Consider the following 56161-nt stretch of genomic DNA (forward strand, 5'->3'; position numbering starts at 1 on the left):
CCCGCGCTGCTGAAGGGCCAATTCACCCCATGGGAAGCCCATCGGCAGGCTGAGTTCGGCCCCGCTCACTCCAGTCGAATCTCCAGAACTTCCTCCCCGGCATCGTCCAGCTCTCCGATAGAAACCGTATGAACGAACGGCGGCATCGGTGGAACACCCGAAAAACAGCCTCCGGAAGCCCGGCGGGGGGACAGCTTTGCGGAATGTTCGGGTGCTCAATTGGTAACGCTACCTTTGCCTGAAGAGCATCGCGCCAGGACGGCCAACAGGCCCTCCCGGCCCACCCCGTTCCCCTACTTGAACAACAGCCCCAGGTGCTCGTTCAGATAAAAGCCCTCGGGATCGAGCTGGCGACGCAGCGTGCGGAAGTCATTCGCGCGGGGATAGATGGCGGTGACGTCTTCCCCGGTCAGGAAATGCATCTTGCCCCAGTGCGGCCGGGCGCCATAGGAACGCAGGATCAGGTCGACTGCACGCAGGTAGTCCCAATAGTCCGTCCCCGGCTCGCCGGAAACGGAAATGGTGACGCTGTCCTGTTCGAAGAACGGGCTTATCCAGGCGCCATCGCCCGCCGTGAAGCGGTACTCGATCGGGTAAATCGCTTCCGGGAAGTCCTCCAGCATGAGTTTGCGCACGGCCCTCAGCGCTTCCTTGCCATGGGTGATCGGCACGGCGTACTCCAGCTCATGGAAATTCGGGATGTACTCGATCGGATACACGTCCGAGCTGTAGGCCACCTTCTCGAACTCGCCCTCATACAACGGACGGTCGGTGATATCCATGACCTTCACTTCGCACACATCCGTGGTGCGGCCGGTTTTCGACGTGGCGGCGGTATCGGGCAGGCAGTAGCAGTGGCGGCTCTGCTCGTAGGGGCACCAGAAGAAGCTGAAGTGGCGATGCTTCTGCGCCAGCTCATCGTGCTTCTCCATGAGGCTTTCGAAGTCTTCGCGCCAGATGCGTTCGTGCAGATTGAAGCTGTCCGTCACCTGCAGCGTGATCTCGGAAATCGCCCCCAGCACGCCGAGCGAAACGCGCCCGGCGAGGAGCAAGTCCGGCGTGCTTTCGTCCACCACGATGATCTCGCCGTTCGGTTGGACGAGCTTCATACCCACGATGGACGACGCCATGTTGCCCAGCGTAATGCCGGTTCCGTGGGTCCCCGTGGTCAAGGCACCAGCAAGGGCCTGGCTGTCGATGTCGCCCTGGTTGATCATCGACAACCCTTCGGCCTTGAGCACGCGAACCAGCTCATTGATGGTGGTACCGGCGGCGGCGGTGACGCGGCGTTTGCCGTGGTCGATGTGGCGCACCCCCGTCATGTTGGCGAGCGTCAGGTGCAGGCCGTTGGTGAGTGCGACTGGCGTGAACGAGTGCCCGGAGCCAGCCACCCGTACGTTCAGCCCTTTGCGGGTCGCATCGCGGATCATGGAACACAGCTCATCCTCGCTGGCCGGTGCGCCACGGGCCGCGCGAACGCACGACTGGTTGCCGACCCAGTTGCGCCAATGCGCGTGCTCGATGCCGAACTCGTTGATGTGCATGTTGTTCGAAGAAGTGCTCATTGTTGTTCTCCCACTTTCTGCGACTTGATCAGGGCTGTCGTTATGAAGGGTTTTAATCCGATGCCCCGCAGGATGAACAACAGCCGCTCGAACCACCATATGTCCATGGATATAGGACGCGGCCCCTCGGTGTAGCGCGCGCCGCCCCCCCCTTGAGAACCGCAGGATTCGGGCGCGTATACCCGGCGACATATGGACACTGAATCGGCCCCTCCCTAGCGTGAAAACGGTCGAATCCATTCACAACAAGGGAGACAACCCATGGGACGACTGCACAACAAGGTGGCGCTGATCACCGGAGGCGCCGGGGGCTGCGGGCTGGCCGCCTCGGAGCTCTTCGCACGGGAAGGCGCCAAGGTCGCCATCCTCGACTTGCCCAGCAGCGACGGCGCGGCAGTGGCCGCGCGCATCAATGCCGCTGGCGGCAGTGCCTGCTTCCTGCCGGCGGACGTGTCCGTCGCCGAACAGGTCAACCACGCGGTGGCCCAGGCCGAGGACCGTTTCGGGCCGATCCGGGTGTTGATGAACCATGCCGGCACCATTCATGCCGCGCCCTTCCTGGAGACCCGCGAGAGCGATTGGGAGCGGCTGATGAACATCAACGTCAAGAGCATGTTCCTGGTGACCCAGGCCGTGCTGCCGAAAATGATCGAGGCTGGCGGTGGCAGCATCATCTGCACCTCGTCCATCTCCGGCGTGGTCGGCACGCCAATGGAGGTCCTGTACTGCACCACCAAGGGGGCCTGCCACATGTTCGCGCGCGCCATTTCGGTGGAATTCCGCGACCGCAACATTCGCAGCAATGCCATCTGCCCGGGCTTTATCGGCACCGCCCACGGCCGGCGCGAACTCGACCTGCTGCGCGAATTCGGCGCGGAAGTCTCCGACGAGGCCCTGCGCGCCATGCAGGGCCGCCTCTGCGACCCGAGCGAGGTGGCCGCGGCAGCGCTGTTCCTGGCCAGTGATGACGCCAGCTTCGTCAACGGTGCACACCTGTTCGTCGACAACGCCTACACCGCCGCCTGACCTTCGGGCCCGCGACGGGCCCGCATTCCAACAACAACGAACGCTCCGCCAGCATTGCTTCTGCCACACGACAACAACCTACAAAGACGAGGCAGCTATGGAACACATCGGTACGTACGTCATCTACCTGATCATGGCGTGCGCCGTGATCGGCGCCATCGCCTCCCTGCTCGACGCCGAGTCGGAGCTGGGCAAGGAGTTCACCGCCGGCCTGCACAGCATCGGCCCGATCTTCATCCCCGTGGCCGGCACCATGGCCGCCATCCCGTTCATCTCCCAGTTCATCAGCCACGGCATCGCCCCGCTGTTTACCGCGCTGGGCGCCGACCCCGCCATTGCCGGCCCCATCTTCATCGCCTCGGACATGGGCGGCTACCAACTCGCCCACGCCCTGGCCCACGACCCCGAAGGCTGGATTCTCGGGCTGATCACCGGCTTCCAATCCGGTTCGAACCTCATCTTCGTCATCCCCGTGGGCCTGGCCATGCTCCACAAGGCCGACCACAAATTCATGGCGCTGGGCATCATGGCGGGCCTGCTGAGCATCCCCCTCAGCATTATCATCATCGCCATGGCCATGCAGCTGCTGGGCCTGGGCGTGCGCCCGGACATCGCCACCACGGGCGCGGCCACCCAGGCGCTGCACTTCACCCTACCGATGCTGCTGCGCAACCTGCTGCCGCTGATCCTCTTCTGCATCGCGCTGGCCGCTGCCCTGCGCTACGCCCCCGGCCTGATGGTGCGCGCCTTCCTGGCCCTGGGGCGCCTCATGTATGCGGCGGTGACGCTGATCCTGGTCGCATCCATCGTCGAATACTTCACCGGTGCCTTCACCCATACCTTTGGCAGTTGGGGCTTCGCGCCCATCATCGCTGACAAGGAGGACCAGTTCCGCGCGCTGGAAATCGCCGGTTACGTCGGCATCATGCTCTGCGGGGCCTTCCCGATGGTCTGCCTGATCAAGCGCTACCTCTCCCGCCCCCTCGAACGGGTGGCCGTCCGCCTGGGTATGACGCCGGTCGGCGCGGCCGGCCTTCTCGCCGCTTCGGCGAACATCCTGGCGATGTTCCGCCTGGTCGCCGACATGCCGCCCAAGGACAAGGTGCTGGTAATCGCCTTCGCGGTGTGCGCGGCCTTCACCTTTGGCGACCACATGGCCTTCTCCGCCAACTTCCAACCCACCTTGATCCTGCCCCTGATCATTGGAAAACTGAGCGGCGGGCTGATAGGCATGGCGATTGCCTACTGGCTGGCAGTGCCCCAGGCACTGCAGATCGGCCGCGAAGCGTTACCACGCGACTCGATGCGCGTGTCGGCCGGTCTGTCCTGAATCGTGCGGCGCCCGCCCCTTGCGGGTTGGCGCCGTGACGCACCCGAATCATGACGAACAGCGCGGTCCAGCATGAACAATCAGGAAGCGAGCAAGGTAGCGGGCGTTATCGCCGCCGTGGGCACCGGCAACCTGGGGCAGCGCCTCTGCACCCTGCTGGAAAGTGATATCCGCTTCGACATGAGCTGCGCCTACCTCTTCCGCTTCGACCAGCCCGCCGTGCTGCTCCACGACGGCTACAAAGGCATGGTGCCGGCGAAGACCCTGAGCGCCTACCTGCGTGGCGGCTACCTGCTCGACCCCTTCTACGTCGCCTGCATGAACCAGCACCCGGCAGGCCTCTGGCGCATGAGCGAGCTGGCGCCGGACAGCTTCTTTTCCTCGGGCTTCGCCATCTCGCCCGACCTGCATCCCTGCGTGTCATCCACCCACGGCAGCCTGGTGGAAGAGCTGGGCTACATCGTCCCGCTGCAGCCGCATACCGCCATCGTCTTCTCGCTGATGAAGGCGCAGAACCACGGTCCCTTCGCGGACGGGGAAGTCCGCCGCCTGCAGACGCTGACGCCGGTGGTGAGCGCGGCATTCGAGGCGCACTGGCGACTGCGGCCGGAGGAGTCCGCCGAGGCTGCGGACAAACCCCGCAGCCAGCTCGAAAGCGCCTTCGTGGACATCCTCCAGGGCCAACTGACCGACGCCCAGCGCTACATCGCCAAGCTCCTCCTCCAGGGCCACAGCAACGCCTCCATCGCCCACCTGCTGGGCATCTCCGAAGGCACGGTGAAGGTTCACAAGCACAACATCTACCAGCGCCTGCAGATCTCCAGTAACTCCGACCTGTTCCGGCTGTTCATCGAGTACATTTCGCAGGCGGGGCGATAGGGGTTCGCCAGCGGAAGCCCGCTTCTGCAATAGGAAAGATAAGCGCGCCGCCGGTAGCGGTCGCTGTGGCAAGACTTACGAGCTGAGCCGCGCGATGTTGTCGTCAATGCGTGTCTGTATCGTGCGCAAGGTGTCAGGGGTGATGCCATTGGGGAACTGGCGCTTGGCACTGGCAGCGAAGCCGCTGGCTACGTGGCAGATCCGCTCGATGATGTCGGCGGTGTCCCTGGCCGAGAGATCCGCCTCCTCCATAGCGAGCCTGAGCAGATGCTTGCGCGTGATGCCAAACGCCTCGCCCATCACGTCCATCTGGTGGTATCCACCCGGCCCTTCGCAGAAGGTCACGTCGTAAGCCGGGGCCAGCTTCCATTGGCCGCTCGGCGACATGAGGTAGGCGAAGTTCTTGGGGTGGTCGTCGCGGTTGTTGAACACTACGTTGAACACGATTCGCTCGAAGGCAACCGCTTTCTCCCGCACGTCGTTGCAGCAGAACTGGGTCGCCCGTAGGAAATTGGTGTAATCCAGCGCGCCGGCTGCACGGAAGTCCGCGCCGGTAAAAGCCGCGAGGCTTTGCATGGGGACACGCATGCCCTTTTGCCGGTCGAAGCGGCGGGTGGCGAAGGCAGCCTGTCCATTCGGCAACTCGAAGTGTTCGGTGTCCGCGGTGTCGATGGCACATTCGCGCAGGCAGTGTGCATAGACAGCTTCGACGGCGCATACCTCGGGGTGCTCTCGCGCCGCCGGGAACTTGATCAACCAGGCTTCCAGGCCAGGTGCCGCCGCTGTGCTGAAGCGGCCGAACTCAGGATCGCGATAGAGCAACGCCTTTGGCCGCGCGCCGTGCGGCGAGCCGCCCATTTGCAGCAGTTGCAGCAGGAACTCCCCGCCCTCACCATCGAGCACGCGCTGAACCTCTGCGGCCAGTTGCTCAAGGGGAATCTCTTCGGGCGATGTGGACAGCTCAGACGCCACGGGCTCGAACGACATCGCCCCCATGGCATGGGGACCGATGTAGGCCAGACGTTCCAAGGGGCCAATGTGCGCAGGGTTGAGACCACGGCGCTTGAACAGGCGATCCATCAGCAGCATGCCCCAGCCGTCGGGCAGCGAGTCATAGACCGGCCCCGGCAACCATAGCTGATGATCGGGAAAATCCTTGCGCAGCCTTGGCCCCTTCAGGGGCAGGCGCAGGGCCGACAGCTCCAGCCCCCGAGCCAGTGCCTCTTCGCTGTACTCAAAGGCAATCAGCGGGCGCCCGGTAAGCGCGGTCGAGGAGACGAGCGAACCCCAGCGCCAATGCTCCCCCCAACCGTCGTAGTAGACGTCGACTTGCTTAGCCAATGTCGGATTTCCTTTTGACACGCTGACGCTGAGCACCTTGCTCATAACGAAGGATGTCGTCCAGGGAGTCCAACTGCGGCATGAACAACTGCTCCAGCTCGTTGAGACGCCCCAGGACCATGGCCACGCGAACCACACTGTCAAATGCCACACTGCGCCCCGCCTCCAGATTGGACAGCGTGCCAACCCCGATGCCGGCGCGGGCGGCCACCTCGGCCTGCGTCATCTGCTGGGCCAGACGCTCCTGGCGCAGGCGCGCGCAAAGCAGCTTGACCACCTCACCCGGCTTGATAAGGCTTAAATTCATCATATTGAGCATTAAACCCAAGGATCGCACTTAACATTCGGAATTATAGAGTTATACAGCACCCATGGCGCAACCGCATAACCTCACAAATTCGAGTCTTATCCGCAGATTAGGCCAAATAACGAGCGAAATATTGGATTTAACCTGCACGTGTTCGGACCGATAGGGAATCCGTCAGCGGAGACGAGAGCCTGCAATAGGGATTGAAACAACCCGCTCCCGATACCCGTTTGAGCCTGCGCTCGCTTGGTCACGATCCTCCGACCTGTTCCGGCTGTTCATCGAGTACATTTCGCGGGCTGGCAGGTAGGGGCAGCGCCGGTTGCTGTCATCGCAGTGCAGGTCATTCCGCGCGCATACCGAACCTTACCCTGGCACAACCAGCTTTCGGGCTGCAGCCGCCAGGAGGGCCCGGGAGTAGAGCGTGTGAAAGCCGAGCAACGCCCTGAACTGCCACCCCATGCGACCAGACGCGCTGCCCGAAGCCCGGCCAGGTACGACGGCGGAGCCGAAATACAACTGCGTCGCGCCACCGCCTGATGGAGTGGGGGCCACCATCAGCCAGGATCGCGTTTGGCCAGCAGCCAGCACGATTTGATCAGGCGCGCGACGCTCAACGGACCAGGCAGCGAAACGGCTCGAGCTCCCCTCTGCAAGCGCTCGCGCTTCGGCATCGGTAGAGGGGCGAGACAGGAAATTGGCCAGTAGCCAGCGCTCAACTTTGAAGAGGCGGGTCGTGTAGAACGCTGCCACGAACTCGCCGTGTGTCACCGGCCGGCCCAGTTCAGCGACGTAACAGTCCGTGTATGCGCCGCGCTCAACGTAGGGCCCCAAGAGGGAACAGGCGGGCAAGGTGCACGCGCGCACAGCTGGCATGGATACTCCTGATTTGTTCAGCATTCGGTATGAGCGAGCGTTGGGCCGCCCCGAGTGAGCCTAGCGCGTGATACCAGCACTGATTGCCCGGTGCGCCACGTGTCTCCTGCCCGGCAGCCGCACTACCCGAGTCGGAACTCCAGAATCTCGTCGCCGATCTCGTCCAATTCCCCAGTGGAGACCCAGCCCAGGTGCCGATAGAAGCCGTATGAGCGAACGGCGGCATCGGCCGAGCAGCCGAGAAAGAGCCGCTGGAATCCTGCCGCCCTGAAGTCATCCACCACCCGCTGCAGCAGCGCCCGGCCAATCCCCTGCCCTTCGAACTCGGGCAGCAGCGCCAGCACCACGATCTCCCCGGTATCCCTATCGCCGAAGCAGTAGCCGATCATTTGATCGTCCACACAGCAGACATAGCCGGGGGAACTGCCGTCGCGGATGCCTTCGCTCCAGGTATCGACGGTAATGCCCAAGGCTCTCAGCTCCTCTTCGGAGAACGCGTTTTCCCGGGTTCGGGCGCGTATGTCGATGCAGGTTGGCGCATCGGTGGGGACGGCTTTGCGGAATGTTCGAGTGCTCATTGGGTAGAACTCCTTTTCTTTGAATGGGTTCGAGTGGTTCAACCTGTTCGTACACCGGCTAGCCGCCACTCGCTGCCTGGCGCGCTTCGCTCGGCGTACAGCCGAAGCGCGCCTTGAAGCTGCGGGCGAAGTGTGCCTGGCTGGCAAAGCCGTGGCGATAGGCGACCTCACTGATATCCAGCCCGCTGGCCTGCGGGCTACTAAGCAGACGGTGCGCCTGCTCCAGGCGCGTCTCGCTGATATAGGAGCGAGCTTGCTCGCGAACCGCCCACGTTTATCAAGCTAGTCAGGTGCAGGCAGGTCTTTACCGAACAGTGACCAGATGGATAATGGCCAGCTGCCATAACTCTTGATAGGCGATTTCCCTTTTTTACGACGGCTACGGCATCGCCGATTCGTTAGCGCAAGGAAGCCTGGACAGGTCTCGATTCAAGCAAATGGAGTCACCCATGACACAGCAGGAACTGCCCCTCCCCTCCACCCGCTCCAGCAAGATCACGTCGCTGGTCGCACGCATCATGACCGGCCTGGGAGCGCTCCTGGGCATCATGTGGGCACTGATTACCTATGCCGTGCCCGATCCGAGTGTGTTCGGCTTCAGTTTCATCAACTGGAAGAACGTGGTCCTTTTCGTCAGTACCTTCACCTTCCTGGGAGCGATATCAGTCAGTTGGCAGATTCGCAATCTCCACGCAATGCTGCGCGGTTCCATGCAGGTGCTTCTGATTACTGGCCTTTCCTGGGTTCTACCCCGTTAGCACGGACACTTTCGAGTAAGCTCACGTCGAGCTAAAGGAGTGTTCATGTCCAAGCGCAAGAAATACAGCCCCGAATTCAAGCGGGAAGCCATCGAGCTGGTTCGTCGTTCAGGGGCGAGCTGCCGACAGGTGGCCCTGGAGATTGGTGTTGCTCCCAACCTGCTCACACGCTGGGTTCGGGAGGCACAACCAAGCGCAGAGAAAGCCTTCCCTGGAACGGGAAGTCCGCGGGATGAGGAGCTTGCCCGCCTCAAGCGCGAGTTGGCCCGAGTAACCAAGGAACGTGATTTTTTAAGAGACGCGGCAGCGTACTTTGCCAAGGAGTCATCGAGCGGTACACGGTGATCCAGCGCTGCCGCAACGAGTACCCGGTACGACTGATGTGCCGTTGTCTGAAGGTTTCTGCCAGTGGCTATTACGCCTGGCAGGATCGCGAGCCAAGCCCACGTGCTCAAGAGAATGCGCGCCTGGTGAGGCGTATTCGGGAGATCCACGAGGACAGCCGTGGAGTGATCGGAGCGCCACGGATGCACGAGGATCTGCTCGACGAGGGCGAAATCGTCAGCCTGAACCGCGTTGCTCGCCTGATGGCCGCTGAGCGCATTCAAGGCTGGCCCCGCCGTAAGAGACGTGGCTTTGGAAGAGTCGCCAGCGGCCGTCCAGCAGGCGTGAAAAACCTGCTGGAGCGCGATTTCACCGTGCAGGAACCGGAGCGCAAGTGGGTCACGGATATCACGGAGATAGCCACACTGGAAGGCAAGCTCTTCCTATGCGTGGTGCTCGACCTGTACAGCAAGTTGGTGATCGGTTGGTCGATGCATCACCGTCAGGATCGGCAGATGGTGATTCGAGCGGTGGAGATGGCGATCTGGCAGCGCCAAGGTGACTGGTCGGTGATCCTACATTCGGATCGCGGTAGCCAATTCACCAGTGCTGACTACCAGCGCTTTCTGAATCGCAACACGCTGGTCTGCAGCATGAGTGCCGTCGGGCATTGCGGCGACAACGCTGCCTGTGAAGGCTTCTTCGGTCAGCTCAAACGGGAGCGCGTTGCCCATCAATCGTATCGAACTCGTGATGAAGCTCGGGCGGATTTATTCGACTACATCGAGCGGTTTCATAACCCACGAATGCGTCGTAGAGTCGCCCGGCAAGATCTGAAGTTTTCAGCCCTTTTCAAACCGTCCGTGGAAATGGGGTAGAACCCATAACCCACGAATGCGTCGTAGAGTCGCCCGGCAAGATTTGAAGTTTTCAGCCCTTTTCAAACCGTCCGTGGAAATGGGGTAGAACCCGATCGACTCGCCCCACTACCAGGCCTATATGGAGAAGGCTCCCCTCTTTCTGAAAGGCAAGGAAGAGCTGGAGCGCCTACGCGCTTTCATCAAAAAGCACATCCGGTGCGGCGACTCGAAGCAGGTGCTGTATCAGTTGGCAAACGGGAGAATCCGTCCATCCAAGGCGCTTGCCGATTCATTGAAAGGTCTATTGGCTGCTCAACCGGAGTTCGTGCTGATCGATGACCAGAAAGAGGTCTACGAGTCGGCGATAGCAGCTGCCAAGTCAGCATCCGAACAGAAGCCAAGGGTTCTGATCATTGAAGGCGGCCCTGGTACAGGCAAGACGGTGCTGGCGATCAACCTGCTCGTGCATCTCACGTCGCTCGGTCTGGTGGGCAAGTACGTTTCCAAGAACGCCGCACCGCGCAAGGTTTACGAATCAAAGCTGGTCGGCGCAATCACTCGTAGCCGCTTCTCGCACATGTTCACCGGTTCGGGCTCTTTCATTGATACCGAGCTGAACACGTTCGACATGCTGATAGTCGACGAGGCCCACCGCCTGAATGAAAAGAGCGGCCTTTACGGAAACCTGGGCGAGAACCAGATCAAGGAACTGATCGATGCATCCAAGTGCACGATCTTCTTCATCGACGAAGACCAGCGCGTCACGCTTAGCGATATTGGCAGCAAGCAATCCATCAGGGAGTTCGCGGAAGCCAAAGGCGCCATAGTCGAGGAATTCAACCTGGCATCGCAGTTCCGTTGCAGTGGCTCAGACGGCTACCTGGCCTGGCTGGATGACGTGCTGAACATCCGCTCCACCGCCAACAAGCAGCTCAGCGGCATCAAGTATGAGTTCAAGGTGTTCGATACGCCCGAGGCGCTGCATGCAGCCATCGACGCGAAGAACAGCGCCAACAAGGCACGCGTAGTCGCCGGTTACTGCTGGCCCTGGAGAAGCAAAAAGGATCCTACCGAGCACGACATAGTCATCGGCAAGAACTATCGCCGACAATGGAATCTCGACCAGGACGGAAGCCTCTGGATCATCGCCGACAATTCCATTGAGCAGGTGGGTTGCATTCATACCTGCCAAGGGCTGGAAGTGGATTACATCGGCGTGATCATCGGCCCTGACCTGCTCGTGAGGAACGGCCAGGTCATCACTGCGCCGGATCAGCGCGACAAACACGACAAGTCGATTCGTGGGTACAAGAAATTGATGAAGGTGCATCCGGACCTGGCCAAGCAGGAGACGGACCTGATCATCAAGAACACGTACCGGACGCTTATGACGCGCGGGATGAAGGGGTGTTATGTGTTCTGCACGGATGGGGAGACGGCGGAATATTTCAGGGAGCGGCTCGGGTAACTCCTCCGCACCGAGAAATGCGGCCGCTATTGCGCCGCTACGGGGTTAATTTTCAGTCGGGGCAACCAGCCCATCCGCAGGAACAAAGATCCAGCCTTCTCTTTCCGGCGCGTCGGCACAAGGCTGCGCGAGCAGTTCCGACTGAAAGTGGAATACCCAGGCGATCAGCGCGCAGGCCAATGCATCCCACTGATCGGTTTGCCCCATATGCTGTGGACGATCATAGAACTGCAGCAAATCACGCATCACCGTCGAGCGCTTGCCGGAGGCCGGATAAGCCTCGATGACACGGAGATGTTGGCTGTCCGTCCACACACCGCAGCGCTCGATGTAGGGCGCAAAGCGCGCAAGCACATGCATGCCCTTGGTCGCCTGGCTGCCGATCATATCCTTGACCGCTGAGAGCGGGCTAAGTCCTCTTTCGAAGAGGAAGCGCTCGGTGTGTCGGAACAGATAAGGGTTGCTAGCAGAGTTTTCGATAGGGCCGGCCGCCCTACCTTGCATGATCAGATCGATGAAGGCGCTCGAGAATCCCAGGGGCGTATCGATGGCCAATACCACGGGTGTCTCGATGACTCCGGTGGAATCCAGCTCACATAGTTCAAGAAGCTTGGCAATAAACTCCGAAGTATTGTCTGACTGGTTGATGCATCGGCGCAGATTGCCGCGCCACGGCTTTCCCGTGATCTGACGCTGGGAATCGATTACCACCAGGGCGTCGCGGCTGGCGGGGTTCTTGTCGCAGTTCCAGCCACCGACATCCCAGCCGATGAAGAGCGGTGATACGGGCGTGGGCATAGGATGTTCTCTTGTGGAGCGTCTGAAATTCGGGAGCCTTGCCGAGCTACTGGGTAATGCGTGCTTTGAGTTCCGCAACCAAGTTGGAGTCGCGCAACTCCACACTGGTTTCCCGGCGCAACGCCAGGTGCTCCCAATCAGGCATAGCGCAGTAGCGATAGTAGTTGTGCGAAAGCCAGTTCCAGCTCCCCACCGTTACTACTTCGTCATCCACCAAAAGAATCTTTTCGTGAGTCCCCTCAGCTAGACGGATGACGTTCTCGGCGCCCAAGTGGCGCCGATACTCCTGGATCAGTTTAGGGTTGCCATCATCCGCATTGGCTTGCCCCATTCTGTCGTGGCCGTAATAAACCGTGACTGTGACACCACGCTTTTGCGCCTCACGCAGCAATCTCAACGGTGGATGGTTGGGAATAGAGCCTGGACGAATCCAGGGAGCGACCACCGTGAACGAGCGCCGGCTGGAGCTGACCAACGCTTCAAATGCAGCAATGTGCTCGCAATCGAAATAGTGCTTAGCGGTGTTGGTACTAACGGTTTGGAATAGGGGGCTCTGGTGCTCCGTGTTGACGAAGAACGATTCTGAGCAAACCTCCGCCATTTTCCCCAGAGACTTGCCGGCGCTAAGTAGACGATGCTGATTACCGACCACAATGAACTGTTGCTTGGCACGCGATACCGCAACGTTCAAGAGATTGGGTTTGCTGTTCTGGAACGCATCTCGATCAGTACGCTGGAAAATGACCGGTGAGTAGATGATGACTTCGAAGCCGACGCCCTGGAATTGATGGACCGAGCCGATCTTGAGTGCCACACGATGCTTGAGACGCTCGCCATAGGCCTTGATCAACAGGCTCTTCTGGTTGGAGTACGGAGTGATGATGCCCACATCCTGGGTCAGGTCGTATCCGGCGGCCTCCAGCTTGTCCAACAACTGCCCGATAGCTTCCACTTCGTCCACGTTGGTATTAGGCAGATGGCCTCGGCGCCCCTGCACGCCGTAGAACATCAGGTTGAAGCCGCCCATGTTGTTGCAGGCCGCTTGAACGTTTGCGTCGGGAGCCGCGGTACGCACCTGTACGCCTGAATACTCGGCAATGCTCATGAACAGTGAAGCGATGGGCAGTTGGCAGCGCCTGTGCTCATCCAGAACGATGCCACTGCCGATGTCGGCAATGCTTCCGGTCAAGGTGCCGGCCGCGCGGTGGTACGCAGTGACCAGCATGGGCGATACGGCCTCGTACAGCGTGTTGTCCTGGAAGTACTTGGCTTTCAGCTTCTCCGCAGTTGTCGCTCCTAACGTGCGTATGGGCTCGATCTGCAGAGGATCTCCGACCACTATCGCCCGCTGGCTGCGAGCCAGCAGGGGCACCAGGGACTCCACCGAGATCATGCCGGCTTCATCCACGAGGCTCAGGTGATAGGGCGTGACCCCATTCAGATCAGCCAGCTTGTAGCCGGCCAGCTTGTGCACCGATGCCAGCGTCGAGGCCATCACCGGATAGGCCAAGGTCAAGAGGCGGTAGAACTCTTGCAGTTTGTCCTTCCAGGCGTAGAAGCCGCTATTCTGATTGCCATTGAGCATGTCGCTCCATAGCGGAAGGACTTGGCGCAGCTCCGCCTTTTGCCGCAGCAACTCCTGCCAGAGATAGTCGATTGCGTTTTCGAACAGCGCACGTTGTTCGGCTATGAAACGCATGCGCAGCACTTCGAGCCAATCCCCTTCAGGAAACTCGTCTTTTAGCGCACGCTCTGCAGCGACATAACGCTGCCAATTACCTATGCGACGCTCAAGCTCGTCCACATCCTTGAATAGCTGCGCTAACTCGCTCTCCCTCTGGGTATCGATACCATCCTGTTTTGCTGCCTCGAGCAACTCTTCAGCGTTGCCGGTGGCAAACAGCTCTTTGCGATTCTGCGCGAGCCTGGCCAATTGCAAGTGGTCGAGGCTGGCCAGACCATATTCCGAGAACTCGGCAGGGTAGGTCTTCTGCAGGTGCTCCCGAGCTTTGGTGTATTTGCCCTTAAACAATGTTGCCCACAACAAGCCAAAGCCACGGGTTGGATGGTAGGCAAAATGATGTTCGTGGCTTTCGCTTAGCGCGCAGCCTAACCAATTGCGATAACTTTCCAGAGCAAAAGGCGCGTCGAGCAATTTGCCATAGCTGCGAGATAATCGCTCTTTGTAGTGGTCTACTGATCCCGGACACCGATTTAGGCGAAAATCCTCGCCGTGAAAGAGGTGTCTGATGAACAAGCAACGACGTACGTTTTCCGCCGAGTTCAAGCGAGAGGCAGCGGCCTTGGTACTGGATCAAGGCTACAGCCATATCGAAGCCTGCCGTTCGCTGGGCGTCGTGGACTCGGCATTACGCCGCTGGGTGAAACAGCTCCAAGATGAGCGCCAGGGAGTCACCCCGAAGAGCAAGGCGCTGACGCCCGAGCAGCAGAAGATCCAAGAGCTGGAAGCCCGGATCAACCGGCTGGAGCGGGAGAAAGCGATATTAAAAAACCGCCTCCCCGGCGCACCGCGCCCCATTGGGCTAGAAACACGACCACTACACTGACAGCGCTGGACAGTGGTCGTCTGCTTTTGGAGGCTCAGTCCCCGTCAAAAAACCTGACCCAGGGGAAGCTGCGGACCCGTGAGTGGTGGCGCGTTTCGTGACCCCGTTTAGGAATGTGATCTGATCCGAGTCCCCGTCCAGTACATCCGGTAAGTGGAGGGTTCTCATGAAAACGTCCAGTTCACAGCGGCAGGGTCTGCCAGTGATTCACCAGCGTGCAGCCGGCATCGACATCGGATCGCGCTTCCATGTGGTGGCCGTGCCCATCGATCTCGCCGAAGAGCCGGTGCAAACCTTCAAGGCGTTTACCGCCGACCTGGAGCGCATGGCCGCTTGGCTGGTCGAGCTGGGCGTCACCACGGTGGCGATGGAGTCGACCGGGGTGTATTGGATTCCGGTTTACGAGATTCTCGAGAGCCACGGTTTGCACGTCGTGCTGGCCAATGCGCGCGATGCCCGCGCTGTGCCTGGGCGCAAGACCGACGTCAACGATGCGCAGTGGATCCAGCGTCTGCATGCCTGTGGCTTGCTGCGGGCCAGTTTCCATCCCGAGCGCGAGATCGCAGCGTTACGCAGTTATCTACGTTTGCGCGAACGCCACCTCGATTACGCCGCGGCGCATATCCAGCACATGCAGAAGGCGCTCACCCACATGAACCTGCAATTGCAGCATGTGGTCGCCGACATTACCGGGGCCACCGGCATGCGCATCATCCGGGCGATCGTCGCCGGCGAGCGCAACGCGGCGACACTGGCAACCCTGCGCGATACCCGCTGCAAGTCGAGCGTTGAGACCATCCAGAGTGCCCTGGTGGGCAATTACCAGCCGGAACATGTGTTTGCCCTGGCGCAGGCATTGGCCATGTACGACGCCTATCAGGCGCAGCTTGAAGTCTGCGACCAGCAGATTGCCGAGAGCCTGCAGCGGCTCGCCCGGCAGCGCCCCTCACCCAGTGAACCGCTACCGAAGCCACGCCACCGCGCGCGACAGCCGAACGCGCTCAACTTCGATGTCCGTGTCTTGCTCTATCAACTGGTCGGCGTCGATCTGACCCAGATCCACGGCATCGGCCCCTACCTGGCACTGCGGTTAGTCGCCGAGTGCGGTACCGATCTGAGCCGCTGGCGTACCGCCCAGCACTTCACCTCCTGGCTGACCTTAGCGCCGGGTTGCCGGATCAGCGGCGGCAAAGTGCTCTCGGCACACACGCGCAAGACCAAGAATCGGGTGACAGCCCATCTCCGGTTGGCTGCCGTAACCACTGGCAGAACGAACACGGCGTTGGGCGCTTTTTATCGACGCTTGTCGGCGCGTATCGGCAAGGCCAAGGCGGTGACCGCCACGGCGCGCAAGATCGCCATCCTGTTCTACAACGCGATGCGCTTCGGCATGGCTTATCAGGATCCGGGAGCCGACCACTATGAGCAAAAATATCGTGAGCGCGTGGTCAGAGGCCTGCACCGGCGAGCAGCCGAATTCGGCTTCACGCTACAGGCCGTCGAAGGTGTTTCTTAGGAAGGCTACCGCTCTCTTGATGTCAGACGAACTCGATCGTACGCGCTGATAGACCAGTTGAGTGAGCAGGAGCCGGTAGAGGTGGTCTGTTCAGCCTTCGATGTGGCGCGCTCTTGCTACTACGCCCATCGTCTTCGATGTCGCCGTATCGATGCTCGCCGCGTGGCGCTACGCAGCCAGGTCAATCAGTTGTTCAGTCAGAGTCGAGGCTCGGCCGGAAGCCGGAGCATCTTGGGCATGCTGCGCGAGAGTGGCGAGACGATTGGCCGTTTTCGTGTACGCCGGCTAATGCGTGAACTGGGCCTGGTCAGCAAGCAGCCGGGCTCGCACGCCTACAAGCAAGCCACTGTTGAACGACCAGATATTCCGAATCGGCTGAATCGCGAGTTCACGACCGAAACTCCCAATCAGGTCTGGTGTGGCGACATCACCTATGTCTGGGCGCAAGGTCGCTGGCATTACCTGGCCGCAGTGCTGGATCTACATACCCGTCGGGTAGTTGGCTGGGCGTTCTCGGCCAAACCGGATGCCGAGTTGGTAATCAAGGCCCTGGACATGGCTTACGAGCAACGCGGCAAGCCACAACAGGTAATGTTCCATTCGGATCAGGGCAGCCAGTACGCCAGCCGCCTGTTCCGCCAGCGGCTGTGGCGTTACCGGATGCAGCAGAGCATGAGCCGTCGGGGTAATTGCTGGGACAACTCGCCGATGGAGCGCCTGTTCCGAAGCCTGAAGTCGGAATGGGTACCAACGACCGGATACCTGACCGCCCAGGAAGCTCAACGGGACATCAGTCATTACCTGATGCACCGTTACAACTGGATCAGGCCGCATCAGTTCAACGACGGACTGCCACCTGCGGTGGCCGAAGAAAAACTTAACCCACTGTCCGGAATGGGTTGACCACTACACTTGCGCTCGAACAGCCCGTAGGGCGTGCGGGAGGCCAAAGGGGGCGCGGCAAGTACATCAGTGCGGTGCTCGATGTATCGCTGAAGCAAGGGTGCCTGCAGGTCGGAGCGCTGAAGAAGAGTCTTGTAGTCCTTGAGCTGCTCTTTGGTATTGAAGTCCGTGTTTACTTCCGGACAAATGATCGCCGTGAAGGCTTTTTCCAGGGCAGGCTCTGCACTTTTCGTCGGGCTATTGTTCACGTCCACCAAACGCTGAACAACCCAACGCAGAAATGCCTCGAACAATGCGCCAAAGCTATCGTGCGAGTCTTCCAGACAGGCCGCAGCGATACTCATCATGTGCCGTTCAGCACCCAGCTCCTGTATGTCGATATCCAGATACAGGCGGAAAGCATCCACGTTCGGTGAAACTTCAGAGCCCTGTTTGACAGGTACGGTCAATTGCAGCGGCACTGCGCTATGCCAAGTATCCGGTAATGAGTAGCGGAACAGCGGAACGAAAAATGTCTTCCGCCCCTCGATGACACGCAATAAAGGAAAACCGAGCTGCAAAGTTTCTGATCGCCCCCGCCCCTCTTCATCCAGGGTGGTGAAGCGATCCTTGAGACTGGACGTCTGTGCATCGGAAAGAGAAAGGAAGAACCCCGAATCGTCTTCCTGCAGGCTTCGTCTAGCGAGCTTGATCTGTTGATGCTCATGAACATCAGCATCGCGGATACGACTCTTGGCTAACCCAGCCGCCTCAACAAAGGCGCGCCACCCCTCCAATACCTCCATGTATTGCTGCTTGCCTTGCATTGACCACATCCGATCCAGAGCAAATTTCGCCCTGGATTCTATGACAGCGCTCAACTCGCGGTATACGTCTATCAGGCAACTCTCATCCACCCCGTACCTACCCGGCAGGCTCTACATGGGGGTTCGTTGGCCCGATGGCAGTCGCAACAATCAGCGATAAGGCTGTACGCGTAGGACCAAGCCCAAAGCATTCCGAAACCCGGGCATTGCACCTGGGCGTCGCCGTTTCCAGCGGCGGTATCCAAGCAAAAGAAATCCCGGAGCCCGATACCGTGAAAACAAGCAAAAACGAAAAAGGCCCAAGTCTTTCGACTTAGGCCTTTCTCTGAATATGGTCGGGACGGAGTGATTCGAACACTCGACCCCTTGCACCCCATGCAAGTGCGCTACCAGGCTGCGCTACGCCCCGACGTTTGTTGCTCGTTCCGGGTGACCGGAACGGAGCGAACTATACTTTAAGCTTTTGAATTGTGGAAGGTTTTTTTCAAGAAAATTTACTTCCGCAACACATGGAGGACGTCCTCGAGCTCGGCGATCATCTGGCGGATGAGCTGCTTGTACTGCGTGGTGTCTTCCTTGGCTTCGTCCCCGGAGAGGCGCTGGCGCGCCCCGCCGATGGTGAAGCCCTGATCGTAGAGAAGTGCCCTGATCTGGCGGATCATGAGCACGTCCTGTCGTTGGTAGTAGCGCCTGTTCCCGCGCCGCTTTACCGGGTTGAGCTGGGGAAATTCCTGCTCCCAGTAACGCAGCACGTGGGGCTTGACTGCGCAGAGTTCACTAGCTTCGCCAATAGTGAAGTATCGCTTGCCTGGAATCGGCGGCAGCTCGTCGTTATGACTTGGTTCCAGCATAAGCTTCGACCCTGGCTTTGAGTTTCTGCCCTGGACGGAAAGTGACCACACGGCGAGCCGTGATCGGGATTTCCTCTCCTGTCTTCGGGTTTCGGCCAGGCCGCTGACGCTTGTCGCGCAAGTCGAAATTGCCGAACCCGGACAACTTCACCTGTTCGTTGTGCTCCAGCGCCTGACGGATTTCCTCGAAGAACAGCTCCACCAGCTCCTTGGCTTCCCGTTTATTCAGGCCAAGCTCTTCATAAAGACGTTCAGCCATCTCAGCTTTCGTCAGAGCCCCCATACGCTACTTCCTTAACGTGGCATTGAACCTGTCTTCCAGCGAGGTGACGATGTTCTGCGTTGTGGTGTTCACCTCATCGTCAGTAAGAGTGCGCGATGGATGCTGCCAGGTCAAGCCGACGGCCAGGCTTTTTCTATGCGGATCAATGCCTTTACCGTGATACACGTCAAATAGCCTGAGGTCAGTCAGCCATTCGCCGGCGGCCTCACGGATGGTGGCGAGCACGGACTCGGCCGGAGTCTCGCGATCCACCAGCAGGGCCAGGTCGCGGCGCACCTCGGGGAAGCGCGACAGTTCGCTGAACTTCGGCAGCTTGCCAAACATCACGTCGGCCAGTACCAGTTCGAACAGGTAGACCGGCTGATCCAGGTCCAGGGCCTTGGCCAGCTCCGGGTGCAGGGCACCGAGGAAGCCCACCAGGCGCCCTTCCCTTTCGATGCGGGCGGTCTGGCCCGGGTGCAGGGCAGGATGCTCGCCGGGCACGAAACTGAAAGCACCCAGGTCGCCAGCGGCGCCGAGGATGGCTTCGACGTCGGCCTTGGCGTCGTAGAAGTCCACGCCGTCACGACCGTGGGCCCAGCCTTCCGGCAGGCGCGAACCGCAGAGCACGCCGGCCAGCATGGGTTCCTGCTGCAGGCCTTCGAGTTGGCCAACGAAGCGCAGGCCGCTTTCGAACAGGCGCACGCGGGACTGTTGACGGTTGAGGTTGTGCCGCAGGGCGCTGACCAGGCCCGGCCAGAGCGAGGAACGCATGGCGGCCATGTCGGCGGAGATGGGGTTGGCCAGCATCAGTGGCTTCACGCCCGGGTTGAACAGCTCGAACAGCTTGGGATCGATGAAGCTGTAGGTGATGGCCTCGAAGTAACCACGGGCCACCAGCAGGCGACGCAGGGCCGGCAGCTCGACGGCGCCCTCGGCGCGCGCGCGAGGGGCCAGGCGGGCTTGCGGATAACGAACCGGCAGGCGGTTGTAGCCGTAGAGGCGGCCAAGCTCTTCGATCAGGTCCACTTCCAGGCTGATGTCGAAGCGGTGGCTAGGTACTTCAACGCGCCATTGGCCAGCGCCTTCGGCGGTGACCTTCAGGTCCAGCGCGGTGAGCAGGCGCTCGACCTCGGCGGCGTCCATTTCCATGCCCAGCATCTGGGTGATGCGCTCGGCACGCAGGGTCACCGGGGCGACCTTGGGCAGGTCGGCTTCGCTCACGGCTTCGATGATGGGGCCGGCTTCGCCGCCGACGATTTCCAACAGCAGGCCGGTGGCACGCTCCATGGCTTCGCGGGCCAGTTGGAAGTCGACGCCGCGCTCGAAGCGGTGCGACGAGTCGGTGTGCAGGCCGTAGGAACGTGCCTTGCCCGCGACGGCGATGGTGTCGAAGAAGGCGCTTTCCAGGAACAGGTCGCGGGTCTTGTCGCTCACGCCGCTGTGCTCGCCACCCATGACGCCGGCGATGGCCAGCGCGCGGGTGTGGTCGGCGATGACCAGGGTGTCGGCGCGCAGGCTGACTTCCTGGCCGTCCAGCAGGACAAGCCTCTCGCCCTCTTCCGCCATGCGCACACGGATGCCGCCGTTGATTTCGGCGAGGTCGAAGGCGTGCATGGGCTGGCCGAGTTCGAGCATCACGTAGTTGGTGATGTCGACGGCGGCGTCGATGCTGCGCACGTCGGCACGGCGCAGGCGCTCGACCATCCACAGCGGGGTCGGGCGGGACAGGTCAACGTTGCGGATCACGCGGCCGAGGTAGCGCGGGCAGGCGGCCGGGGCGGTTACTTCTACCGGACGCACTTCGTCGTGGGCCGGGGCAACGCTTGCGACCTGCGGGCGAACCACCGGAGCGGCGTACAGCGCGCCCACTTCGCGGGCGAGGCCGGAGAGGCTCAGGCAGTCGCCGCGGTTGGGGGTCAGGCCCAGCTCGATTATGACGTCATCCAAGCCGAGGTAGGCGCGGATGTCCTGACCGACCGGGGCGTCTGCCGCCAGTTCCATCAGGCCGTCGTTGTCGTCGCTGATCTGCAGCTCGGAGGCCGAGCAGAGCATGCCGTTGGATTCAACGCCACGCAGCTTGGCCTTCTTGATCTTGAAGTCGCCCGGCAGTTCGGCGCCGATCATGGCGAAGGGGATCTTCAGGCCGGGGCGCACATTGGGGGCGCCGCATACGACCTGGAAGGTCTCATTGCCGTTGCTGACCTGGCAGACACGCAACTTGTCAGCGTCCGGGTGCTGTTCGGTGCTAAGCACCTCGCCCACCACGATGCCGCTGAAGGCACCCGCCACCGGGGTGACGCTGTCGACTTCGAGGCCGGCCATGGACAGGCGGGCGACCAGTTCGTCGCGGGAGACCTGCGGGCTTACCCAGCTCCGCAGCCAGTCTTCACTGAATTTCATGTTCCTACTCCTGGGATTCGTTTCTGACGTGGCGACCTAGCGGAATTGCGCGAGGAAGCGCAGGTCGTTGTCGAAGAACAGGCGCAAGTCGTTGACGCCATAGCGCAGCATGGCCAAGCGTTCAACGCCCATCCCGAAGGCGAAGCCCTGGTATTTTTCCGGATCGATGCCGGACATGCGCAGCACGTTCGGGTGGACCATGCCGCAGCCCATCACTTCCAGCCAGCCGGTCTGCTTGCACACGCGGCAGCCTTTGCCGGAGCACATCACGCACTGCATGTCGACTTCGGCCGACGGCTCGGTGAAGGGGAAGAAGGAGGGACGGAAACGCACGCCGAGGGGCTTCTCGAAGAACACGCGGAGGAATTCTTCGATGGTGCCCTTGAGGTCGGCGAAGCTGATGCCTTCGTCTACCAGCAGGCCTTCGACCTGGTGGAACATCGGCGAGTGGGTGATATCCGAGTCGCAGCGATAGACGCGGCCGGGGCAGACGATGCGGATCGGCGGCTGCTGCGACTCCATGGTGCGCGCCTGTACCGGGGAGGTGTGGGTACGCAGCAGCATGTTCGCATTGAAATAGAAGGTGTCGTGCATTGCCCGGGCCGGGTGGTGGCCGGGAATGTTGAGCGCTTCGAAGTTGTGGTAGTCGTCTTCGACTTCGGGGCCTTCGGCGATGCCGTAGCCTATCCGAGTGAAGAACTGCTCGACGCGCTCCAGGGTGCGGGTAACCGGGTGCAGGCCACCGGAGGCCTGGCCGCGGCCCGGCAGGGTCACGTCGATACGCTCGGCCGCGAGCTTGGCGGTCAGTGCTGCCTGCTCAAGCGAGTCCTTGCGGGTGTTCAAAGCGTCCTGAACGCGCTCCTTGGCGGCGTTGATCAGGGCGCCGACCTTGGGGCGCTCTTCAGCCGGCAGGTCGCCCAGGGTCTTCATCACCTGGGTCAGCTCGCCTTTCTTGCCAAGGTAGTGAACGCGGATCTGCTCGAGGGCATTCACGTCTTCGGTTTGTTGCACGGCCTCAAGCGCTTGCGAGACCAGCGCATCCAGATTTTCCATTTACTGACTCCAGATACGAAATAGGGGAAGAGCACAAGGCCCTTCCCCTATCGGTGACGTTCAGCACCGGGCGAACCCGGTGATTGTCGGGGACTTAAGCCAGAACGGCCTTAGCTTTCTCGACAATCGCAGCAAACGCCGCTTTTTCGTTCACTGCCAGGTCGGCCAGAACCTTACGATCGATCTCGATGGCCGCTTTTTTCAGGCCAGCGATCAGGCGGCTGTAGGACAGACCGTTCTGACGAGCACCAGCGTTGATACGAGCGATCCACAGAGCGCGGAACTGACGCTTGCGCTGACGGCGGTCACGGTAGGCGTATTGGCCGGCCTTGATCACCGCCTGCTTGGCAACGCGGAACACGCGGCTGCGTGCACCGTAGTAGCCTTTGGCGAGTTTCAGAATTTTCTTGTGACGAGCACGAGCGATGACGCCACGCTTAACACGAGCCATGAGTAATTTCCTCTAGAATCTTGACCGGATTAACGAATGCGCAGCATGCGCTCTACTTTACGTACGTCAGACGCGTGCAGCTGGCTGCAGCCGCGCAGCTGACGCTTACGCTTGGTAGTCATTTTGGTCAGGATGTGGCTCTTGAAGGCGTGCTTGTGCTTGATGCCGTTAGCAGTCTTCTTGAAGCGCTTTGCAGCACCGCTCTTGGTTTTCATCTTTGGCATGTTCGGATACTCCGCATTCAATCAATAAACATAACCGCAAGGCCTGCCAGTGCCCTGGAGGTTACTTTCGCTTTTTGGGAGCGATGACCATCATCAGCTGGCGTCCTTCCAGCTTAGGATGCTGTTCAACGGTGCCGATTTCAGCGAGGTCGGCTTCGACCCGCTTCAACAGCTCCATGCCCAGCTCCTGGTGAGCCATCTCACGGCCGCGGAATCGCAGGGATACCTTGGCCTTGTCCCCTTCATTAAGGAAACGTACCAGGTTGCGTAGTTTTACCTGGTAATCCCCTTCTTCCGTCCCTGGACGAAACTTGATTTCTTTAATCTGCTGCTGATGCTGGTTCTTCTTTGCAGCGGCGGCCTGCTTCTTCTTCTCGAAGAGATGCTTGCCGTAATCCATGATCCGGCATACGGGCGGCACCGCGTCGGCAGAGATCTCTACCAGGTCCAGCTTGGCTTCTTCAGCAGCGCGCAGCGCTTCATCAATCGAGACGACGCCAATCTGCTGGCCGTCAGCACCAATCAACCGCACCTCGCGAGCCGTAATGTTCTCGTTGATCGGGGCTTTCGGTTGAGTCCGCTTGTCTTGTCTCATTTCACGCTTAATAGTGATTACTCCAATTCTTGGCGACCACGCCGGGAAACCGCTTGTGCGAGCGTCTCAGAGAAGCTTTCGAGGGGCATGGAACCCAGATCGACACCCTCGCGGGTGCGCACAGCAACGGATCGAGTCTCAACTTCCCGGTCTCCAATAACCAAGAGATAGGGAACCTTGAGCAAAGTATGCTCGCGGATTTTAAAGCCGATTTTCTCGTTTCTCAAGTCGGACTTGGCACGGAAGCCGCTTTCGTTGAGGGCCCGCTCCACCTCGAGGGCGAAGTCGGCCTGTTTGTCGGTGATGTTCATGATCACGGCCTGGGTCGGCGCCAGCCAGGCCGGGAAGGCGCCAGCGTAGTGCTCGATCAGCATGCCGATGAAACGCTCGAAGGACCCGAGGATCGCGCGATGCAGCATCACCGGACGAACACGGCTGTTATCTTCGGCGATATAGCTGGCATCGAGGCGCTCCGGCAGGTTCGGGTCGTACTGCAGGGTGCCGCACTGCCAGTTACGGCCGAGGCAGTCCTTCAGGGTGAACTCGATCTTCGGACCGTAGAAAGCGCCTTCCCCCGGCTGGTATTCCCAGGCCAGGCCGGACTCGTTCAGCGCATCGGCCAAGGCGCCTTCGGCGCGATCCCACAGCTCGTCGGACCCCACCCGCTTGGCGGGGCGAGTGGAAAGTTTCATCGCGATGTCGGTGAAGCCGAAGTCCTTGTAGACCTGCAGCGTGAGCTTGATGAAGTCAGCCGCCTCTTTCTTCACCTGGTCTTCAGTGCAGAAGATGTGGGCGTCGTCCTGAGTGAAGCCACGCACACGCATGATGCCGTGCAGGGCACCAGAGGGCTCGTTACGGTGGCAGGCACCGAACTCGGCCAGGCGCAGCGGCAGATCGCGGTAGGACTTCAGGCCCTGGTTGAAGATCTGTACGTGGCACGGGCAGTTCATCGGCTTCACCGCATAGTCGCGGCTCTCCGACGCGGTGGTGAACATGTTCTCGGCGTAGTTGGACCAGTGCCCCGAACGCTCCCAGAGAATGCGATCAACCACCTGTGGAGTGCGCACCTCCACGTAGCCGTGGTCGCGCTGGACCTTGCGCATGTACTGTTCCAGCACTTGATAGACAGTCCAGCCGGCTGGATGCCAGAACACCATGCCCGGCGCTTCCTCCTGCAAATGGAACAGGTCCAATTGCTTGCCGATGCGGCGGTGGTCGCGTTTTTCGGCTTCTTCGATGCGCTGGACGTAGGCGGCCAGCTGCTTCTTGTCGCCCCAGGCGGTGCCATAGATACGCTGCAACTGCTCGTTCTTGGAGTCGCCGCGCCAGTAGGCACCGGAAATCTTGGTCAGCTTGAACGCCTTGAGGAAGCGAGTGTTCGGCACGTGCGGGCCGCGGCACATGTCCACGTACTCCTCGTGGAAGTACAGGCCCATAGCGGTTTCGTCCGGCATGTCATCGATCAGGCGCAGCTTGTAGTCCTCACCACGCGACTTGAACACCTCGATGACTTCGGCACGCGGCGTCATCTTCTTGATGACGTCGTAGTCCCTATCGATCAGCTCGGCCATGCGTTTTTCGATGGCGGCCATGTCTTCGGGCGTGAAGGGACGCTCAAAGGCGATGTCGTAGTAGAAACCTTCCTCGATCACCGGGCCAATTACCATCCTGGCAGTCGGGTAAAGCTGCTTGACCGCATGACCAACCAAGTGCGCGCAGGAGTGGCGAATGATCTCCAGGCCCTCCTCGTCCTTCGGCGTGATGATTTGCAGGGTCGCGTCGGTTTCGATCAGATCGCAGGCGTCGACCTGCTTGCCGTTCACCTTGCCGGCCAGGGTGGCCTTGGCCAGGCCAGCGCCGATGGACTGGGCCACTTCGAGCACGGATACGGGGTTGTCGAAAGTACGCTGACTGCCGTCAGGAAGAGTAATGATGGGCATGGCGCCTCCTCTCCTAGTGGTGACCTCTACCAAAGGCCACATGGGTTGGGATGAGCCAGTACGCGATTCGGTGGTATGCCCGCCATACGGTGGCGGGAGCCTTGCAGCCAACCAAGGCCGAACCAGAGTCACTGGAGGTAATGAAAGTGCGGAATGCTTGCAGAAAGCCGGAGCGCCGACAAGCAGCCAACAGAAAGGCCACGTGAGCGAACCTTCCGAACCGATTTCGATGATGCGCCAGGGGCAGACCTACACCCCACCCCACTGAAGCAGCAGGCCCAGACCCGCTACCTCACGAAGCCCGGGAGACAAACCCGCCGAAACACCGCGAAGGGGCACACTCTATCACAGATAAATCAATGACTTGGTGCCATTTCCCTTGACAGCCGCAAACATGCCGGGAATCAGGCTGTGAATTTGCCACGCCGCATCCTCAACCATGAACGCCCGACCCACACACGAATTCGCCAGCCTCCAGGATCATCGACCACCAGCAACGGTCATGATCTCGAACATGAGCTGATCAACCGTCTCATCGAGAGCCCCCGGCCCGACGATCGACTCCAGCGTCACCCCCGTGATGCGCATTGCCTCGGCGGTTTTCGGGTTGTTCAGATAAATATTGATTACGCGCTCTGAGGAGAATTCGCACTTCACCGTGAAGCCCGGCAACACGGCCTGAACTTGCGACTGGAGTCGCCGCTGAAGTCTCTGCTTCATAGTCCCTCCGACAGAAGTTCGCCTCCCGATCAGCAGGCAAGCCTAACCCCGACCACCGACCTGGAGACTAACGCACACTTAAAGGAACGATGAGCGAATCCTTCCCCCCCCAAGAAATGACCGCAACACCCCACTCCCCTGACACCCGAAGCCGCGCTCACGCAAGGGATCGCGCCCCTGGCCCTTCGTCAGATACTCCAGGCGACAGCAACGATACAGGTTCATAGTGGGAATCCGCCCACCAGAGACGCACCTGCCGGAGGCCGCCATGAACAGACGAGACTTCCCAGGGCATACCGCCTGGACCGAAACCCGCATCAACGGTGACTACGCACTGGCATTCATCGCCATCCAACCACTCGAATCCATGACCGGCTCGAAGCTTCACCTGATCTACGACCACGCACACTTCGCCACGCGCACTGACGCCCACAAGGCTGCTGAAGCCGCTCTAAGCAAGATGATCGGTGTCGACTCCTACGGCATGCCACTGTTTGGTTCCAGAGAATACTGACCGCACCACTCGCCCAAGACGAGGAAGCGGGAGCAGCTGGACGCGAAGCGCCACTGGAACGCCGTGATCAAGGACCACCTGACGAAAGCCTTCACCAGGGCTCGGGACGAATCGGAGGCCTACAACGAGATGCCGGAGGCCGAGCGGCCGACGCTTCACGAGATCAGGGCGCTGGATGCCTGACTGCATGAACAGCAGGGCCATCCGCAGGAATATGTTCAGGCGCTGATGGGTCATACCGACGCGAAGGTGACCGAGCACTATCAGGCCGACCACGAGGGGGGGGGGGAGGACGTTCAGCACCAACGCGCGGGCGCCGACCTGCAACTGTAGAGCGGAAGGGCACTTGCCCAAAATATCCCCAAATTTCCCCAAAACAAAAAGGGCGACCCTTTCGGATCGCCCTCTAAGCCCCGCGTGACGCGGGCTCGATTTGGTAGGCACAATTGGACTCGAACCAACGACCCCCACCATGTCAATGTGACGCGGCGTTATCTGTAAGTTATTGAAATACCGACAAAAATTACCGCTTGCCACCATGCCATAGACGGCCAAGGCACTCCATAAAAATCAATAACTTAGCGTTGGATATTCCTACAGTGGTTGCACCATGAGGGCCAATTAGCAATCACCTGCTACCGGTTTCGTGAGATCAGAAGCTGCCCGTCTCTTTACGAAAGATCACATCTCGAAACACTTGTAAGGTGTCAGCGGCCTACTGCCCGAGAAGGTTGCGCAATCGTCCCACAGCCCGCTACACGATCCACCCTTTAAGAACCTGGCCAGAAGGCCACTCCCATCCTTGCCCAATGCGGGCAGCCCTGCTGGCCAGGTCCTGACCAACAGGATATACGGCCCGACTTGGGCATTTCACTTAACAACACCACGCCGGTACCCGCCGGTGGCGCGTTCGTGCGCCCAGAAGAAGGAGGTTCCAATGGAACGACAGAAGAAATCACCCACTACCCAACTCCACATCGGCGCCGAGCACTGCTCCGTTGTGGCTCGCCGAGCTACCGCGGTGGCGTACCACACAGGACGTAGATACACCCCGACCGCCTTCGTTCGCGAACTGATTGATCGCTACAGCGCTCAACTCGAAGCGGAACTCCTGATTAAGGGAGGACACAGGACGTCTACTGAGAACCCACCAGGAGATTGACATGGCACTCGCCACCAGCGCCTTTCTGGCTCTGGCCGCGCAATGTGCCCCTGCTGTCGCTCCCGCCACCCTCCTCCGCCTCGCCTCGCACGAATCGTCTCTAAACCCCTACGCCATTGCGGTCGTGGGGCAGGCCCTGCCGCGTCAGCCGCAGAGCCTGGATGAAGCGCTGGTGATTGCGAATCAATTGGCGAACGAGGGGGCGAGCTTCAGCGTGGGCCTCGGCCAGATCAACAGTCAGCACTTCGAAGCTGATGATCCACAGGAACTGACGTCGCTGTTCGAGCCCTGCAGGAACCTCCAGTTGACGGAGTTCCACCTGCAGGACTGCTACTCCCGCGCTCTGAGCGTGACGCCAAACCCACAAGCCGCGCTGCGCAAGGCGCTGTCCTGCTACTACAGCGGCAATTTCACCCGCGGCTTCAAGCCTGAAGCCGCGTTCGGCAATACCAGCTATGTCGAGCGCGTGCTCGCCCAGGTCGACGGGCCTTTCGTGCCCGCTCCAGACGACTCCGCACCACCCTCACCGGCGCTCACGGCGCCGCCCCCTGCACCACCACAGCCGAGCTACGAGCGCTGGGATGTCCTGCACCAGTTTCCGCGCTTCAACGCGGCTCCGCCGCCGGCACAAGTTCAACCCCAACCCCAAGAGGAAACACCCGCAAATGTTCAAGCAACTGATCGCTTCCGCATGTAACGCTCTGCAGCGCGCCCAGGTACGCCGCCAGCAGCTGGCCGTAATGGCTGTCGCCTTAACCCCGGTACTCGCCCATGCCGATGACGACTGGCTGGCCAAGCTGAACGAGTACGCCGATTACGTTCAACTGGGTCTCTACGCCCTTTCCTTCACCCTCTTCCTCTGCTGTACCGCCTATGGCGGCATCCGTTTGATGGTCGCTCGACTCGCGGGAGACCACTCCTACGGCTGGATGGACTTCCTGCAGATCTTCGTGATCGGGGCTGCAGTCGGCGGTGCCATCGCCGTATTCGCTCCGTGGGCCTGGAAGGCACTCGGCGGCACCTTCTAAGGAGGGCTGCCCATGGCTGACGAGAAACGGCGTTACCGGACCTGGAACGGGATGGATCGGCCAGCGAACTTCAAGGGCATACCCATCATGCCCTTCGTAGGCCTGCTGGTTGGAAACCTGATCACAACAGGTCTGGCCCTGGCAATCATTGGACCCTGGGGGGGACTGGCAATGGTCCCCTTTCTATTGGTCGGGTTCGCCTTCTACTTCGTCAGCTCCATTGATGACCGCTTCATGCGCCGGGTGGCTTTCGCCACCCGCCGCTTCTTCCTGAGCATGCGGTTCGGAAAGGGGCTGATGGTCACTCCGCAAAACCCAAGATGGAGTCATTTCTATGGCAAGCGCTTTGCACTCTGCCGTCATGTCACCCGAGGTGCTGACGCCCCTAATGGAGCATCACGTCGGGCATGAATGCATCGTTAAACTCGCGCCGAATCGGCTGTTGAGTGTGATTCGCCTCAAAGGCATCTCTCATGAGATGACCGACCAGGCCGAGTTGGACCGCCAGTACGAGCGGTTGAATCGGTACTTCCTCGCCCTGGGCAAGAAAGAGGGGGCAAACCTGATGCTGCAGGCCTACATCACCAAGGCAGGCCTCCAGCTGGATACGCAGTTCAATATGCCGCTGACGGCCCTGCAGGACTTCGTAGACGCTTACACCCGGCCTTTCCGCAATGGCACCTATCGCCAGGTCGGCTACACGCTGGTCCTGATCCTGCGCTACCGCGACCTGGACGACGGGATCAAGCGCATGACCGAGCTGCTGATGGTCTCCAGGACGATGCTGGCGGACTATGACCCCGCCTTCATGGGGATCGAGGAGAACCGGCACGGCGCTCTGATCTCCCAGGTTGGACGCTTCTTCAGCCAGGTGTTCAATGGCGATGAACAGGACGTGCTGATCGGCGACACGCGCCTTGGCGATGCGGTGATCGACAGCGTGACGAACTTCGAAGCCATGGACTATGTGCAGGTGCGTCCGAACAAGGGCGGCAAGCGTTACGCAACCACCTATGACCTGCGCAGCTTGCCGAACGCCGGCACCTTCTCGGGGATATGGGACGAGGCGGTTGGCCAGCAGATCGATTTCACCCTGGTGCAAATGTTCCTCTTCGAGGACCGCAACAAGGCGAAAAGGGCGCTCACCAAGCAGATCTTCGACCTGAGCCAGACCGAGGGGGAGAACAAGCAAACTCAGGAGCTGGACGAGGCCATTGAGGGCATAACGCTCGGTGAGCTGAGCTTTGGCCGCTTTCACGCCGCTTTGGTGGTGTATGGCGACACACCCGATGCGGCGATCGAGAACGGGGCGAAGATGGAGTCGATCTTCAGCACCTACGACACATCGTTCGTGCGTTCGACCATCACCAACGTGTACAGCTGGTTTGCGCAGTTCCCGGCCTACCTCGACGTGCCCTACCCGCAAACGAAATCGACCGAGAACCTGGCCTGCACCTTCTCGCTGCACACGACGCCAAGCGGCAAGGCCAAGGGCAATCCGATTGGCGATGGTTCGGCGCTGATGCCCGCCCGGACGGCCACGGACGGGATGTATTTCCTCAACGCGCATGACAGCCCGGCCGGGCAGAACAGCCTGGGCGAGAAGTTACCCGGGCACATGTGCTTCACCGGTATGACGGGCGCGGGCAAGACGACGGCAGAAGCCATCACCCTGGTGTTCCTGAGCCGGTTCAATCCGATGCTGTTCGCCATCGACTACAACCGCTCGCTGGAAAACCTGCTGCGCGCACTCAACACGCAGTATTTCGCCATCGAACCCATGCAACCCACCGGCATCAACCCGTTCCAGCTGCCGGATACGCCGCAGTTGCGGCAGTTTCTGTACGAGACGGTGGTGGCCTGTGCCGGCGGCGTCGATCAGTGCTCCCAGGAGGAAGAGCGGCAGATTCAACACTCCATTGAAGCGGTACTGCAGCATTCGGAGGTGAAGAACCGCAGCCTGTCGTTGCTGCTGCAAAACATCCCGCTCCTGGGCGGAAACTGCCTGCATACCCGACTGATGAAGTGGAGCCGCACGCTCAATGGGCCGTACGCGTGGGTACTGGACTCCGCGGTCAACCAGTTCGATCCGAAGCAGTACCGCCGACTGGCCTTCGACTGCACCAACGTCTTGAAGAAGGAATTCGTCAAGAACCACCCGGTGGCCATTCAGGTGCTGCTGAACACGCTGTTCTTCCTGAAGCGCCTGGTCCAGCAAAACGAGCCGGGCAGCCTGATGGTCGATGTGGTCGCGGAGTACTGGGTGCCGTTGTCGTTCGAAAGCACCGCGGACGCAATCAAGGAGATCCTGAAGGCAGGCCGGACCCGTGGCGAGACCCTGATTATGGACACCCAGTCGCCCGAGGACTCGGCAGATAGCGAGTACGGCCCAGCCGTGGTGCAGCAAACCATCACCACTGTCTGGCTCGCCAACACGAAAGCAGACGCAGAGTCCTACGCAAAGTTTGGCATCAAGGGAAAAGTCTTCGATGTGATCAAGGGGCTGCACCCACAGGACCGGGGGATGGTGGTGGTGCAAGGGCACCAGGCGGTCCAGTTGAAGATGGACCTTCCCGCGGAGCTGAAGTACTGGCTGCCACTGCTGTCGACCACCACGGAAAACTCGGCCATCGCGCAGGAAATCCGCCATTGCCTGGCCACGGACGACCCTGAAATCTGGGTACCGGCGCTGCTGGAGGCCTGTAGGAACGAGCCGGACAGCCTCTCTGCTCAGATCCGCCAAGGGCTGCGCACCGAGGTCCCGTCCCTCTGGGTACCGTCATTCCTGGAGGACCGACGCGATCGCACTGTTACGACCACCGCCTGATTTTCGCGTCCGTGAAATTCAACATCAAGCCTAGTTCTCCGGACCAGGCTTGATGCCCTGCATGGCGGAAAATTACTGAATTCGATAATTTTGCTTGTCGGAATTATCGATTCCGATAAAACTAGACATGGAAGCCTACCCATGAAAGCTGTGGAATTTCTGGCGGACGCCCTCGAGCGCTTACGCAATTTCCCGATGGCTGTCCGCCGCGAGGCGGGCTATCAACTGGACCGCATTCAACATGGTCTGGAGCCCAGCGACTGGAAGCCGATGGTAGCCATCGGCGCAGGCGTGCGAGAAATCCGGATTCGAGAGGCCTCCGGGGCCTTCCGTGTGATCTACCTGGCGACTCTGCCGGATGCCGTGTATGTCCTTCACGCCTTCCAGAAGAAGACCCAGGCCACACCCAAGGCGGATATTGACCTGGCGGCGATGCGCCTCCGCGAACTTCTGAGGACCAGGAAATGATCGAAAGCCAGCGTTTCAATAGTGTGTGGGACGCCATTGAGGACACCCCAGAGCAGGCGGCGAATATGCGCCTTCGCTCGGCGCTGCTGATGGCCATCATGGAACGTGTCGAGAGCTGGGAAGGCACCGCCGCCGAGCGCGCCCAGCGCCTAGGCATCACCGCACCGCGCTATAGCAACCTCAAGCACGGCAAGATCGAGGCCTTTAGTCTGGACGCCTTGGTGGCCTTGGCCGATGCGGCTGGCTTGGCGGTGGCCTGGACGATCAGCCCCAAGGTGGCCTGACCTCCTCCCCCAGCGACTGGAAAGAGGTTGATGGTGAACTGGCGCGCAGAACTGTAGCCAGTTCTGCGCGCCAGAATCCTCCGCAAGACGGCCCGTACCAGGGTACAGATTCCTTTCAACTTCAACCCGCTTCGCTGTCTTTGCGATTTGATCGCCAATGGTAGATGTAGAGGCCTACCAGGCCGATCGGGGCGATGAAGATTGCGAAGGTCCAGCACAGGCCCATCGTCAGCCACTTCCACCAAAGCATTACGAAGAGGTTACTGATGATCATGTTGTCGCCCACGACGAAGTCGACAACAGTTTCATAAACGAAACGAGAGTATGGATAAAGCAGCGTTATTACCCCAAGAAACACATAGAACCCAAGGGGAACGGGCTTCGTGGCATAGAAGGCCACAGCTACGAATATAGCCGTGAACAGCGAGCCGAAGAACAGTTGCCGTAAGTAATAGGCCCTGGATAGCCCTCCAAAGCTCATCTGCAAGACGTTTCGCATCATTTCACTTCTCCTATTGATATGACGTCCTGCCGTTCTAGAACATTCACGAATTCGCTGTATGTAGGCCCCTTCTCCAGGCGCGCTCCGAATTATCGGAAGTTAAACCCCTCCCTTCATCACCAGCCGCTGCCTGCGCAGATCTTCGCGCGCAGGCAGCGCGATCTGCTATCGCTCACCCACACGACAATCTTTGCCAAGGCCTACCCAGGCCACGGCGCCAATCTCTGAGAATTTTCCCAATGAAGAAGACGCTTCGCGCGCTGGCTCTGGCCAGCGCAGCACTCTCTGCTGCGCCGCTGATTCAGGCCAGCGGTATCCCCACCATCGACGTCGCGAGCATTGCGCAAATGGTCCTTGATGCGCAGGCCCAGGCCCAGCAAGCCCTGGACGCCCTGAATACCGCGAAGACCGGCATCGCCCAGGCAAAGGCACAGTACGAGCACTACAAGAGCATCGCGACGGGTAACGACCAGCTCGGTGCGTTTCTCGATGACCCCGCGCTGAATCGCCTGCTCCCCATGGGGGACTGGTCAGAAATGTATGACAACGTGAAGGACATTACCGGCCTTCGAAATAAGTACGGGCTGATTTCCACGGACCGGGATGTTCAGAGAAGGTTCGACCAGCTGCTGGCTGTCGCGGGTGCGTTGGAGGACAACTACAACGCGAGCACTGCGCGAGTGAAGAACGCCGAGAAATTGCGGCAGAAGCTCGATGAAGTGCAAACCCCGCAGCAAAAGGAAGACCTGAACCTGCGATACCAACAGGAATTCCTCGAATTGCAGAACCAGCAGCTGCGGCTAACCAATATGCAAATGCTCTCCGAAGAAAAAAGGCGCATAGATAGCAATCGGACTGCGCAAAAGATCATGGAGAGAATGGAGTCCAACTGAAATGAGTAAATCTATATGCGCGCAATTGTGAAAATGAAAATCATGACCCTTGCCACAGTTGCAGTAGCGACTCTGATGTCCGGATGTGATTCTCCTGATAGATCAATGGACTTTATCGGGGATTGGATACAGATCAGGGAAGAGAATGGATATCCAGACAAAATCACCATCACCTGCGATGGCGAACGTTGTGTGTGGAGTTCTTATCTGGGATTCGAAGCGCAAATGAACGGCGGTGTATACGGAAGCCCCTCGATTACAAATCCGCCAATTGTTGATGGTGTCTTGGATTGGGGACACGGCAAAACAGCGTATGTCAAAGATGGAAAACTCCACTTCGGCGGCAAGGTGTTTTCTCGAAAGCAGAATTAGGTGAGTGAGATATGGCAATACAGGTTGAAATTGTAGCGCCACTCTTTGACTCCATCGATGCAACCCTCCAAAGCACCCTGGTCAGCGGAACGGCCAGGGTGATTTCTGGTTTGGGAATGCTTTATGGGGCATTTTGGGTGCTTCAGATCACGGCCAAGAGTTTGGCGTGGTACTGGCGAGGGCTTAACGTAGCTATTGAGGAGATTGTTTGGTCGACGATTAAAATGGCCGCCATCGCCGCATGCGCGTTCAATATAGGCTGGTATATAAGCACTGTTGTCCCCTTCGTAAACGGCTTTCCCGAGTGGATTTCAACTCAACTCTCCACTGGAAGCGAGGAACAGGCGAACTTAGTCGACAGCACAATATCAACCTACATAAATTTGGTGGTCGATTACTGCAAAGCAATGAAGTTTAATCCATTCGTAGAGGATTTGGACAAGGTATTAATGGCGGTTGTCGGACTTGTTTTTATTATCTTGGGCGGGACTCCGTTCTTCACAGTAGCCGTGGCAACACTGTTAACGTTAAAGATTGCCACTACGCTGATCCTCATTCTTGGCCCGCTATTTATCGCTTTCCTTTTATACGACCAGACTAGGCAATGGTTCTGGGGATGGGTATCAGTAATCGGAGGGTTTATGCTTACACAGATACTTTTCGCTTCTGTTCTAGCTTTAGAGATTGGCTATATAAAAACATCCGTGCTTCCGAGCGGAGCTGAGTCAGTTGGTTGGACCACGATCATGGCAATTCTTCTGGTATTCAACGGGTTCACTGTCCTGGCCACTTCCCTGCCCAATATTGCAGCCTCAATCATGGGCGGAGGCGGCATTCCCACTACGAGTGCAGGAGGGCTTATGGGTAAAACCCTCGGTGCCGCGACGGGCCTGAGCATGGCCAAGCAGATGGGCGCCTACTTCGCAGCGAGTCGCCTGCTCCGCAACAGAATCAGCTGACGGCTGATCCGCTACTCCCCTTCCCTGCTCCATCGCGGCCTCCCGCCGCATCGATCCAACTCCAATAGGACACTCATATGAACCGCAACCCCATGCGTGTGGGCGTGCTGCTTTGTGCTGCCTTGCTTTCAGCCTGCAGCAGCCCGCCAAAGCTCAAGGAACCCTCTGGCCCCTGGGTCGAAGCAAACCTCTCGTCTTTCCATGCCAAACAGGAGATCTGTGATGTTCCGTCGAAAAAGTAAGGCGGCCGTCCTCCAGGAGGAACGCCGGATCAGCCACGCGGCGGCGGCTCCGCTGACGCTGGAAACCTCGCTGAATATCCAGGCCTACACCCAGGCAGCGCGTTACTTCGAGCAGAGCGTTGCCGCGGGTGAAAAGCGCAAGGCGACCGTATGGCGCCGTATCGCGCTCTTCTGCATGGTGGTGACCTTCATGGCGGTGGCGGCGGTGATGGGCCTGACGCCGTTGAAGAAGGTGGAGCCGTACCTGGTCCGGGTCGACAACAACACCGGCTACACGGACCTGGTCCCGCCACTGCAGGACGCTCCAAATCCACAGCAGATCGAAGACGAGATGTGGATTGCCAATTACGTGAAGTTCCGCGAGTCGTACAACTTTGCGGACCAGAAGCAGCGCTATGACGTGGTACGGCTGCTCTCGTACGACGACACCTTTGGCGAGTACCGCAACTTCCAGTTGTCGAGCAAGGGCTACGCCCAGGTGCTGGGCGATTCCCAGCAGCTTCGGGTGACGATCAACAACATCGTCTTCCTGCCCAACCCGCCTGGCACGAAGCCGAAGTTCCGCACGGCCCAGGTGCGCTACACGAAGTCCCCCCTCGACCGCCAGGGCGAGCCGTTGCGATCCATCGAGCCGACGACCTGGCTGGTCAGCTTGAGCTTCGACTACCAACACCCCCCGAAAAACCGCGAACAACGCTGGATCAACCCGAGGGGATTCGGGGTGGTGGCGTACTCGCAGGCGCAGGAGGTCAGGCAATGAGAGCATTCACGATAGCGTTCGTTATGGGCATGGCCATCAGCTGGATGATGTTCGCAACCTTGGCCAATGCCGAAACGATGGGACGCGGCAGCTTCCTGGATGACCGCGTGCAGACGGCCACCTACAGCGCGGACGACGTCTTCCGCGTGCAGGCCGTGGTGGGGCGTACCGCTCTGGTGCAGCTGCAATACGACGAGTCGGTGAACAACGAGCAGGGCCTGATGGTCACGGGTGACCCCACCGCCTGGGCCATCGGGGTGAACCAGCGGGGCAACCTAATTGGTATCAAGCCGACCACCGCCAATGAGCCGAACACCAATCTGATCATCAGCACCGACCGCCGTACCTACGTACTGGAGTTGAAGCTGGTCCCCAAGGTAGCCGATTCGACTTACCTGCTGCGCTGGAACTACCCGGAGCTGAAGAAGGCCACTCTCCCCTCGCGGGCGTTCAACCACAATCCCTGTGCCTGTGGGCGGCGCAATACCGCGTACCGAAAGCAGGGGGACCTGGAGCTGTCGCCGACCGAGGTCTGGGACAACGGCACCTTTACCTGCCTGAGATTCGCGGCCAGCTCGCCCCGGCCGGTGCTCTACCAGGTACTGCCGGACGGCACGGAGACACTCGCCAACACTCGCCCAGTCGGGGACGTGCTGGTGGTGCATGGCCTGAGCAAGGAATTTCGACTGCGGCTCAACGACCAGGTGCTGGCTCTGCAGACCCGCCAGGTCGGTGCTTCGCACAACTACAACGGCACGACCACTGGTGAGTATCGGGAGGTGAAACGTGCAGAAACCAAATGACGCCGAAGCCCCGGTCGATGCCGGTGCGGTGCCGGAAAGTACCCTCGCCCGAGGGGCGTTCGACTTGAGGCAGAAGCGGTCCGGGCAATCCGGGACCTGGAAGATGGTGCTGGCCATCCTGGCCGGCGGCCTCTTGTTCATAGCGCTGTTTGTCGGTGGCTTCATGGTTATTTTCAGCTCTGCGCCGAAATCCGACGCCGTCGACGAGGAGAAGGCTTTCGCCGACCCGGCGCTGCAGCGCAAGGAAACCGACGATGACAGCTACGAGCAGATGCTGAAGAAAAAGCGCCTGCAGATGCAGAAGGAGGCTGATGAACAAGAGAAAGCCCGGCAGGAACTGTTGGCCAGCCAGAAAGTGGCGGCCCCTCCCCCGTCTGACGCCGGCAGGGAGAGAGCTCAGCCTGCGCAGCGCCCGCGTAACGCGGCCAGGGGATCGTCCTCATCCAAGGGTGAACCGCTGACACCCGCGGAACGCCGTCTGAGTGGTGGCGTGGTGATGACGGTCGCCGCTGGCGAGCAGTCCGGAGGGCGCGCAAAACCCGCTGCCGAAGAGGAAGAGGACCGGGCCACCAACGGCTCAGATCGATCGGAGCTGAACAATCTGGGCGGTACCCGCTTCGCCAGCACCAAGGCGAAGCTGGCACCGGACGGGACCTACCTGCTGGCCCACAACACCTATGCGCGCTGCGCGCTTTACACGGAAATCATCACGGACAACCCGGGGCTGATCGAGTGCCGGCTGACCGATCCGCTGTACTCAGCCAACGGCAGGACGGTGCTGGCCGAGGCCGGGGCCCGCTTGTTCGGCGAGCAGCGCACTGCGGTGAAGCAAGGGCAACAGCGGGTGTTCACCGCCTGGACGGAGATGGAGGCCAACAACGGCTCGGATCGGCCGGTCCGCGTGCGCCTGGACAGCCTCGGCGCCGGCCCCATGGGAGCCAGTGGCACGCAGGCGTGGATCGACAACCACTGGGCGGAACGGACTGGCGGTGCGCTGATGCTGTCGCTGTTCCAGGACGTGATGGCGGGCATTTCCAATGCCACCCAGACGTCGAGCAAGGACGGCTACACCGTCAACAACACCGAGCGAAACGTGGAGGGCCTGGGCGAGAAGGTGCTGGATAGCACGATCAACATCCCACCGACGGCCTACATCCTGCCCGGCACGGTCATGACGGTGATCGTGGCGCGGGATATCGACTTCTCCACCGTCTACGAAAACCACTGAGGTGCAGCTATGGATGCTTCACAAGCCATCGGCCTGGCGCCGGATACGCTGCTGCGTGACCGGCTGCTCCAGGCCGGGATAACACAGCGGCTGGCACGCCCTGGCGTGACCGAGGTCGCGATCAACCGACCCGGCGAGATCTGGACCGACTCCGCGCAGGGTTGGCAGCGCGAAGAGGCTCCCTTCCTGACCGAGGCGGCGTGTCAGGCGCTGTATACGGTGATGGGGACCTATGCGAACCGCCCGCTGACGCCTGACTCACCAATCCAGACGCTGGAGCTGCCAGATGGTGAGCGGGCGCTGGTGGTGGTACCGCCGGCCTGCGAACGCGGAACCTGCTCGATCACGATCCGCAAGCCCTCTCTGGACCGCTTCGCCCTGGGTGATTACATCCAGGGCGGGCGATTCGCCCAGGCCAAGGCGGTGGCCACCTCCACCGTCGAGCTGGAGGATTGGCAGCTGGCAATGCGGCGGGCTCATGGTGATGGCGACTGGGGAACCTTCTTCCCGCTGGCCATCGAGCATCGGCAGAACATCATCATTTTCGGCGGGCCTGGCTCCGGCAAAACCACCTACGGCAAGGCGCTGATCGACCTGTACCCGGTGGAGCGCCGGTTGATCACCATCGAAGAGATCAACGAGCTGCAGCTGCCCTTGCACCCAAACCACGTGCACCTGCTGTACGGCGGCAAGGTGCGGCCGAAGGAGTTGGTGGCGGCCACGCTCCGGATGAAGCCGGATCACCTGTTCCTGGCCGAGCTGACGGGCGATGAAGCCTGGCACTTCATGGAGATCCTCAACACCGGCAACCCTGGAACGGTGACGACGGCTCACGCCAACGGCAGCCTGGAGGGCTTCGCCCGTATCGCGGGCCTGGTCAAACAGTCTGTTGTGGGCCAGGGCCTGGAGATGGACTACATCCTGCGCGAGGTTCGGGCCTCGTTCGACGTGGTGGTGTACATGGAGCGCAAGCAGATCCTGGAGGTGCACTACGAACCCGAGGCCAAGCTGGCATTGCTCAACAGCAAGAGCGGGAGGGAGGCATGAAGTTCCTGCTGATCGGCCTCGGCGTGTTCCTGGCGTTCCTGCTGATGATCGGCGGGCTAGTCGCCCTCTCCCTGAAGAACGCGGCGGCTCGCAACCTCCACGGTAACGCCCGCTTCGCCAACAACCAGGAGCTTAAGGCCTACGAGTATCGCGGCCCTTACGATTCCTGACTCTCCACCCGGGCCGTCACCATGACGGTCTGACTTTCTCCATTTTCGCGTCCGCGAAAATCATCTCCCTGCGCTGCCGGCGCACGGGAAGGGACATCACTTATGAGCACTCTGCACGCGCAGGCGCGAGGCCGCCTGCCCGCGAACCATTGCGCCTATGCCTTTCAGTTGGGGTTCGAGGGCGTGGCGTTCATGTCACCGGAGTCGGCGCTCCGCGAGTTTCGCCGCGCGCATCACAACGCACCCGACGCCGACGCCTGGCGCGACTACTCGGCCGGCGCTGCTGCTGCCCGGGCCGAACGCGTTGAACTGCGCATGACCCCGGAACGCTTCCGGGACTATCAGTTTAAGAAGGCGAAGCAAGATGGCCAAGACGAAAGCCCCGCAGTACAGCCCTGAAAATCCGCAGCAGCAGATCGATCAGTATCCGGGGCTGTTGATCGGCAAGCACCCACGCAAGAACCAGTTCCTGTGCAGCTATGGCCAGACCTTCGTGCTGCTGGCCGCGCCGCCGGGAACCGGCAAGGGGGTGGGGATCGTGATTCCCAATCTGCTGACCTATCCGGATTCGGTGGTGGTCAATGATCCGAAGTTCGAAAACTGGGAGAAGACCGCTGGCTTCCGGGCGTCCGCCGGGCAGCAGGTGTTTCGCTTCTCCCCCGAGCGACTGGAAACGCACCGCTGGAACCCGCTCAGCAGCATCAGCCGGGATGAGAACTACCGCCTCGGCGAGATCCGCACGATGGCCCGCGTGCTGTTCGTGTCGGAGAACCCGAAGAACCAGGAGTGGTACAACAAGGCCGCCGATGTCTTCGTGGCTCTGGTGCTGTACCTGATGGAGACGCCGGAGCTGCCCTGTACCTTGCCGCAGATTTATGAGTTCGCCGCCCTGGGCACAGGGTTGGGCGCCTGGGCACTGCAAGCACTGTCCGAGCGGCAGGCTGGGTCCCGTCCGCTCTCGAAAGAGTGTTTCCGTGAGCTGAACGGGGTCTACCAGGCGTCGAAGAACACCAGTTCGGGATGGTCCACCACCATGGATATTCTGCGCGGTGTGTTCAGCATGTATGGCGAGCGAACCGTCGCCTGGGCGGTCTCGGGCGATGACATCGACTTTGCCAAAGCGCGGGAGGTGCGGACCTCGATCTACTTCTGCTGCACCAACGATGCGCTGAAGAAGTTCGCGCCGCTGATGAACCTGTTCTTCTCGCAGGCCATCAAGCTCAACTCCAGGGTGCTGCCGGAGCAAGGCGGCCATTGTCCGGATGGCTCGTTGCGCCTGAAGTACCAGCTGCTGTTCCTGATCGACGAGCTCGCGGTCATGGGCCGGATGGAAGAGATGGAGACCGCACCAGCTCTCACCCGGGGCGCGGGCCTGCGCTTTCTGGTGATCTTCCAGGACAAGGACCAGATTCGCGCCGACCGCTGTTATGGCCGGGAGGCGGCCGACGGCATCATGAAGGCCTTTCACATCGAGGTGGTCTATGCCCCCGGTGATCCGAAGCTGGCCAAGGAGTACAGCGAACGGCTGGGCAATACGACGGTGCGCGTGATGAACGAGTCGTACAACAAGGGCAAGCACGGTAGTCGGACGCAGAGCTACAGCTACCAGCCTCGACCGCTGATGCTGCCGCAGGAAATAGACGCGATGCCTTATCACCAGGAGCTGATCTTCATCCAGGGTACGACCAATGCCCCGCCGGTGAAGATCAAGGCACGCAAGATCAAGTACTACGAGGATCCGGCGCTCAAGGACCGCGCTGGCCTCCCTCCCCCATCCGTCCCGGTCGGTGACGAAACCCTGCTGAAGACCCTGACGGTGCCCGTCCGCATCGGCGCCAAGCCTATCGCCGTACAGGCACCGCACGACCAGGAGATCAAGAGCGAGCTCAGCCGCCGAAACGAAGGCGAGTAACCCGCTCCCGCGTCTCCATCCCTGTTTGCGTTATCTGCCCCAGAAGGTACCCCAATGAAACAGCGTGTGTATCGCGCGACGGCCCCCTATTGCCGCAAGAAAGTCTCCAGCCTGTTCCTGGCTGGCCTGATCGCCTTCGGCGCGTCCATGTCAGCTGCTGCCAGTGACCCTTGCGAAGTGACCCTCTGCATGTGGGGCAAGGTGACCGGCCAGGGAGGCGGCAGCGCCTGCTCTGGCGCCATTTCGAAGTTCTTCGGCATTCAGGTCTGGAAGCGAGGCAAGTTCAGGGCCGGTGCCACCAGCGATGCTCGGGAAAAATTCCTTGGCAGGTGCACCGAGGCCAAGGGCGAACAGAAACAGATCATTCGGAAATTCGGCCGCGTGCTCGGCTAACGCCATTCCTCCACCCTCTCCCCGACTCACACACGACGTTCCACAGCGGGCAACTGCGCGCTGTGCCTACGCCTGCGTGATGGGTTCCGGGGACTTCAAGGAAAGAACCTGATGCGACTCTTTATTGCAGAGAAACCCCAGCTCGGCGCTGTCATCGCCGAAGCCTTGGGCGGCGGCACGCGGAAGTCCGGCTACATCGACTGCGGCCGCGACGCGGTCACCTGGTGCATCGGCCACCTGTTGGAGCTGTCTCCACCAGAGGCCCACAACCCGGACTATGCGAAATGGAATGCCGAGCACCTGCCGCTGAAAATACGCCCGGTGAAGTATCAGCCCATCGAGCGCACGGCCGACCAGCTCGCCGTGGTGGGCGAACTGATAGCCCGGGCGTCGGAGATCGTCCACGCCGGCGACCCGGACGAGGAAGGCCAGCTGCTGGTGGACGAAGTGCTGGACTACTTCGGCAACCGCAGCCCGGTCAAACGTATCCTGATCAGCGACCTGAACACCAAGGCCGCGCAGAAGGCTCTCGGCGAGCTCCGTGACAACCGCGAATTCCATGGCCTTTCTGAACGTGGCCGGGCGCGGAGCATTGCCGACCAGCTCTACGGCTTCAACATGACCCGCGCCTACAGCCTCGCCGCGTCGGCCAAGGGCATGAAGGGCGTGCTGTCGGTCGGCCGGGTGCAGACGCCAATCCTCGGTCTGATTGTCAACCGCTACCTGGCCAACAAGCACCACAAGGACGCGTACTTCCACACCCTGTCCGCGACCATGGACATGGGCGGCGATCCGATAAAGACCCGCCTGGACCTGAAGGCGCTGGCGAACACCCCGCCGGCGGGCGTGGATCCGACGCCCGCGCTGGACGACAAGGGCCGCATCCATGATCAGGCCTTCGCGCTGGACATCGTCTCCGCCTGTACCGGTCAGGCTGCCCAGGTGGTCAGTGCCAGCGTGGTGGAAAAGGAGAAGTCCGCGCCGCTGCCCTTCGCGCTGCTGGATCTGCAAGGTGTGGCCAGTGACGAGCTGGGCTTGAGTTCCCAGGCCACCCTGGATATCACCCAGCAGCTGCGCGAGAAGTACAAGGCGATCACCTACAACCGCTCCGATTGCGGGTACATGAGCACGGAGCAGTTCGACCAGGCGCAGGAGACCATTGCGCTGCTGGCCAAGAGTTTTGCCGCCCTGCAGCACGCCGACTGGTTTGCCGACGTAGACCCCAGCCGCAAGAGCCGCGCCGTGGACGACAGCAAGGTGACGGCACACACCGCGATCATCCCGACCCCGACCCTGGTCGACCTCAATCAGATGAGCAAGAACGAGCGCAATGTTTACGCGCTGATCGTTCGCCAGTACCTGATCCAGTTCCTGCCGCCGAAACGCTTCGATTCGGCATCCGTGGTCTTCGACGTGGCCGGGCACCGCTTCAACGCCAGCGCGACCCAGCTGCGCGACCCGGGCTGGTCCTCGCTGGTGAAGGACGCGACAACGGACACCGAGAGCGATGCCGGCGACGAGGAGGATCAGGGCACAGAGGCGGCTTCGTCCGGACAGTTCGAGCGCCTACAGGCGATGGCCAAAGGCGAGGTTGGCACATGCCAGAAGGTCGAGGCCGAACGGAAGAAAACCAGGCCGCTGCCGCTGTACACCGAAAAGACGCTGCTGGCGGACCTGCGGCGGGTGGCCAGGTACATCAGGGATCCGGCCCTGCGCGCCTTGCTGGTAGACCGTGACGACGGCAAGCAGCAGGAGCACGGTGGCATCGGTACGCCGTCCACCCGCGCGGCGATGCTGGAGACGCTGCGCAACCGCAACTTCTACACGGTGGAGAGCAAGAAGTTCGTGCCGACGCCGCTGGGTATCTCCTTCATCCAGCTACTGCCACCGATTGCCACGTCGCCGGACATGACGGCGCTCTGGCACGAGCAGCAGAAGAAGATCGAGGCCGGCGAACTCTCCGTGGATGCCTTCCTCGACGAGCTCGACGGTTTCATTGTGCACCAGGTGGCGAACGTCGAACTCGGCGACATCCAGTTCCAGCGCGAAGGCGTCGCGTCGGTGCTGGCCCTGAAGTGCCCCCAATGCTGCGGTGACCTGGTGCGAACCCCGAAGCTGGTGGCCTGCAAGGCCTGCGAGTTCCGCCTGTTCCCCGTCATCGCGGAAAAGGCGCTCACCGATGGCCAGATCGAGCAGCTGCTGGCCAAGGGCAAGACGGGCGTCATCAAGGGCTTCAAGAGCAAGGCCGGCAGTGCCTTCGAAGCCATGCTGCGGCTGGACAGGGCCACCGGCAAGGTGACCTTCGAATTCCCTCCCAAGAAGCCCGCCAAGGGCACCCAGAAAGCGGCCTCGCGCCGATAACCAAGGAGCAGACCTATGGCTCGCGGTATCAACAAAGTCACGCTGGTGGGTCACCTCGGTGGCGATCCGGAAACCCGCCACTCTCCCAACGGTAACGCCGTCACCACCATTTCCCTGGCCACCAGCGAGAGCTGGAAGGACAAGCAGAGCGGCCAGCAGCAGGAGCGCACCGAATGGCACCGCGTGGTGTTCTTCGGGCGCCTGGCTGAAGTCGCCGGGGAGTACCTGAGCAAGGGGAGTCAGGTCTACATCGAGGGCAGTCTGCGCACCCGCAAATGGGACAAGGACGGCGAGGACCGCTACACCACCGAAGTGGTGGTCGACATGAACGGCACCCTGCTGCTGCTCGGCGGCCGTCCCGAGGATGGCAGCGCGCCACGCCCAGCGCGTGAAGCCCGGCAGCCCTCACAGCCCGCTCCGCAGCCGGAGAGGGACGACGACGGCTTCGACTCCGATCTCCCCTTCTAACCCCGTCCCCTCTGACCCGGTCAGGGGCCGCGCCCCCGGCTCGTCGTGCAGCTCCACCGCACGGCGAACGGAGGCACGGGCGAAGCCTCGCCCTTGACCGCCTCCCCCAATCAGCCTCACGGCGGGTGCCCAGGGAGCGCTCTTCCCCCTGGGCGCCTGCCTCCCGGCGAGGGCGGGGATGCAAGGGGCGGAGCCCTTTGCGCTTCCAACTCAACTCATGACATCGAGGATCTTCTATGGACCTTCAGAACTCCATTCACTTCATCCTGCAGGGCAAGGGCGGCATCGGTAAAAGCTTCATCTGCGCGGTCCTCTCGCAGTGGCTCAAGGACCAGACCGACCAGCTCTACCCCTACGACACCGACCAGGAGAACACCACGTTCAAGCACTACAAGGCCATCGGCGCCGAGCACATCCCGTTGATGAACGACTCCCGGACCATAGATGCCAAGCGTTTCGACGCCCTGATCGAGAAATTGCTCACTCCCGAATCGGGCATTGCCGTGATCGACAACGGCGCCAACACCTTCTCCCCGCTGCTCGCCTACCTGGTCGAGAACGATGTGATCAACTTCCTGCAGGAGAACGGCAAGAAGGTCTTCATCCATACCGTCGTCGGCGGGGGCGATACCTTTCTCGATACCGCAATTGGCTTCAGATCAATTACCGAGGGTGTGCCAGAAGCCCCACTGGTGCTCTGGATGAACGAGCACTTCGGCACCCTGCAGTCACCGGATGGCAAGGGTTTCACCGAGATGGCCGTGTACTTGGAAAACCAGGACCGCATAGCCGGTACCGTGCTGCTGGCTGCACGTAACCACCAGACCTATGGCGACGACATCAAGCGGATGAACCAGCTGCGCCTGACCTTCGATGAGGTCATGAGGTCCACGGCGTTCAGCATCATGGAGAAGCAGCGCCTGAAGCAGGTTGCCCGGGACATCTATCACCAGCTTGACGAGATCCAGTTCTAAGAGGCCGCCATGGATGAGCAACAGCGGGAGTTGATCGCCGTCGAGGTGTTCAAACGAACAGGTATCGCGCTCAGTGCAGATGATCCGGTGTTTGTGGTCGCCGATCTCTGCAAGGAGATCATCAAGAGCGATACGGAACTCTATATCGACAAACAGCAAGCGGTGCTCAAGGCCATTCGCGAGATTCCTGGCGCAATCAGCGATGCAGTGGAAGTTGTCGCCAAGTCCGTGGACCGGGCTGAGGAGATAACGCGCGAATTGGCCGAAGCGGCGGTCGATAAAGCCAAGGCTGAAGCCACTGAAGCGATTACAGCAGCATTGGTCGCGCACTTGAGCGGAGCCAATGACAGTCTTGCCGAGTTGGAGCGACGCTTGAAATTGGTCGGCAGTTCTTTGCGCGCCCCAAAGGCGTCGCGCTTGAACATGGTATTGGGAGTTTCGCTATTGCTCTGCGCAGTAATGCTTCCACTATCCATGCTGATACAGCAGTCGGCACTGGAAAAAGCACAGCAGGAATCTCAGTACTACTTGCGCGAACTTACCACCCTGGAGCGCAGCATCGAGCAACTTCCGCCGATGCTGCAGGAGAAGATCAAAAGGAACGCAAAGCCCTGAGTGGTTGCCGGGCAGCATCTCAATCGAAAATGTTCCCCGGCGCCGTTGGGTCATGGACAAACCGCCTCGGTCTTCTTGGATCGTGCTGCGCTTTCTGCTTCGCAGGAGTAGCCCTCGGGGCATCGGCAACCCTGCCCGCGTCCTGCCTCAGCTTTTTGATGTAGAGGGTGAATTGGTGGTAGCCGATCTCAAGTTTTCCGCTCTCGACCAACGCGGTATAGATCGCCTTGATGGTGTGGCCAAGGTCGAGCTTTGACTGAATCTCCGCCATCAAGGGGACGACTTGGCTCTTGCCATTTCGGGGTTTGGATCGCCAATCGCTCATGGAGTCCCTCCTCAGTATCGCTCCAGTGACATTTTGTTCAACTTAGTTCAACTACCGCCCCTATAGCATACCCACAGTTCAAATCTGTGCAACTTAGATCTAATTAGTTCAACTCAATTCAACTGCCGCCGTGCCGGGCAAAGCGTTGTTAAACGCAGAGGCACGTTACCGATTGTTTACGGGGGCTGCGCTTATCCCCTTCAACAATCGTCCGTGCCAAAGGGGGAACCCCTTTGAAACCCCGACAGTGGCTGTCGCCACTGTCGAGCAGAACCCACCTCCCGAGTTACCCGTTCGCTCATCCGTCATTGGTCATTTGGTCAGTCATGGCCAGGAGTCCCCATGTCCGAGAAGAAGCCAAAAGGACGCGTGGTCGCGTTCCGCGTCTCCGAAGACGAGTTCGCGACCCACGCCGAGAAACAACCCGCCAGCGGCCTGACGATGTCGGCCTACCTGCGGCGGGTATTTCTGGAAGGCGAAGTGACCATAGTCCCGCCTTCAAAGAATCAGGAACGACTGTTGTTTCTCTACAACAAGTCGAGCAACAACCTGAACCAACTTGCCCACCGAATTAACCAGGCACAACGCGGCGAGATAATATCGGAGAAATTATACCGGAACCTGGCCAATCAGTTGATTGCCATTCGGGAATTACTTCTAAGCGGCATCCAAAATGTTGATTAGATGCCGGGGTTATAACAGCGGCATCAAGGAATATCTGGAAGAAGGCAACAAGGCCGGTCGCGAATTGAGTCGAGACGAACTGGATCACCGGATGATCATCGATGGCGATCTTGATCTTACGCACCTGACCTATCAGAGCATGCCCGATAGAGGTCAGGATCGTTATCTTTCCTTCACCTTATCCTTTGCCGAAGATGTAATACCCGAACAGGCGCTGCGGGATATTACCCGCGAGTTCAAACACTTCATGATGAATGCCTACCATGAGGATGAGTTCAACTTCTACGCTGAAGCGCACATACCCAAGGTCTTACAAATAACCAACCGCCAGACGGGGGAATTGGAGGATCGCAAGCCACATATCCATATCGTCATACCACGCAAGAATCTGCTCACCGGGAAGGAAATGAATCCGGTCGATGACTACGACCGTCACGTCGATTACTTCGAGGCCTTTCAGGAGCACATCAACCAGAAGTACCAGTTGGTGTCGCCCCGCGAGCGCATCCGGGCGAATCCGCAGGACGCAGCCAGCGTGCTCTCCCGCTACAAGGGTGACAACTTCCGCGGAAAGAATCGCGAGTTCAAGGCGGACCTCGTGCGCCAGGTGATCGAGCGGGGCGTGAAGACCCGGGCGGACTTCTACCAGCTGGTCGGCCAGTTCGGCGACACACGGATCCGCAACGAGGGCAAGGCCACCGAGTACATCGCGGTGAAGCTGCCCGGCGACGAGAAGTTCACCAACCTCAAGGAGTCGATTTTTGGCGATGACTTCGTGGTGCGCCGGGAACTGAAGAAGGATCCGCTGCCGGCCCACGTGATCGCGCAGCGGCTGAACGCCTGGCCCGAGCGGGCCCGGGAAATCAAATACATCAGCAAGGCCGGGCCATCGGTGCGTCAGCGCTACTACGCGGCGCCGGAAGACGAGCGCCCTGCCCTGTTGGCTGAACGCATCGAGCGTTTCTATCGAGGACACGGAGCAGCGTATGAGCACCTACACACTGGCCAACGGGCGCGAGATCTTCAGCGAAGTGCTGCTGAAGCTGGACGACAAGGCCCTGGCCGATCTGCCGATGGCCTGCAAAGCCTGTCCGGAAGCCATGTGGATGCTGGCCGGCAAGGCCGACAACGTGACGCCCAAGTGCTTCTGCCGGCAGATGCACGCCTTCACCTGGCCACCGATCAAGGGCCAGGGCGAGGAGATCCTGGATTGCGACCTGCTGTACCAGCAGGACGAGATCGAGGAGCCGGACGAGGACAGCCCAGCGCCGCCGCACGCGGAACCGGGCAACAACGGGCTGCACGACCTTCAGCTCCTGACACCGGAACACGACGCGGACGCGCCCCAGGGCAGCCTGAATCCCCTGGACGAACTGGACGCCATCCCCGAGTAGCTCGGCAAAAGCTCCCACCCTATGCGCGCAACCCGAACCGCCCGGCGTACGTGGATGATGTGGAGCGGCACACAGAACGCATCCTGCGCGCCATGCGCGGCCCTCCGCCTTCGGGCGCGGGGATCCGCGTTCGCATCGCCAGCGCACAGCTAAAGGACCAGGCACGCGAGTCCTCAACCCCTGCCGCCTATGCCCTCCGGCAGCACGAACACAACAGCCTGCAGCCGGCCGAGCGCCGCGCCCTTCGACAGCTCAACCAGCGCTTCTACGAAACCCGTCGCCTGGTGCGTACCGACCCGCGTTTTACGCGGCAGGAACGCGCCCAGCTGGTAGCGGTGCTGGTGTTCGAGCGCATGAAGGCCAAGCAGGCGATCACCCACCCACAACTCCACTCAGAGAGCACCAGTATGCGAAGTGCAGAGATTCGAGCATTGGTCGATCGGCAGCAGAAGCATCTGCCAAACAACTCCATTTCCGGCCCGGACCAGTTGCTGCCGGCGCGACAACGTATCCAGCGTCTGATTCAGCGCGCCCAGGAGGCCGTGGACGAATTCAAGACGTCTGGGCGTACCCAGTCCGGCAGCACCCAGGACATGTACACCAAGCGTGCGCGCTTCAGCCAGGACGTGCATTACTTGGACAAGAAGAGCGACAAGACGGTGTTCGTCGACACCGGCAAGTCGATCAACCTGCGTCGGCACGGCATGAGCGAGGCGGGCGTTTCGGTCGCTCTCGATCTGGCCCGGGAGCGCTTCGGCAGCACACTCACGATCAAGGGAAGCGAAGAGTTCAAGCGCACCATCGTCGATGTGGCGGCGAAACGGGGCCTGGATATCCACTTCACCGATCCTCAGATGAACGTGCGCCTGACCGAGCGCAAAGCCGCACTCGCCCTCGAACAGGAAGGCCAGATCATCACGCAAGGTACACCCGAGGCTACGCCGGCAGAAGCGGAGCCGAACAAGGAAGCCCTGCAGTCAGTGATCCGTGGCGAGCTCCTGGAGCACGGCGCAGCGCCGTACCAGCACGACCCGAGCAAGGACGCCAGCTACTTCGTGCGGCTGCGCACGGAGTCCGGCGAACGAACGCTGTGGGGCACGGACTTCAAGCAGCTGATGGCGCAGTACCAGCCTGGCGAACGAGTCCGCCTGCAGGATCACGGTACCCAGGCCGTGAACGTGGTTCACCAGCTCGCCGATGGCACTGCCGAAACCAAGGTCGCGCAACGTCGCACCTGGACGGTGAAGAGCGAGAGCATGTCCGTGGCGCGTGATCACCCTGGAGCGGGCTTACCAGCCAAGGCGGCGCCCGCAGAACAGCAGCCTGACACTCGCCTTCCTGGCGATCAGATTCTGCTGGTCACAGGGGCGCTACGCGAAGTCGGGTTCGACGATGAAGCCGATGTATTCGCCGAGGCGGTACTTGATGCAAACCGCTGGCCGGATGCTTTAGCGAACCTGCGCAAGCTGGCCAAGGAACCAAACCCGAACGCCTCCCCCGAGGCGAAAGAGGTGGCTCACAACATGTATCAACGTGTCGAGCGTGAGTTGTACAAGCAGGGCGTCGACTTCCAAACGGTGGCCGACACCGGCCGCGCAATCGAGCCGTCGGCGCCGTCGACCGACCGTAGCCAGGACATTCCGTTCTGACCCCTGCCTGAACGCGGGTGACCTGTGGGCATGCCCCGCAGGTCACCCGCGCCGTTTCTCATTCCCTCCCAAGCCCCGCGGCCCACGGCCCTGGGGCTTTTCTATCTGTCCTTCCTCTTGGCTGCTTCGCTGTCGCGCTGGCCCATCGGTGGCTGGCACCACACGACTGTGGCCGTCGTTGACTGGAGTTTGCTTGTGCGTAGGGAATACGTGCCGCGCGTGAACCAAGGTGGCAATTTCTGTGGCCATGAAGTCGATGCGCCGAAGCTGGACCTCATCACCCCGACAACCCAAAAACACCGTCCGGGCATCCTCAGCGAACTGCAGGCTCGCGTGAAGAGTTACTACACACGTCCAACCATGATTCCGTCGCTGCGTGCAGCGAACCGCAGTGCGACTGGCCGCCAACAGCGCAGCGAGCGTCGCGAGGCGTGCCTGCAGCTGCTGGCAGCGATTCTCGAATTCACGGACGTGGCGTCTCTGCGCTGTGGCGTGCCGACGTCCTCGGGTTTTCTCTCGCTGACACTGGATTACCTGGTGCGCTATACCGGTCTGCATCCGCGCCGCGCCGAGCGGGCAATGGCGGACCTCAAGCGCGCGAATCTGATGACCGTGAAACAGGCCCGTCAGCTGCAGGCAGACGGCACCTGGCGCGGCCTCGCCGCCGTAAAGGCCGTCAACAAGCTGTTGTTCACCGCCTTTGGCCTGGGCATGCGCCTGCGCCATGAGCGCGATCGCGCCACGAAGCGGCTGGCGAAGAAGGCAGCAAAGTTGGGCGGGACCTTGACGGGCTGGGCACGCAACGCCTTGCTGATGGGACGGAGCAGCACGCCCCAATTCCGCCCGCCGGCGCCGAGATCGCCGGATCGATCTCCGCGCGGCGTCGATGCCTTCACCTATCAGCGGGCTCGCACAGAGCTGCTGGTGGCGCTCATGCAGACCCACCCGGGATTATCAGCCGCCGAGTATCACGCCAAGGCCGACCAGATCCTTCACGACAGGATGCATGCCTGAAACAGGGCAGGCCTCGTCACGTCCAGAATTCGGCAAATCGGCCATTTCCGCCCCGGATATCGCCTCGCTGCCCGCCTCTTCTGACCTCGACTGACACTCCCGCACGCAGGCCCGGCGTGCGGGAGTTTTTGGCTGGTAGTTAAGTGTCGGGAAGGCTGCCAGTAGGTGTCGGGCATTAACCAGCAGGTCTTAAAAGAATCAATAAAGCGGTGGTGCTGCGCACCAAGAAAAATGCCCCTTCGGGAAGCTTTCTACCTTGAGCGCGCCGGGCGCTTCCGTGCAACAGCCCGTCTAAGCGGCCCGGCCTGCGGCCGCCCTCTTCGGCGCTGCGCGCCTACGCCCCCTACGGGGCGCCAAGACCCCGGATAAATCGCCCCCGGCCGACAAGTCGGCCGAGTGCTCAACCGGGCGCGTGTGCGCGCTGGGCTGGAAGCTCAGAGCTGCCTGGTAGGCCAAGGAGCAGTTAGTCACCCTTGTGCGAGCGGCTCAACTGTTCGGCCTCGGAGCCCCCTTAATAAGGAATCGGCAAACAACACTGTTATAGTTATAAGCATTTGCCCGGCAGGGTGTTTTGTAGTGGTCAACCCATTCCGGACAGTGGGTTAAGTTTTTCTTCGGCCACCGCAGGTGGCAGTCCGTCGTTGAACTGATGCGGCCTGATCCAGTTGTAACGGTGCATCAGGTAATGACTGATGTCCCGTTGAGCTTCCTGGGCGGTCAGGTATCCGGTCGTTGGTACCCATTCCGACTTCAGGCTTCGGAACAGGCGCTCCATCGGCGAGTTGTCCCAGCAATTACCCCGACGGCTCATGCTCTGCTGCATCCGGTAACGCCACAGCCGCTGGCGGAACAGGCGGCTGGCGTACTGGCTGCCCTGATCCGAATGGAACATTACCTGTTGTGGCTTGCCGCGTTGCTCGTAAGCCATGTCCAGGGCCTTGATTACCAACTCGGCATCCGGTTTGGCCGAGAACGCCCAGCCAACTACCCGACGGGTATGTAGATCCAGCACTGCGGCCAGGTAATGCCAGCGACCTTGCGCCCAGACATAGGTGATGTCGCCACACCAGACCTGATTGGGAGTTTCGGTCGTGAACTCGCGATTCAGCCGATTCGGAATATCTGGTCGTTCAACAGTGGCTTGCTTGTAGGCGTGCGAGCCCGGCTGCTTGCTGACCAGGCCCAGTTCACGCATTAGCCGGCGTACACGAAAACGGCCAATCGTCTCGCCACTCTCGCGCAGCATGCCCAAGATGCTCCGGCTTCCGGCCGAGCCTCGACTCTGACTGAACAACTGATTGACCTGGCTGCGTAGCGCCACGCGGCGAGCATCGATACGGCGACATCGAAGACGATGGGCGTAGTAGCAAGAGCGCGCCACATCGAAGGCTGAACAGACCACCTCTACCGGCTCCTGCTCACTCAACTGGTCTATCAGCGCGTACGATCGAGTTCGTCTGACATCAAGAGAGCGGTAGCCTTCCTAAGAAACACCTTCGACGGCCTGTAGCGTGAAGCCGAATTCGGCTGCTCGCCGGTGCAGGCCTCTGACCACGCGCTCACGATATTTTTGCTCATAGTGGTCGGCTCCCGGATCCTGATAAGCCATGCCGAAGCGCATCGCGTTGTAGAACAGGATGGCGATCTTGCGCGCCGTGGCGGTCACCGCCTTGGCCTTGCCGATACGCGCCGACAAGCGTCGATAAAAAGCGCCCAACGCCGTGTTCGTTCTGCCAGTGGTTACGGCAGCCAACCGGAGATGGGCTGTCACCCGATTCTTGGTCTTGCGCGTGTGTGCCGAGAGCACTTTGCCGCCGCTGATCCGGCAACCCGGCGCTAAGGTCAGCCAGGAGGTGAAGTGCTGGGCGGTACGCCAGCGGCTCAGATCGGTACCGCACTCGGCGACTAACCGCAGTGCCAGGTAGGGGCCGATGCCGTGGATCTGGGTCAGATCGACGCCGACCAGTTGATAGAGCAAGACACGGACATCGAAGTTGAGCGCGTTCGGCTGTCGCGCGCGGTGGCGTGGCTTCGGTAGCGGTTCACTGGGTGAGGGGCGCTGCCGGGCGAGCCGCTGCAGGCTCTCGGCAATCTGCTGGTCGCAGACTTCAAGCTGCGCCTGATAGGCGTCGTACATGGCCAATGCCTGCGCCAGGGCAAACACATGTTCCGGCTGGTAATTGCCCACCAGGGCACTCTGGATGGTCTCAACGCTCGACTTGCAGCGGGTATCGCGCAGGGTTGCCAGTGTCGCCGCGTTGCGCTCGCCGGCGACGATCGCCCGGATGATGCGCATGCCGGTGGCCCCGGTAATGTCGGCGACCACATGCTGCAATTGCAGGTTCATGTGGGTGAGCGCCTTCTGCATGTGCTGGATATGCGCCGCGGCGTAATCGAGGTGGCGTTCGCGCAAACGTAGATAACTGCGTAACGCTGCGATCTCGCGCTCGGGATGGAAACTGGCCCGCAGCAAGCCACAGGCATGCAGACGCTGGATCCACTGCGCATCGTTGACGTCGGTCTTGCGCCCAGGCACAGCGCGGGCATCGCGCGCATTGGCCAGCACGACGTGCAAACCGTGGCTCTCGAGAATCTCGTAAACCGGAATCCAATACACCCCGGTCGACTCCATCGCCACCGTGGTGACGCCCAGCTCGACCAGCCAAGCGGCCATGCGCTCCAGGTCGGCGGTAAACGCCTTGAAGGTTTGCACCGGCTCTTCGGCGAGATCGATGGGCACGGCCACCACATGGAAGCGCGATCCGATGTCGATGCCGGCTGCACGCTGGTGAATCACTGGCAGACCCTGCCGCTGTGAACTGGACGTTTTCATGAGAACCCTCCACTTACCGGATGTACTGGACGGGGACTCGGATCAGATCACATTCCTAAACGGGGTCACGAAACGCGCCACCACTCACGGGTCCGCAGCTTCCCCTGGGTCAGGTTTTTTGACGGGGACTGAGCCTCCAAAAAGCAGACGACCACTGTCCAGCGCTGTCAGTGTAGTGGTCGTGTTTCTAGCCCAATGGGGCGCGGTGCGCCGGGGAGGCGGTTTTTTAATATCGCTTTCTCCCGCTCCAGCCGGTTGATCCGGGCTTCCAGCTCTTGGATCTTCTGCTGCTCGGGCGTCAGCGCCTTGCTCTTCGGGGTGACTCCCTGGCGCTCATCTTGGAGCTGTTTCACCCAGCGGCGTAATGCCGAGTCCACGACGCCCAGCGAACGGCAGGCTTCGATATGGCTGTAGCCTTGATCCAGTACCAAGGCCGCTGCCTCTCGCTTGAACTCGGCGGAAAACGTACGTCGTTGCTTGTTCATCAGACACCTCTTTCACGGCGAGGATTTTCGCCTAAATCGGTGTCCGGGATCAGTAGACCACTACATTTCTCCTTCTCGCTAAGTCTGCCGGGGGCGATAGCGGACACCTTGGATCGGTGTCCGCCACCTACCTGGCCATGTTAAGCGCCAGTAGCGGCCGACCGGCGCTGAGCCAAGAGTCCGTTAGCCAGACTGCCGAACCTGATGTGGGCAAAGCGCGGGGCCAGCCAGCAGCACCTCCACCACGGTTCAGGCTTGTGCGTGATACAGCGCTAAGACTCTCAGCGATGCCGGAACACCGGCGCACGTTTGGTGAGAAATGCCTGCATGCCCTCCTTCTGACCATCGGTCGCGAATGCCGCCTGGAACAGCCTCCGCTCGTACCGCATGCCTTCCGTTAAGCCCACCTCCAAAGCCCGGTTCACTGCTTCCTTCGCCATCCTTACGGCCGGCGCGTTGTAGCCAGCTATGGTGTGCGCAGCTTCGAGGGCGGTTTGCAACAGGTCAGCCGGAGGTACAACACGAGCAACCAGCCCGGCAGCCCTAGCCTCATGGGCGTTGATACTGCGACCGGTCAAGATCAGGTCCATCGCCAGTGCCTTGCCTATCGATCGGGTCAGTCGTTGCGATCCACCGATGCCAGGCAGAATTCCCAGCTTGATCTCCGGCTGGCCGAAATGGGCGTCTTCTGACGCAATGATGAAATCGCACATCATCGCTAGCTCACAGCCTCCACCTAGGGATGGTCTGAAAAAGACTTCCCGAATCTGGTGAAATACGCCGATCCCGTTGCCCGAGTTTCCCGATGAAGCAAATGACCTTCGCCGACGCCGAGTACGCCGGCAAGCGCAAGCAGACCCGCAAAGAGTTGTTCCTGATCGAGATGGATCAGGTGGTGCCGTGGAAGGGTTTGATTGCCCTGATCGAGCCGCACTACCCCAAGGGTGAAGGTGGTCGTCCGGCGTATCAGCTGATGGCGATGCTGCGCGTACATTTGATGCAGAACTGGTTCGGCTACAGCGATCCAGCGATGGAGGAGGCGCTGTACGAGACCACAATCTTGCGCCAGTTTGCCGGGCTGAACCTAGAGCGTATTCCCGACGAAACCACCATCCTCAATTTCCGTCGCCTGCTGGAGAAGCACGAGTTGGCGGCCGGGATTCTGGCGGTGATCAATGGTTACCTGGGCGATCGGGGCCTGTCGCTGCGCCAGGGCACCATCGTCGATGCCACGCTGATCCATGCGCCGAGTTCGACCAAGAACAAGGACGGTAAGCGTGACCCGGAAATGCACCAGACCAAGAAGGGCAATCAGTATTACTTCGGCATGAAGGCCCACATCGGCGCGGATGCCGAGTCTGGCCTGGTGCACAGCGTGGTGGGGACGGCAGCCA

The 56161-nt window shown here is 60.6% G+C and carries 52 protein-coding genes, 1 tRNA gene and 7 pseudogenes (1 of these 60 cut by a window edge); 36 read left to right on the forward strand and 24 right to left on the reverse strand.

Annotation, left to right across the window (positions count from 1 at the left end; genetic code table 11):
• Window positions 1–293 precede the first annotated feature (293 nt).
• Complete coding sequence (locus tag PJW05_RS16610) at window positions 294–1565, reverse strand: D-arabinono-1,4-lactone oxidase (RefSeq protein ID WP_271408093.1); 1272 nt, start codon at window positions 1563–1565, stop codon at window positions 294–296.
• 261 nt (window positions 1566–1826) lie between these two features.
• Here PJW05_RS16610 and PJW05_RS16615 point away from each other — a divergent pair, with 261 nt between their 5' ends.
• From PJW05_RS16615 to PJW05_RS16625, 3 genes are all read left to right on the forward strand, one after another.
• Entirely contained in the window at window positions 1827–2591 is a 765-nt protein-coding gene (locus PJW05_RS16615; RefSeq protein ID WP_271408094.1) for an SDR family NAD(P)-dependent oxidoreductase, read from the forward strand.
• Window positions 2592–2688: 97 nt separating this feature from the next.
• Complete coding sequence (gene eutH / locus PJW05_RS16620) at window positions 2689–3921, forward strand: ethanolamine utilization protein EutH (protein ID WP_271408095.1); 1233 nt, start codon at window positions 2689–2691, stop codon at window positions 3919–3921.
• A gap of 72 nt (window positions 3922–3993) precedes the next feature.
• Window positions 3994–4800, forward strand: a complete 807-nt coding sequence (locus PJW05_RS16625) for a LuxR family transcriptional regulator (protein ID WP_271408096.1) — start codon at window positions 3994–3996, stop codon at window positions 4798–4800.
• A 75-nt stretch (window positions 4801–4875) separates the two neighbouring features.
• Here PJW05_RS16625 and PJW05_RS16630 read toward each other — a convergent pair whose 3' ends face one another.
• From PJW05_RS16630 to PJW05_RS16645, 4 genes and pseudogenes are all read right to left on the reverse strand, one after another.
• On the reverse strand, window positions 4876–6141 hold the full coding sequence (locus PJW05_RS16630; protein ID WP_271408097.1) for a type II toxin-antitoxin system HipA family toxin: 1266 nt from the start codon (window positions 6139–6141) through the stop codon (window positions 4876–4878).
• Window positions 6134–6451 (reverse strand): helix-turn-helix domain-containing protein, encoded by a 318-nt coding sequence (locus PJW05_RS16635; RefSeq protein ID WP_271412242.1) that lies wholly within the window; start codon window positions 6449–6451, stop codon window positions 6134–6136. The genes PJW05_RS16630 and PJW05_RS16635 overlap by 8 nt, the downstream gene beginning before the upstream one ends.
• A gap of 995 nt (window positions 6452–7446) precedes the next feature.
• Window positions 7447–7902, reverse strand: a complete 456-nt coding sequence (locus PJW05_RS16640; protein ID WP_271408098.1) for a GNAT family N-acetyltransferase — start codon at window positions 7900–7902, stop codon at window positions 7447–7449.
• A 58-nt stretch (window positions 7903–7960) separates the two neighbouring features.
• A pseudogene (locus tag PJW05_RS16645) lies at window positions 7961–8146 on the reverse strand (helix-turn-helix transcriptional regulator); the annotation flags it as partial.
• Window positions 8147–8351: 205 nt separating this feature from the next.
• Here PJW05_RS16645 and PJW05_RS16650 point away from each other — a divergent pair.
• The 3 genes and pseudogenes from PJW05_RS16650 to PJW05_RS16660 form a co-directional block, all read left to right on the forward strand.
• On the forward strand, window positions 8352–8660 hold the full coding sequence (locus PJW05_RS16650; RefSeq protein WP_271408099.1) for a hypothetical protein: 309 nt from the start codon (window positions 8352–8354) through the stop codon (window positions 8658–8660).
• Between the two features lie 45 nt (window positions 8661–8705).
• Window positions 8706–9862, forward strand: a protein-coding gene (locus PJW05_RS16655) for an IS3 family transposase (protein WP_271408054.1) whose coding sequence is annotated in 2 segments (ribosomal slippage) — window positions 8706–8955 and window positions 8955–9862 — 1158 coding nt in all. Because the reading frame shifts where the segments join, the coding sequence is not laid out codon by codon here.
• A 94-nt stretch (window positions 9863–9956) separates the two neighbouring features.
• Window positions 9957–11312: pseudogene (locus PJW05_RS16660) on the forward strand (DUF2075 domain-containing protein); the annotation flags it as partial.
• Window positions 11313–11357: 45 nt separating this feature from the next.
• Here the strand turns inward: PJW05_RS16660 and PJW05_RS16665 are convergent.
• Window positions 11358–12110, reverse strand: coding sequence for a hypothetical protein (locus PJW05_RS16665; RefSeq protein ID WP_271408100.1), 753 nt, complete (start codon window positions 12108–12110; stop codon window positions 11358–11360).
• A gap of 46 nt (window positions 12111–12156) precedes the next feature.
• Window positions 12157–14367, reverse strand: a complete 2211-nt coding sequence (locus PJW05_RS16670) for an AAA domain-containing protein (RefSeq protein WP_271408101.1) — start codon at window positions 14365–14367, stop codon at window positions 12157–12159.
• Between PJW05_RS16670 and PJW05_RS16675 the strand changes: the two are divergent.
• The 3 genes and pseudogenes from PJW05_RS16675 to PJW05_RS16685 form a co-directional block, all read left to right on the forward strand.
• Window positions 14360–14620, forward strand: a pseudogene (locus PJW05_RS16675) (transposase); the annotation flags it as partial. The gene PJW05_RS16670 and the pseudogene PJW05_RS16675 overlap by 8 nt on opposite strands.
• A 223-nt stretch (window positions 14621–14843) precedes the next feature.
• Complete coding sequence (locus PJW05_RS16680) at window positions 14844–16193, forward strand: IS110 family transposase (RefSeq protein ID WP_442969162.1); 1350 nt, start codon at window positions 14844–14846, stop codon at window positions 16191–16193.
• Window positions 16194–17096 (forward strand): annotated as a pseudogene (locus PJW05_RS16685) (IS3 family transposase); the annotation flags it as partial.
• On the opposite strand, the gene PJW05_RS16690 reads toward PJW05_RS16685, so the two are convergent.
• From PJW05_RS16690 to PJW05_RS16740, 11 genes are all read right to left on the reverse strand, one after another.
• Entirely contained in the window at window positions 17027–17902 is an 876-nt protein-coding gene (locus PJW05_RS16690; protein WP_271408102.1) for a hypothetical protein, read from the reverse strand. The pseudogene PJW05_RS16685 and the gene PJW05_RS16690 sit on opposite strands and share 70 nt — an antisense overlap.
• A 332-nt stretch (window positions 17903–18234) precedes the next feature.
• Window positions 18235–18311 (reverse strand) — tRNA-Pro (locus tag PJW05_RS16695).
• Between the two features lie 85 nt (window positions 18312–18396).
• Window positions 18397–18753 carry a MerR family transcriptional regulator gene (locus PJW05_RS16700; RefSeq protein WP_271408103.1) on the reverse strand — a complete coding sequence of 119 codons (357 nt, stop codon included), beginning with the start codon at window positions 18751–18753 and terminating at the stop codon, window positions 18397–18399.
• Window positions 18734–19036: an integration host factor subunit alpha gene (gene ihfA / locus PJW05_RS16705; protein ID WP_003282572.1), complete on the reverse strand. Its 303-nt coding sequence runs from the start codon at window positions 19034–19036 to the stop codon at window positions 18734–18736. The genes PJW05_RS16700 and ihfA overlap by 20 nt, the downstream gene beginning before the upstream one ends.
• Window positions 19037–19039: 3 nt before the next feature.
• Window positions 19040–21418: a phenylalanine--tRNA ligase subunit beta gene (gene pheT, locus PJW05_RS16710; RefSeq protein WP_271408104.1), complete on the reverse strand. Its 2379-nt coding sequence runs from the start codon at window positions 21416–21418 to the stop codon at window positions 19040–19042.
• A 36-nt stretch (window positions 21419–21454) separates the two neighbouring features.
• Window positions 21455–22471, reverse strand: a complete 1017-nt coding sequence (pheS, locus tag PJW05_RS16715; RefSeq protein WP_271408105.1) for a phenylalanine--tRNA ligase subunit alpha — start codon at window positions 22469–22471, stop codon at window positions 21455–21457.
• Between the two features lie 94 nt (window positions 22472–22565).
• Entirely contained in the window at window positions 22566–22922 is a 357-nt protein-coding gene (gene rplT, locus PJW05_RS16720; RefSeq protein WP_044874620.1) for a 50S ribosomal protein L20, read from the reverse strand.
• A gap of 29 nt (window positions 22923–22951) precedes the next feature.
• Window positions 22952–23146 carry a 50S ribosomal protein L35 gene (gene rpmI / locus PJW05_RS16725; protein WP_271408106.1) on the reverse strand — a complete coding sequence of 65 codons (195 nt, stop codon included), beginning with the start codon at window positions 23144–23146 and terminating at the stop codon, window positions 22952–22954.
• Window positions 23147–23207: 61 nt separating this feature from the next.
• Window positions 23208–23759 carry a translation initiation factor IF-3 gene (gene infC, locus PJW05_RS16730; RefSeq protein WP_271412243.1) on the reverse strand — a complete coding sequence of 184 codons (552 nt, stop codon included), beginning with the start codon at window positions 23757–23759 and terminating at the stop codon, window positions 23208–23210.
• Complete coding sequence (gene thrS, locus PJW05_RS16735; protein ID WP_271408107.1) at window positions 23759–25681, reverse strand: threonine--tRNA ligase; 1923 nt, start codon at window positions 25679–25681, stop codon at window positions 23759–23761. Before thrS ends, infC begins: the two co-directional genes overlap by 1 nt.
• A 480-nt stretch (window positions 25682–26161) precedes the next feature.
• Window positions 26162–26401 carry a hypothetical protein gene (locus tag PJW05_RS16740; RefSeq protein ID WP_271408108.1) on the reverse strand — a complete coding sequence of 80 codons (240 nt, stop codon included), beginning with the start codon at window positions 26399–26401 and terminating at the stop codon, window positions 26162–26164.
• A gap of 268 nt (window positions 26402–26669) precedes the next feature.
• Here PJW05_RS16740 and PJW05_RS16745 point away from each other — a divergent pair, with 268 nt between their 5' ends.
• From PJW05_RS16745 to PJW05_RS16775, 7 genes are all read left to right on the forward strand, one after another.
• Entirely contained in the window at window positions 26670–26915 is a 246-nt protein-coding gene (locus tag PJW05_RS16745) for a hypothetical protein (RefSeq protein ID WP_271408109.1), read from the forward strand.
• 1163 nt (window positions 26916–28078) lie between these two features.
• Complete coding sequence (locus PJW05_RS16750) at window positions 28079–28774, forward strand: lytic transglycosylase domain-containing protein (protein ID WP_271408110.1); 696 nt, start codon at window positions 28079–28081, stop codon at window positions 28772–28774.
• On the forward strand, window positions 28743–29105 hold the full coding sequence (locus tag PJW05_RS16755) for a hypothetical protein (protein ID WP_271408111.1): 363 nt from the start codon (window positions 28743–28745) through the stop codon (window positions 29103–29105). Before PJW05_RS16750 ends, PJW05_RS16755 begins: the two co-directional genes overlap by 32 nt.
• 12 nt (window positions 29106–29117) lie before the next feature.
• The gene (locus tag PJW05_RS16760; RefSeq protein WP_271408112.1) at window positions 29118–29516 is read left to right on the forward strand and encodes a conjugal transfer protein; all 399 of its coding nucleotides are present in this window, start codon (window positions 29118–29120) and stop codon (window positions 29514–29516) included.
• On the forward strand, window positions 29494–31932 hold the full coding sequence (locus PJW05_RS16765) for a VirB4 family type IV secretion system protein (protein WP_271408113.1): 2439 nt from the start codon (window positions 29494–29496) through the stop codon (window positions 31930–31932). Before PJW05_RS16760 ends, PJW05_RS16765 begins: the two co-directional genes overlap by 23 nt.
• A 141-nt stretch (window positions 31933–32073) precedes the next feature.
• Complete coding sequence (locus tag PJW05_RS16770) at window positions 32074–32400, forward strand: type II toxin-antitoxin system RelE/ParE family toxin (protein ID WP_271408114.1); 327 nt, start codon at window positions 32074–32076, stop codon at window positions 32398–32400.
• Entirely contained in the window at window positions 32397–32684 is a 288-nt protein-coding gene (locus tag PJW05_RS16775) for a helix-turn-helix domain-containing protein (RefSeq protein ID WP_271408115.1), read from the forward strand. The genes PJW05_RS16770 and PJW05_RS16775 overlap by 4 nt, the downstream gene beginning before the upstream one ends.
• Window positions 32685–32805: 121 nt before the next feature.
• Here PJW05_RS16775 and PJW05_RS16780 read toward each other — a convergent pair whose 3' ends face one another.
• On the reverse strand, window positions 32806–33186 hold the full coding sequence (locus tag PJW05_RS16780) for a hypothetical protein (protein ID WP_271408116.1): 381 nt from the start codon (window positions 33184–33186) through the stop codon (window positions 32806–32808).
• Between the two features lie 239 nt (window positions 33187–33425).
• Here PJW05_RS16780 and virB5 point away from each other — a divergent pair, with 239 nt between their 5' ends.
• The 16 genes from virB5 (at window position 33426) to PJW05_RS16860 (ending at window position 46383) form a co-directional block, all read left to right on the forward strand.
• Entirely contained in the window at window positions 33426–34079 is a 654-nt protein-coding gene (gene virB5 / locus PJW05_RS16785; RefSeq protein ID WP_271408117.1) for a P-type DNA transfer protein VirB5, read from the forward strand.
• A 15-nt stretch (window positions 34080–34094) separates the two neighbouring features.
• The gene (locus tag PJW05_RS16790; protein ID WP_271408118.1) at window positions 34095–34451 is read left to right on the forward strand and encodes a hypothetical protein; all 357 of its coding nucleotides are present in this window, start codon (window positions 34095–34097) and stop codon (window positions 34449–34451) included.
• 11 nt (window positions 34452–34462) lie between these two features.
• Entirely contained in the window at window positions 34463–35410 is a 948-nt protein-coding gene (locus tag PJW05_RS16795; protein WP_271408119.1) for a type IV secretion system protein, read from the forward strand.
• 77 nt (window positions 35411–35487) lie between these two features.
• Window positions 35488–35652, forward strand: coding sequence for a hypothetical protein (locus PJW05_RS16800; RefSeq protein WP_271408120.1), 165 nt, complete (start codon window positions 35488–35490; stop codon window positions 35650–35652).
• Window positions 35633–36412 (forward strand): virB8 family protein, encoded by a 780-nt coding sequence (locus PJW05_RS16805; protein ID WP_271408121.1) that lies wholly within the window; start codon window positions 35633–35635, stop codon window positions 36410–36412. Before PJW05_RS16800 ends, PJW05_RS16805 begins: the two co-directional genes overlap by 20 nt.
• Complete coding sequence (locus tag PJW05_RS16810; RefSeq protein ID WP_271408122.1) at window positions 36409–37215, forward strand: TrbG/VirB9 family P-type conjugative transfer protein; 807 nt, start codon at window positions 36409–36411, stop codon at window positions 37213–37215. The genes PJW05_RS16805 and PJW05_RS16810 overlap by 4 nt, the downstream gene beginning before the upstream one ends.
• The gene (locus PJW05_RS16815; protein ID WP_271408123.1) at window positions 37199–38443 is read left to right on the forward strand and encodes a TrbI/VirB10 family protein; all 1245 of its coding nucleotides are present in this window, start codon (window positions 37199–37201) and stop codon (window positions 38441–38443) included. Before PJW05_RS16810 ends, PJW05_RS16815 begins: the two co-directional genes overlap by 17 nt.
• Window positions 38444–38452: 9 nt before the next feature.
• Window positions 38453–39490 carry a P-type DNA transfer ATPase VirB11 gene (virB11, locus tag PJW05_RS16820; protein WP_271408124.1) on the forward strand — a complete coding sequence of 346 codons (1038 nt, stop codon included), beginning with the start codon at window positions 38453–38455 and terminating at the stop codon, window positions 39488–39490.
• Window positions 39487–39660, forward strand: coding sequence for a hypothetical protein (locus PJW05_RS16825; RefSeq protein WP_271408125.1), 174 nt, complete (start codon window positions 39487–39489; stop codon window positions 39658–39660). The genes virB11 and PJW05_RS16825 overlap by 4 nt, the downstream gene beginning before the upstream one ends.
• 102 nt (window positions 39661–39762) lie before the next feature.
• Entirely contained in the window at window positions 39763–40059 is a 297-nt protein-coding gene (locus PJW05_RS16830; RefSeq protein WP_271408126.1) for a hypothetical protein, read from the forward strand.
• On the forward strand, window positions 40025–41572 hold the full coding sequence (locus PJW05_RS16835; RefSeq protein ID WP_271408127.1) for a type IV secretory system conjugative DNA transfer family protein: 1548 nt from the start codon (window positions 40025–40027) through the stop codon (window positions 41570–41572). Before PJW05_RS16830 ends, PJW05_RS16835 begins: the two co-directional genes overlap by 35 nt.
• Window positions 41573–41626: 54 nt before the next feature.
• On the forward strand, window positions 41627–41965 hold the full coding sequence (locus PJW05_RS16840; protein ID WP_271408128.1) for a TrbM/KikA/MpfK family conjugal transfer protein: 339 nt from the start codon (window positions 41627–41629) through the stop codon (window positions 41963–41965).
• A gap of 111 nt (window positions 41966–42076) precedes the next feature.
• On the forward strand, window positions 42077–44326 hold the full coding sequence (locus tag PJW05_RS16845) for a type IA DNA topoisomerase (RefSeq protein ID WP_271408129.1): 2250 nt from the start codon (window positions 42077–42079) through the stop codon (window positions 44324–44326).
• 15 nt (window positions 44327–44341) lie between these two features.
• A complete protein-coding gene (gene ssb / locus PJW05_RS16850; RefSeq protein ID WP_271408130.1) occupies window positions 44342–44794 on the forward strand; it encodes a single-stranded DNA-binding protein in 453 nt (150 codons plus the stop codon).
• A 236-nt stretch (window positions 44795–45030) separates the two neighbouring features.
• Entirely contained in the window at window positions 45031–45768 is a 738-nt protein-coding gene (locus PJW05_RS16855) for a nucleotide-binding protein (protein ID WP_271408131.1), read from the forward strand.
• Window positions 45769–45777: 9 nt separating this feature from the next.
• Window positions 45778–46383, forward strand: a complete 606-nt coding sequence (locus PJW05_RS16860) for a hypothetical protein (protein WP_271408132.1) — start codon at window positions 45778–45780, stop codon at window positions 46381–46383.
• A 19-nt stretch (window positions 46384–46402) separates the two neighbouring features.
• Here PJW05_RS16860 and PJW05_RS16865 read toward each other — a convergent pair whose 3' ends face one another.
• Entirely contained in the window at window positions 46403–46708 is a 306-nt protein-coding gene (locus tag PJW05_RS16865; RefSeq protein ID WP_271408133.1) for a TraK family protein, read from the reverse strand.
• A 342-nt stretch (window positions 46709–47050) separates the two neighbouring features.
• Between PJW05_RS16865 and PJW05_RS16870 the strand changes: the two genes are divergently transcribed.
• From PJW05_RS16870 to PJW05_RS16890, 3 genes are read left to right on the forward strand one after another with little or no spacing between them, the layout of a single operon-like run.
• Window positions 47051–47392, forward strand: coding sequence for a plasmid mobilization protein (locus PJW05_RS16870; protein WP_271408134.1), 342 nt, complete (start codon window positions 47051–47053; stop codon window positions 47390–47392).
• Window positions 47382–50435, forward strand: a complete 3054-nt coding sequence (locus PJW05_RS26635) for an LPD7 domain-containing protein (RefSeq protein ID WP_333908709.1) — start codon at window positions 47382–47384, stop codon at window positions 50433–50435. Before PJW05_RS16870 ends, PJW05_RS26635 begins: the two co-directional genes overlap by 11 nt.
• A gap of 30 nt (window positions 50436–50465) precedes the next feature.
• Entirely contained in the window at window positions 50466–51449 is a 984-nt protein-coding gene (locus PJW05_RS16890; protein WP_271408136.1) for a hypothetical protein, read from the forward strand.
• Window positions 51450–52029: 580 nt separating this feature from the next.
• On the opposite strand, the pseudogene PJW05_RS16895 reads toward PJW05_RS16890, so the two are convergent.
• The 4 genes and pseudogenes from PJW05_RS16895 to PJW05_RS16910 all read right to left on the reverse strand — a co-directional run.
• A pseudogene (locus tag PJW05_RS16895) lies at window positions 52030–52932 on the reverse strand (IS3 family transposase); the annotation flags it as partial.
• A complete protein-coding gene (locus PJW05_RS16900) occupies window positions 52933–54282 on the reverse strand; it encodes an IS110 family transposase (protein WP_442969162.1) in 1350 nt (449 codons plus the stop codon). It abuts the pseudogene before it with no gap.
• A gap of 224 nt (window positions 54283–54506) precedes the next feature.
• Window positions 54507–54767 (reverse strand): annotated as a pseudogene (locus tag PJW05_RS16905) (transposase); the annotation flags it as partial.
• A 281-nt stretch (window positions 54768–55048) separates the two neighbouring features.
• Window positions 55049–55510: pseudogene (locus PJW05_RS16910) on the reverse strand (enoyl-CoA hydratase-related protein); the annotation flags it as partial.
• A gap of 62 nt (window positions 55511–55572) precedes the next feature.
• On the opposite strand from PJW05_RS16910, the gene PJW05_RS16915 reads away from it, so the two are divergent.
• Window positions 55573–56161 carry the 5' portion of an IS5-like element ISPst5 family transposase gene (locus tag PJW05_RS16915; protein ID WP_014820685.1) on the forward strand. The gene runs 392 nt beyond the window's last position, so 589 of the gene's 981 nt are visible here — the first part of the coding sequence; it begins with the start codon at window positions 55573–55575; its stop codon lies off the right edge, out of view.

It is taken from the genome of Pseudomonas sp. Q1-7 (genome assembly GCF_028010285.1).
In the GTDB taxonomy this organism is placed as follows: Bacteria; Pseudomonadota; Gammaproteobacteria; order Pseudomonadales; family Pseudomonadaceae; genus Metapseudomonas.

What these genes read in the sequence shown, in the direction of transcription:
- PJW05_RS16610 (WP_271408093.1), bottom strand. Translation starts at nt 1,565, where the DNA reads ATGAGCACTTCTTCGAACAACATGCACATCAACGAGTTCGGCATCGAG.
- PJW05_RS16615 (WP_271408094.1), top strand. Translation starts at nt 1,827, where the DNA reads ATGGGACGACTGCACAACAAGGTGGCGCTGATCACCGGAGGCGCCGGG.
- eutH (WP_271408095.1), top strand. Translation starts at nt 2,689, where the DNA reads ATGGAACACATCGGTACGTACGTCATCTACCTGATCATGGCGTGCGCC.
- PJW05_RS16625 (WP_271408096.1), top strand. Translation starts at nt 3,994, where the DNA reads ATGAACAATCAGGAAGCGAGCAAGGTAGCGGGCGTTATCGCCGCCGTG.
- PJW05_RS16635 (WP_271412242.1), bottom strand. Translation starts at nt 6,451, where the DNA reads ATGATGAATTTAAGCCTTATCAAGCCGGGTGAGGTGGTCAAGCTGCTT.
- PJW05_RS16640 (WP_271408098.1), bottom strand. Translation starts at nt 7,902, where the DNA reads ATGAGCACTCGAACATTCCGCAAAGCCGTCCCCACCGATGCGCCAACC.
- PJW05_RS16650 (WP_271408099.1), top strand. Translation starts at nt 8,352, where the DNA reads ATGACACAGCAGGAACTGCCCCTCCCCTCCACCCGCTCCAGCAAGATC.
- PJW05_RS16665 (WP_271408100.1), bottom strand. Translation starts at nt 12,110, where the DNA reads ATGCCCACGCCCGTATCACCGCTCTTCATCGGCTGGGATGTCGGTGGC.
- PJW05_RS16680 (WP_442969162.1), top strand. Translation starts at nt 14,844, where the DNA reads ATGAAAACGTCCAGTTCACAGCGGCAGGGTCTGCCAGTGATTCACCAG.
- PJW05_RS16690 (WP_271408102.1), bottom strand. Translation starts at nt 17,902, where the DNA reads ATGCAAGGCAAGCAGCAATACATGGAGGTATTGGAGGGGTGGCGCGCC.
- PJW05_RS16700 (WP_271408103.1), bottom strand. Translation starts at nt 18,753, where the DNA reads ATGCTGGAACCAAGTCATAACGACGAGCTGCCGCCGATTCCAGGCAAG.
- ihfA (WP_003282572.1), bottom strand. Translation starts at nt 19,036, where the DNA reads ATGGGGGCTCTGACGAAAGCTGAGATGGCTGAACGTCTTTATGAAGAG.
- pheT (WP_271408104.1), bottom strand. Translation starts at nt 21,418, where the DNA reads ATGAAATTCAGTGAAGACTGGCTGCGGAGCTGGGTAAGCCCGCAGGTC.
- pheS (WP_271408105.1), bottom strand. Translation starts at nt 22,471, where the DNA reads ATGGAAAATCTGGATGCGCTGGTCTCGCAAGCGCTTGAGGCCGTGCAA.
- rplT (WP_044874620.1), bottom strand. Translation starts at nt 22,922, where the DNA reads ATGGCTCGTGTTAAGCGTGGCGTCATCGCTCGTGCTCGTCACAAGAAA.
- rpmI (WP_271408106.1), bottom strand. Translation starts at nt 23,146, where the DNA reads ATGCCAAAGATGAAAACCAAGAGCGGTGCTGCAAAGCGCTTCAAGAAG.
- thrS (WP_271408107.1), bottom strand. Translation starts at nt 25,681, where the DNA reads ATGCCCATCATTACTCTTCCTGACGGCAGTCAGCGTACTTTCGACAAC.
- PJW05_RS16740 (WP_271408108.1), bottom strand. Translation starts at nt 26,401, where the DNA reads ATGAAGCAGAGACTTCAGCGGCGACTCCAGTCGCAAGTTCAGGCCGTG.
- PJW05_RS16745 (WP_271408109.1), top strand. Translation starts at nt 26,670, where the DNA reads ATGAACAGACGAGACTTCCCAGGGCATACCGCCTGGACCGAAACCCGC.
- PJW05_RS16750 (WP_271408110.1), top strand. Translation starts at nt 28,079, where the DNA reads ATGGCACTCGCCACCAGCGCCTTTCTGGCTCTGGCCGCGCAATGTGCC.
- PJW05_RS16755 (WP_271408111.1), top strand. Translation starts at nt 28,743, where the DNA reads ATGTTCAAGCAACTGATCGCTTCCGCATGTAACGCTCTGCAGCGCGCC.
- PJW05_RS16760 (WP_271408112.1), top strand. Translation starts at nt 29,118, where the DNA reads ATGGCTGACGAGAAACGGCGTTACCGGACCTGGAACGGGATGGATCGG.
- PJW05_RS16765 (WP_271408113.1), top strand. Translation starts at nt 29,494, where the DNA reads ATGGAGCATCACGTCGGGCATGAATGCATCGTTAAACTCGCGCCGAAT.
- PJW05_RS16770 (WP_271408114.1), top strand. Translation starts at nt 32,074, where the DNA reads ATGAAAGCTGTGGAATTTCTGGCGGACGCCCTCGAGCGCTTACGCAAT.
- PJW05_RS16775 (WP_271408115.1), top strand. Translation starts at nt 32,397, where the DNA reads ATGATCGAAAGCCAGCGTTTCAATAGTGTGTGGGACGCCATTGAGGAC.
- PJW05_RS16780 (WP_271408116.1), bottom strand. Translation starts at nt 33,186, where the DNA reads ATGATGCGAAACGTCTTGCAGATGAGCTTTGGAGGGCTATCCAGGGCC.
- virB5 (WP_271408117.1), top strand. Translation starts at nt 33,426, where the DNA reads ATGAAGAAGACGCTTCGCGCGCTGGCTCTGGCCAGCGCAGCACTCTCT.
- PJW05_RS16790 (WP_271408118.1), top strand. Translation starts at nt 34,095, where the DNA reads ATGCGCGCAATTGTGAAAATGAAAATCATGACCCTTGCCACAGTTGCA.
- PJW05_RS16795 (WP_271408119.1), top strand. Translation starts at nt 34,463, where the DNA reads ATGGCAATACAGGTTGAAATTGTAGCGCCACTCTTTGACTCCATCGAT.
- PJW05_RS16800 (WP_271408120.1), top strand. Translation starts at nt 35,488, where the DNA reads ATGAACCGCAACCCCATGCGTGTGGGCGTGCTGCTTTGTGCTGCCTTG.
- PJW05_RS16805 (WP_271408121.1), top strand. Translation starts at nt 35,633, where the DNA reads ATGTTCCGTCGAAAAAGTAAGGCGGCCGTCCTCCAGGAGGAACGCCGG.
- PJW05_RS16810 (WP_271408122.1), top strand. Translation starts at nt 36,409, where the DNA reads ATGAGAGCATTCACGATAGCGTTCGTTATGGGCATGGCCATCAGCTGG.
- virB11 (WP_271408124.1), top strand. Translation starts at nt 38,453, where the DNA reads ATGGATGCTTCACAAGCCATCGGCCTGGCGCCGGATACGCTGCTGCGT.
- PJW05_RS16825 (WP_271408125.1), top strand. Translation starts at nt 39,487, where the DNA reads ATGAAGTTCCTGCTGATCGGCCTCGGCGTGTTCCTGGCGTTCCTGCTG.
- PJW05_RS16830 (WP_271408126.1), top strand. Translation starts at nt 39,763, where the DNA reads ATGAGCACTCTGCACGCGCAGGCGCGAGGCCGCCTGCCCGCGAACCAT.
- PJW05_RS16835 (WP_271408127.1), top strand. Translation starts at nt 40,025, where the DNA reads ATGGCCAAGACGAAAGCCCCGCAGTACAGCCCTGAAAATCCGCAGCAG.
- PJW05_RS16840 (WP_271408128.1), top strand. Translation starts at nt 41,627, where the DNA reads ATGAAACAGCGTGTGTATCGCGCGACGGCCCCCTATTGCCGCAAGAAA.
- PJW05_RS16845 (WP_271408129.1), top strand. Translation starts at nt 42,077, where the DNA reads ATGCGACTCTTTATTGCAGAGAAACCCCAGCTCGGCGCTGTCATCGCC.
- ssb (WP_271408130.1), top strand. Translation starts at nt 44,342, where the DNA reads ATGGCTCGCGGTATCAACAAAGTCACGCTGGTGGGTCACCTCGGTGGC.
- PJW05_RS16855 (WP_271408131.1), top strand. Translation starts at nt 45,031, where the DNA reads ATGGACCTTCAGAACTCCATTCACTTCATCCTGCAGGGCAAGGGCGGC.
- PJW05_RS16860 (WP_271408132.1), top strand. Translation starts at nt 45,778, where the DNA reads ATGGATGAGCAACAGCGGGAGTTGATCGCCGTCGAGGTGTTCAAACGA.
- PJW05_RS16865 (WP_271408133.1), bottom strand. Translation starts at nt 46,708, where the DNA reads ATGAGCGATTGGCGATCCAAACCCCGAAATGGCAAGAGCCAAGTCGTC.
- PJW05_RS16870 (WP_271408134.1), top strand. Translation starts at nt 47,051, where the DNA reads ATGTCCGAGAAGAAGCCAAAAGGACGCGTGGTCGCGTTCCGCGTCTCC.
- PJW05_RS26635 (WP_333908709.1), top strand. Translation starts at nt 47,382, where the DNA reads ATGTTGATTAGATGCCGGGGTTATAACAGCGGCATCAAGGAATATCTG.
- PJW05_RS16890 (WP_271408136.1), top strand. Translation starts at nt 50,466, where the DNA reads ATGCCCCGCAGGTCACCCGCGCCGTTTCTCATTCCCTCCCAAGCCCCG.
- PJW05_RS16900 (WP_442969162.1), bottom strand. Translation starts at nt 54,282, where the DNA reads ATGAAAACGTCCAGTTCACAGCGGCAGGGTCTGCCAGTGATTCACCAG.